The 57671-nt window shown below is 72.9% G+C and carries 45 protein-coding genes and 1 pseudogene (2 of these 46 only partly in view); 21 read left to right on the forward strand and 25 right to left on the reverse strand.

Going from position 1 to position 57671, the window contains the following annotated elements; genetic code table 11:
- Positions 1 to 690, forward strand: partial view of a farnesyl diphosphate synthase gene (locus WQ56_RS05260; protein WP_047136047.1) — the 3' portion only. It extends 210 nt beyond the left edge of the window; the window shows 690 of its 900 coding nt (coding positions 211-900); its start codon lies beyond the left edge, outside the window; the stop codon is at positions 688 to 690.
- 82 nt (positions 691 to 772) lie between these two features.
- On the opposite strand, the gene WQ56_RS05265 is transcribed toward WQ56_RS05260, so the two are convergent.
- The 3 genes from WQ56_RS05265 to pmbA all read right to left on the reverse strand — a co-directional run bounded on the left by WQ56_RS05265 (position 773) and on the right by pmbA (position 3532).
- Entirely contained in the window at positions 773 to 1219 is a 447-nt protein-coding gene (locus WQ56_RS05265) for a DUF4870 domain-containing protein (RefSeq protein ID WP_052772855.1), read from the reverse strand.
- A gap of 479 nt (positions 1220 to 1698) precedes the next feature.
- On the reverse strand, positions 1699 to 2064 hold the full coding sequence (locus tag WQ56_RS05270; protein WP_047136048.1) for a DUF4870 domain-containing protein: 366 nt from the start codon (positions 2062 to 2064) through the stop codon (positions 1699 to 1701).
- An 82-nt stretch (positions 2065 to 2146) separates the two neighbouring features.
- Positions 2147 to 3532, reverse strand: a complete 1386-nt coding sequence (gene pmbA / locus WQ56_RS05275; protein ID WP_047136049.1) for a metalloprotease PmbA — start codon at positions 3530 to 3532, stop codon at positions 2147 to 2149.
- Positions 3533 to 3555: 23 nt separating this feature from the next.
- Between pmbA and yjgA the strand changes: the two are divergent.
- Positions 3556 to 4059 (forward strand): annotated as a pseudogene (yjgA, locus tag WQ56_RS05280) (ribosome biogenesis factor YjgA); the annotation flags it as partial.
- Between the two features lie 146 nt (positions 4060 to 4205).
- Here the strand turns inward: yjgA and tldD are convergent.
- The 4 genes from tldD to WQ56_RS05300 all read right to left on the reverse strand — a co-directional run bounded on the left by tldD (position 4206) and on the right by WQ56_RS05300 (position 11734).
- Entirely contained in the window at positions 4206 to 5651 is a 1446-nt protein-coding gene (gene tldD, locus WQ56_RS05285) for a metalloprotease TldD (RefSeq protein ID WP_047136143.1), read from the reverse strand.
- Positions 5652 to 5743: 92 nt separating this feature from the next.
- Positions 5744 to 9598, reverse strand: a complete 3855-nt coding sequence (locus WQ56_RS05290; protein WP_047136051.1) for a YhdP family protein — start codon at positions 9596 to 9598, stop codon at positions 5744 to 5746.
- Between the two features lie 21 nt (positions 9599 to 9619).
- The gene (gene rng, locus WQ56_RS05295) at positions 9620 to 11128 is read right to left on the reverse strand and encodes a ribonuclease G (RefSeq protein ID WP_047136052.1); all 1509 of its coding nucleotides are present in this window, start codon (positions 11126 to 11128) and stop codon (positions 9620 to 9622) included.
- A gap of 6 nt (positions 11129 to 11134) precedes the next feature.
- A complete protein-coding gene (locus tag WQ56_RS05300; RefSeq protein ID WP_047136053.1) occupies positions 11135 to 11734 on the reverse strand; it encodes a Maf family nucleotide pyrophosphatase in 600 nt (199 codons plus the stop codon).
- Between the two features lie 122 nt (positions 11735 to 11856).
- Between WQ56_RS05300 and WQ56_RS05305 the strand changes: the two genes are divergently transcribed.
- The 3 genes from WQ56_RS05305 (at position 11857) to WQ56_RS19435 (ending at position 13668) form a co-directional block, all read left to right on the forward strand.
- On the forward strand, positions 11857 to 12588 hold the full coding sequence (locus WQ56_RS05305; protein ID WP_047136054.1) for an SIMPL domain-containing protein: 732 nt from the start codon (positions 11857 to 11859) through the stop codon (positions 12586 to 12588).
- A 1-nt stretch (position 12589) separates the two neighbouring features.
- Positions 12590 to 12763 (forward strand): hypothetical protein, encoded by a 174-nt coding sequence (locus WQ56_RS18540; RefSeq protein ID WP_156170363.1) that lies wholly within the window; start codon positions 12590 to 12592, stop codon positions 12761 to 12763.
- 215 nt (positions 12764 to 12978) lie between these two features.
- A complete protein-coding gene (locus WQ56_RS19435; RefSeq protein WP_052772856.1) occupies positions 12979 to 13668 on the forward strand; it encodes an energy transducer TonB in 690 nt (229 codons plus the stop codon).
- A 390-nt stretch (positions 13669 to 14058) separates the two neighbouring features.
- On the opposite strand, the gene rlmH is transcribed toward WQ56_RS19435, so the two are convergent.
- The 6 genes from rlmH to leuS form a co-directional block, all read right to left on the reverse strand.
- Positions 14059 to 14529: a 23S rRNA (pseudouridine(1915)-N(3))-methyltransferase RlmH gene (gene rlmH / locus WQ56_RS05315; RefSeq protein WP_047136055.1), complete on the reverse strand. Its 471-nt coding sequence runs from the start codon at positions 14527 to 14529 to the stop codon at positions 14059 to 14061.
- Positions 14530 to 14575: 46 nt separating this feature from the next.
- Entirely contained in the window at positions 14576 to 14986 is a 411-nt protein-coding gene (gene rsfS, locus WQ56_RS05320) for a ribosome silencing factor (protein ID WP_047136056.1), read from the reverse strand.
- 30 nt (positions 14987 to 15016) lie between these two features.
- On the reverse strand, positions 15017 to 15673 hold the full coding sequence (nadD, locus tag WQ56_RS05325; protein ID WP_047136057.1) for a nicotinate-nucleotide adenylyltransferase: 657 nt from the start codon (positions 15671 to 15673) through the stop codon (positions 15017 to 15019).
- 8 nt (positions 15674 to 15681) lie between these two features.
- The gene (gene holA / locus WQ56_RS05330) at positions 15682 to 16728 is read right to left on the reverse strand and encodes a DNA polymerase III subunit delta (protein ID WP_047136058.1); all 1047 of its coding nucleotides are present in this window, start codon (positions 16726 to 16728) and stop codon (positions 15682 to 15684) included.
- A 31-nt stretch (positions 16729 to 16759) separates the two neighbouring features.
- A complete protein-coding gene (lptE, locus tag WQ56_RS05335; protein WP_047136059.1) occupies positions 16760 to 17296 on the reverse strand; it encodes an LPS assembly lipoprotein LptE in 537 nt (178 codons plus the stop codon).
- A 66-nt stretch (positions 17297 to 17362) separates the two neighbouring features.
- A complete protein-coding gene (gene leuS / locus WQ56_RS05340) occupies positions 17363 to 20116 on the reverse strand; it encodes a leucine--tRNA ligase (protein ID WP_047136060.1) in 2754 nt (917 codons plus the stop codon).
- Positions 20117 to 20231: 115 nt separating this feature from the next.
- Between leuS and WQ56_RS05345 the strand changes: the two genes are divergently transcribed.
- Positions 20232 to 21920: a diguanylate cyclase gene (locus tag WQ56_RS05345; RefSeq protein WP_052772857.1), complete on the forward strand. Its 1689-nt coding sequence runs from the start codon at positions 20232 to 20234 to the stop codon at positions 21918 to 21920.
- A 169-nt stretch (positions 21921 to 22089) separates the two neighbouring features.
- Entirely contained in the window at positions 22090 to 23415 is a 1326-nt protein-coding gene (locus WQ56_RS05350; protein ID WP_047136061.1) for an amidohydrolase family protein, read from the forward strand.
- A gap of 53 nt (positions 23416 to 23468) precedes the next feature.
- Here the strand turns inward: WQ56_RS05350 and WQ56_RS05355 are convergent, their stop codons facing one another.
- A complete protein-coding gene (locus WQ56_RS05355; protein WP_052772858.1) occupies positions 23469 to 24065 on the reverse strand; it encodes a hypothetical protein in 597 nt (198 codons plus the stop codon).
- A gap of 166 nt (positions 24066 to 24231) precedes the next feature.
- On the opposite strand from WQ56_RS05355, the gene trxA reads away from it, so the two are divergent.
- The 4 genes from trxA to WQ56_RS17635 all read left to right on the forward strand — a co-directional run bounded on the left by trxA (position 24232) and on the right by WQ56_RS17635 (position 28766).
- On the forward strand, positions 24232 to 25116 hold the full coding sequence (gene trxA / locus WQ56_RS05360; protein ID WP_047136062.1) for a thioredoxin: 885 nt from the start codon (positions 24232 to 24234) through the stop codon (positions 25114 to 25116).
- Between the two features lie 350 nt (positions 25117 to 25466).
- A complete protein-coding gene (locus WQ56_RS17630) occupies positions 25467 to 27533 on the forward strand; it encodes a bifunctional serine/threonine-protein kinase/formylglycine-generating enzyme family protein (RefSeq protein ID WP_052772859.1) in 2067 nt (688 codons plus the stop codon).
- Between the two features lie 47 nt (positions 27534 to 27580).
- Positions 27581 to 28258: a DUF502 domain-containing protein gene (locus WQ56_RS05370; protein WP_047136063.1), complete on the forward strand. Its 678-nt coding sequence runs from the start codon at positions 27581 to 27583 to the stop codon at positions 28256 to 28258.
- A gap of 103 nt (positions 28259 to 28361) precedes the next feature.
- Positions 28362 to 28766 carry a hypothetical protein gene (locus WQ56_RS17635; RefSeq protein WP_156170365.1) on the forward strand — a complete coding sequence of 135 codons (405 nt, stop codon included), beginning with the start codon at positions 28362 to 28364 and terminating at the stop codon, positions 28764 to 28766.
- A gap of 33 nt (positions 28767 to 28799) precedes the next feature.
- Here the strand turns inward: WQ56_RS17635 and WQ56_RS05380 are convergent, their stop codons facing one another.
- The gene (locus tag WQ56_RS05380; protein WP_052772861.1) at positions 28800 to 30272 is read right to left on the reverse strand and encodes a pitrilysin family protein; all 1473 of its coding nucleotides are present in this window, start codon (positions 30270 to 30272) and stop codon (positions 28800 to 28802) included.
- 10 nt (positions 30273 to 30282) lie between these two features.
- Positions 30283 to 31704 carry a pitrilysin family protein gene (locus WQ56_RS05385; RefSeq protein ID WP_047136064.1) on the reverse strand — a complete coding sequence of 474 codons (1422 nt, stop codon included), beginning with the start codon at positions 31702 to 31704 and terminating at the stop codon, positions 30283 to 30285.
- Between the two features lie 179 nt (positions 31705 to 31883).
- Here WQ56_RS05385 and WQ56_RS05390 point away from each other — a divergent pair, with 179 nt between their 5' ends.
- Complete coding sequence (locus WQ56_RS05390; protein ID WP_052772869.1) at positions 31884 to 32315, forward strand: hypothetical protein; 432 nt, start codon at positions 31884 to 31886, stop codon at positions 32313 to 32315.
- A gap of 30 nt (positions 32316 to 32345) precedes the next feature.
- On the opposite strand, the gene WQ56_RS05395 is transcribed toward WQ56_RS05390, so the two are convergent.
- The 3 genes from WQ56_RS05395 to WQ56_RS05405 all read right to left on the reverse strand — a co-directional run bounded on the left by WQ56_RS05395 (position 32346) and on the right by WQ56_RS05405 (position 38155).
- On the reverse strand, positions 32346 to 33632 hold the full coding sequence (locus tag WQ56_RS05395; protein ID WP_047136066.1) for a dicarboxylate/amino acid:cation symporter: 1287 nt from the start codon (positions 33630 to 33632) through the stop codon (positions 32346 to 32348).
- 136 nt (positions 33633 to 33768) lie between these two features.
- A complete protein-coding gene (locus WQ56_RS05400) occupies positions 33769 to 35649 on the reverse strand; it encodes a S8 family peptidase (protein ID WP_047136067.1) in 1881 nt (626 codons plus the stop codon).
- A 97-nt stretch (positions 35650 to 35746) separates the two neighbouring features.
- On the reverse strand, positions 35747 to 38155 hold the full coding sequence (locus WQ56_RS05405; RefSeq protein WP_052772862.1) for an ESPR-type extended signal peptide-containing protein: 2409 nt from the start codon (positions 38153 to 38155) through the stop codon (positions 35747 to 35749).
- Between the two features lie 334 nt (positions 38156 to 38489).
- On the opposite strand from WQ56_RS05405, the gene WQ56_RS05410 reads away from it, so the two are divergent.
- Positions 38490 to 39803 carry an ATP-binding protein gene (locus WQ56_RS05410; protein ID WP_231583360.1) on the forward strand — a complete coding sequence of 438 codons (1314 nt, stop codon included), beginning with the start codon at positions 38490 to 38492 and terminating at the stop codon, positions 39801 to 39803.
- Here WQ56_RS05410 and WQ56_RS05415 read toward each other — a convergent pair.
- Entirely contained in the window at positions 39779 to 40468 is a 690-nt protein-coding gene (locus WQ56_RS05415; RefSeq protein ID WP_047136069.1) for a response regulator transcription factor, read from the reverse strand. The two genes, WQ56_RS05410 and WQ56_RS05415, sit on opposite strands and share 25 nt — an antisense overlap.
- A gap of 142 nt (positions 40469 to 40610) precedes the next feature.
- Between WQ56_RS05415 and WQ56_RS05420 the strand changes: the two genes are divergently transcribed.
- Together WQ56_RS05420 and WQ56_RS05425 are read left to right on the forward strand one after the other, a co-directional pair.
- Positions 40611 to 42317: an alkaline phosphatase gene (locus WQ56_RS05420; RefSeq protein WP_047136070.1), complete on the forward strand. Its 1707-nt coding sequence runs from the start codon at positions 40611 to 40613 to the stop codon at positions 42315 to 42317.
- Positions 42318 to 42676: 359 nt separating this feature from the next.
- Positions 42677 to 43462: a 3-hydroxybutyrate dehydrogenase gene (locus WQ56_RS05425; RefSeq protein ID WP_047136071.1), complete on the forward strand. Its 786-nt coding sequence runs from the start codon at positions 42677 to 42679 to the stop codon at positions 43460 to 43462.
- A gap of 22 nt (positions 43463 to 43484) precedes the next feature.
- On the opposite strand, the gene WQ56_RS05430 is transcribed toward WQ56_RS05425, so the two are convergent.
- On the reverse strand, positions 43485 to 43934 hold the full coding sequence (locus WQ56_RS05430; protein ID WP_047136072.1) for a CopD family protein: 450 nt from the start codon (positions 43932 to 43934) through the stop codon (positions 43485 to 43487).
- Between the two features lie 411 nt (positions 43935 to 44345).
- Here WQ56_RS05430 and WQ56_RS05435 point away from each other — a divergent pair, with 411 nt between their 5' ends.
- Both WQ56_RS05435 and phaZ read left to right on the forward strand, forming a co-directional pair.
- Positions 44346 to 44945, forward strand: a complete 600-nt coding sequence (locus tag WQ56_RS05435; RefSeq protein WP_047136073.1) for a class I SAM-dependent methyltransferase — start codon at positions 44346 to 44348, stop codon at positions 44943 to 44945.
- Positions 44946 to 45016: 71 nt separating this feature from the next.
- Positions 45017 to 46336, forward strand: coding sequence for a polyhydroxyalkanoate depolymerase (gene phaZ, locus WQ56_RS05440; RefSeq protein ID WP_156170367.1), 1320 nt, complete (start codon positions 45017 to 45019; stop codon positions 46334 to 46336).
- 433 nt (positions 46337 to 46769) lie between these two features.
- On the opposite strand, the gene WQ56_RS05445 is transcribed toward phaZ, so the two are convergent.
- A complete protein-coding gene (locus tag WQ56_RS05445) occupies positions 46770 to 48152 on the reverse strand; it encodes a DEAD/DEAH box helicase (protein ID WP_047136074.1) in 1383 nt (460 codons plus the stop codon).
- 371 nt (positions 48153 to 48523) lie between these two features.
- On the opposite strand from WQ56_RS05445, the gene WQ56_RS05450 reads away from it, so the two are divergent.
- From WQ56_RS05450 to WQ56_RS05465, 4 genes are all read left to right on the forward strand, one after another.
- On the forward strand, positions 48524 to 48886 hold the full coding sequence (locus WQ56_RS05450; RefSeq protein ID WP_047136152.1) for a hypothetical protein: 363 nt from the start codon (positions 48524 to 48526) through the stop codon (positions 48884 to 48886).
- A gap of 3 nt (positions 48887 to 48889) precedes the next feature.
- Entirely contained in the window at positions 48890 to 50743 is a 1854-nt protein-coding gene (locus WQ56_RS05455; protein WP_047136075.1) for a monovalent cation:proton antiporter-2 (CPA2) family protein, read from the forward strand.
- 217 nt (positions 50744 to 50960) lie between these two features.
- The gene (locus tag WQ56_RS05460) at positions 50961 to 53063 is read left to right on the forward strand and encodes a M13-type metalloendopeptidase (RefSeq protein WP_047136153.1); all 2103 of its coding nucleotides are present in this window, start codon (positions 50961 to 50963) and stop codon (positions 53061 to 53063) included.
- Positions 53064 to 53248: 185 nt separating this feature from the next.
- Positions 53249 to 55273: a M13 family metallopeptidase gene (locus WQ56_RS05465; RefSeq protein ID WP_047136076.1), complete on the forward strand. Its 2025-nt coding sequence runs from the start codon at positions 53249 to 53251 to the stop codon at positions 55271 to 55273.
- Positions 55274 to 55494: 221 nt separating this feature from the next.
- Here the strand turns inward: WQ56_RS05465 and WQ56_RS05470 are convergent, their stop codons facing one another.
- The 3 genes in view from WQ56_RS05470 to WQ56_RS05480 are tightly spaced (at most 58 nt apart) and all read right to left on the reverse strand, a layout consistent with a single transcriptional unit that may run on beyond the window.
- Entirely contained in the window at positions 55495 to 56142 is a 648-nt protein-coding gene (locus WQ56_RS05470; RefSeq protein ID WP_047136077.1) for a rhomboid family intramembrane serine protease, read from the reverse strand.
- A 58-nt stretch (positions 56143 to 56200) separates the two neighbouring features.
- The gene (locus WQ56_RS05475) at positions 56201 to 56554 is read right to left on the reverse strand and encodes an MGMT family protein (RefSeq protein WP_047136154.1); all 354 of its coding nucleotides are present in this window, start codon (positions 56552 to 56554) and stop codon (positions 56201 to 56203) included.
- Positions 56555 to 56592: 38 nt separating this feature from the next.
- Positions 56593 to 57671 carry the 3' portion of an inorganic phosphate transporter gene (locus tag WQ56_RS05480; RefSeq protein WP_047136078.1) on the reverse strand. Its footprint extends 49 nt past the window's final position, so only the last 1079 of its 1128 coding nucleotides appear in the window; its start codon lies beyond the right edge, outside the window — the gene reads right to left on this strand; it ends in the stop codon at positions 56593 to 56595.

The raw sequence follows: 57671 nt of genomic DNA on the forward strand, positions 1-57671 counted from the left end.
GCCGACGCGCCTGCGGTCGCGGTCGAGCTCGTGCACGCCTACTCACTGGTCCACGACGACCTGCCCGCGATGGACGACGACGCGCTGCGTCGCGGCCAGCCGACCGTGCACGTCGCCTTCGACGAGGCCACCGCCATCCTCGCCGGCGACGCCTTGCAGACGTTGGCATTCTCGGTGCTGGCCGAGGCGCCACTAGCGGCCGAGACGCGGCTGGCGATGGTCGCGCGGCTGGCCACGGCATCGGGCGCGCTGGGCATGTGCGGCGGCCAGGCGATCGACCTGGCCGCGACCGGCGATGGCGGCACGCTCAACATCGCCGGCCTCGAACGCCTGCATGCGCTCAAGACTGGCGCGCTGCTGCGCGCCGCGGTCGCGCTGGGCGCGCTGGCGGCGAACGTCGATGCCGCGACGCGCGCACGGCTCGACGATTTCGCGACCGCGCTTGGCCTCGCATTCCAGATCCGCGACGACCTGCTCGACATCGAGGGCGACAGCGCGACGCTGGGCAAGACCGCGGGCAAGGACGTCGCACAGGACAAGGCCACGTTCCCGGCATTGATCGGCGCCGACGCCTCGCGCGCGCGGCTGGCCGAACTCGCCTCGCGCATGCGCGAGGCACTCGCGCCGTTCGGCGATGCCGCCGCGCCGCTTGCCGAACTCGGCCGGCAGGCCATCGAACGCGATCACTGAGCCGCGCTTGCAGGCGCGCGCTCGCGCGCGATGGCGCTGTCCCAGGCACGCTGGTCGCGCGCGAGCGCGCCGACCGAAGAACTCAGCCGCCGACGAGGCGGAACGACAGCGGGTAACGGTAGGTCTCGCCGTTCCACGCCTTGACCGCGGCGACGATGCCGCACACCAGCCACAACACCGCCAGCGCGCAGGCGCCGGCCACCAGCAGCAGGCCAAGCGGCAGCGTAACGATCGCACCGATGCCCAGCGTCAGCACGGTGGCGCCGAACAGCGCGACGCCGGCGGCGCCGAGCGCACAGGCGTACAGGAACATGCTCAGGTTGAAGTTCAGCGCCTCCAGCGCATGGCCGGCGACGAACGCATCGTCGTCGCGCTTGACCAGGTAGACGGTACCGGCGACGAGGACGCCGGCGAGCCCGGACATCCAGCTCGTCAGCAGCGCGAGCACCAGCGCGCCGACGTGCGTGGCGGTCGCCCACTGGCGGCTGGCGACGGCGGGCGGCAACTGGGGGAGCATCGAGGCATGCATGCGCGGTCTTCCGGGAAGCGGCGAGGGACCGGTCCATGATGGCGCCGGGCGACGGCGGCGCAAGCCAACCGATGGCACCCAACCGATGGCAGGGGGGCGAAGCGACCACTGGGCATCGTCTGGGATTGCGGGATACAGCGATTCGCTTCGGACGGGCAGCAGCCGGCCGGCCGGAAGCCGCTCTCTCCCCTCTCGGTCAAGGCCACAGAGCCCCCCCGCTAGAAGAAGTCATGCGCCTTCGGTCTCAGTGCGTCGTGTCGGCCGGGGATTGCGATAGCGGGCCAGGGATGGCCCGCGGCGGCGAGTCAGCCATGGATGGCTGACCGAGCCGATGAGCAGTCCCCGGCCGGCGCGACGCGCTCTCCGGAGACGAGCGCCGTGATCGAGCAAGCAGAAGCAGGATTCCCCTGACTTCGGCGAAGAACCATAAAAAACCCCGGCACGCGGGCCGGGGTTCGGGAGACCGCGGTACGCGCCGGTCAGTTGATCAGGCGCAGCGCGAAGGGATAGCGGTAGGCCACGCCGTCCTTTGCCTTGAGCGCGGCAATGATGCTGAAGACCACGCACAGGATCCACAGCACGATGTTGATCAGGCCGCCGATCAGGATGATCGTCAGCACCATGCCGATGACGTAGCCGATGGTCAGCGTGATCTGGAAGTTCAGCGCTTCCTTGGCCTGGTCGGTGACGAAGGCCTTTTCTGGCTTGTCCTTGTGCACCAGCCACATGATCAGCGGCACGATGAAACCGAAGATGATGCACGACAGATGCGTGAGCATCGCGAACGTGCGGTCGTCCTGCGTGGTGGCGGTGGCGCCGGCCGGTGCCGGGTCGAAATCGTTCATGGCGGGGTTCCCCAGGGCGAAATGGAAAAAGGATCGCTGGGCCGGGCGAGGACGCCGCCGCGGCTGGCGGTGCGAGCATACGTCAATCCGTGCCCGCCACCGTCATCGCGCCGACCAGGATCGAGCCGGTGCGCACGTGCGAGCGCGGGTCGACGTCCGCGCCCACCGCCTCGATGCTGCCGAACATCTGTTTCAGGTTGCCGGCGATCGTGATCCCGTCGACCGCGTGGCGGATCTCGCCGCCCTCGACCCAGAAGCCTGCCGCGCCGCGCGAGTAGTCGCCGGTGACCGCGTTGACGCCCTGCCCCATCAACTCGGTCACCAGCAGCCCGCGCCCCATGTCGCGCACCAGCGCGTCGAGGTCGCCGGCATTGGCGGCGATCTCCAGGTTGTGCACGCCGCCGGCGTTGCCGGTGGTCTGCAGCCCGAGCCGGCGCGCCGAGTAGCCGCCGAGGATGTAGCGCTGCAGCACGCCCGCCTCGACCAGCGACGACTCGCGGGTCGCCACGCCCTCGGCGTCGAACGCGGCGGACTGGAAGCCGCGCGCCAGGAACGGCCGCTCGTGGATCGAGAACCAGTCGGGGAACAGCTGCGTGCCCGCGCTGTCGAGCAGGAAGCTCGCGCGCCGGTACAGCGCGCCGCCCGAGACCGCGCCGAGCAGGTGGCCGACCAGCGACCGGGCGACATCGGCCTGGAACAGCACCGGATAGCGGCCGGTCGGCACCGGCCGCGGATCGAGCCGCGCGAGCGTACGCTGCGCCGCGCGGCGGCCCACCGCCTTCGCCGGTTCCAGATCGTCGGCGGCCAGCGCCACGCTGTACCAGCCGTCGCGCTGCATGCGCTCGCCGGTACCGGCGATCAACGCACAGCCGATGCTGTGGTGGCTGCCGCGCTCGGCACCCACGAAGCCGTGGCTGTTGGCGTAGACGTGCAGCGCGCGCGCCGTCGAGACCGAGGCACCGTCGGAATTGCCGATCCGCGCGTCGACGTCGCGGCCGGCGGTCTCGCAGGCGAGCGCCAGGTCGACCGCGCGGTCGGCATCGAGCGCCCACGGGTGCCAGGCGTCGAACTCGGGGAAGCGCCCCTCTGGACCGGGCCGGGCCATGAGCGCGGCGTCGGCCAGGCCCGCGGCCGGATCGTCCTCGGTGAAGCGCGCGATCGCGCAGGCCTGGTCGACGGTCGCCGCCAGGCTGTCCTCGCGCAGGTCCGCGGTGCTCGCACTGCCCTTGCGCGTGCCGAAGTACACGGTCACCGCGATGCCGCGGTCGCGGGTGGACTCGACGGTCTCGACCTCGCCCATGCGCACGTCGACGTTGAGGCCGGCATCCTCCGAGCAGGCGACCTCGGCCTGGGTCGCACCCTGGGCGCGGCAGCGCTCGAGCAGGCGCTGCGACAGCGCGGTCAGCGCGTCGAGCCGGGCGGCGGAATCGTCGTCGTGCACGACGTCGGCGATCTGCGATGCGGACATGGTCAATGGCTTATCCTGTTGCGATGAGAGGCATAGACGAAGACAGCGGCGAATACCTGGGCCCGAGCCGCAAGCAGCAGCGCCGCGAGGCGCTCGAGGTGCTGGCGCTGGCCGAGGCGCTGGTGGCGCTGCCCGAAGGCCGGCTGGCGAAACTGCCGGTCCCCGACACGCTGCTGCCGCACATCGCCGAGACGCGGCGGATCACCTCGCACATCGCGCGCAAGCGGCAGATGGCGTTCCTGGCCAAGCAGATGCGCCGCGAGGAGGACGAGACGCTGGAGGCGATCCGCGACGCGCTCGACGCCGGCGGCGAGGCCGCGCGCATCGAGACCGCGATGCTGCACCGCGCGGAAGCCTGGCGCACGCGCCTGCTCGACGAGGGCGACGCGGCGCTCGCCGAGCTGCTGGAAACCTACCCGCAGGCCGACCGCCAGCGCCTGCGCCAACTGGTGCGCAATGCCCTGGCCGAACGGGCGAGGAACAAGCCGCCGGCGGCGTTCCGGGAACTGTTCCGGCTGCTGCGCGACACGGTCGCGCAGAAGACCGAACAGCCCGAATAGCGGGGATCCGGGAGACGGGCCCCGGGATCGGAAAGCGCGCGCACCCTGCGCGGACACGCCATTCCGAATCATTGATCCCCGATGCCCCTTCCCGCGCACCTGATGGCTCGCCATCAGGCGCGCGTGCCGCCCACGGTGAGCCCGTCGATAAGCAGCGACGGCTGGCCGACGCCGACCGGGACGCTCTGGCCGTCCTTGCCGCAGATCCCCACGCCGTCGTCGAGCGCCATGTCGTGGCCGACCATGCGCACGCGCTGCATCGTCTCCGGGCCGTTGCCGATCAGCGTCGCGCCCTTGACCGGCGCGGTGATGCGGCCGTCCTCGATCAGGTAGGCCTCGGTCGCCGAGAACACGTACTTGCCGCTGGTGATGTCGACCTGGCCGCCACCGAAGTTGACCGCGTACAGGCCCCTCGATACCGACCGGATCATGTCCTGCGGGTCGTCGCGGCCGGCCAGCATGTAGGTGTTGGTCATCCGCGGCATCACCCGGTGCGCGAACGATTCCCGCCGGCCGTTGCCGGTCGGCGCCGCGCCGCCCAGGCGCGCGCTGAGGGTGTCGTGCATGTAGCCGGTCAGCACGCCGTCCTCGATCAGCGTCGTGCACTGGGTCGGCGTGCCCTCGTCGTCGATGTTCAGCGACCCGCGGCGACCGGCCAGCGTGCCGTCGTCGACGATGGTCACGCCCGGCGCGGCGACACGCTGACCGACGCGGCCGGCGTAGGTGCTGGTGCCCTTGCGGTTGAAGTCGCCCTCCAGGCCGTGGCCGACCGCCTCGTGCAGCAGCACGCCGGGCCAGCCGGCGCCGAGCACGACCGGCATCACCCCGGCCGGCGCATCGACCGCCTCGAGGTTCACCAGCGCCTGGCGCAGCGCCTCGCGCGCGAAATGCTCCGGCCGCCCGTCGCCGAGCAGTTCGGCGTAGGAATAGCGCCCGCCGTAGCCGGCGTAGCCCGACTCGCGGCGGCCGTCCTGTTCGACCAGCACCTGGATGTTGAGCCGGACCAGCGGCCGCACGTCGCCGGCGAGCACACCGTCGCTGCGCGCGACCAGGATCGTGTCCAGCCCGCCCGACAGGCCGACGGTGACCTGCTGCACGCGCGGATCGGCGCTGCGCAGCAGCCGATCGATCCGACGCAGCGCCTCCACCTTTTCCGCGCTGCCCAGTGCGTCGATCGGATCGTCGGACGGGTACAGCGCATGCGCGTGCGCGCGCACCAGCGCCCGCGGCGCCTGTGCGCGGCCGTCGCGGGCGATCGCGCGGGCCGACCGCGCGGCGCCCAGCAGGGCGGTCGCATCGAGGTCGTCCGAGTATGCGAAGCCGGTCTTCTCGCCGCTGATCGCGCGCACGCCCACGCCCTGCTCGATCGCGTGCGCGCCGTTCTTGACGATGCCGTCCTCGACCGACCAGCTCTCGCGGCGCGCATGCTGGAAGTACAGGTCGCCGAAGTCGATGCCGGGGCCGAGCAGCGCGGAGAAGGTGCGGTCGAGGTGGGCGCCGTCGAGGCCGGCGGGCAGCAGCAGGCGGGACTGCGCGAGCGCCAGCGTGTCGCCGGTCACGGGGGAGAGGTCGGTCATCCCTGCAGTGTGGGGGCTGGCACGCGAATGGCAACCCGCGGCGCGCCGCCGGCCGCAGCGCGGCGGGCGACGCGTCAGGGACCGGGCGGCGGCGAAGGCACAGGTGGCGTCCCGCCGTCGCGGCGCTCGACGACCTCGACCTTCGGGTCCTGCCAGGGGCCGCTGACGTGGTAGTTGCGCGCGCCCATCTCGGCCAGCGGCCGGCGCAGCACCGCGTTGGCGACCGCGCCGACCGCCGCGCCCACCGGACCCGCCGTCAGCGCGCCGACGGCCGGCAGCAGGTTGCCGGTCTTGGGCAGCACCTCGATGTCCTGGTCGTGGGTGCGCGCCTGCAGGTCGGCAGTGCCGCGGATGCGGATCTCCGCCGCCGGGCCGTCGATCGTCACCCCGTCGCTGCGGGCCACGCCGTCGCCGAAGCGGATCTCGCCGCCGATCCGGCTGAAGCCGAAGCCACGGTTGAAGAAGTCGCGGAAGTCGAGCATCAGCCGGCGCGGCAGCTCGGCCACGCTCAGCAGGCCCAGCACGCGGCCGGCGCCGGGCTCGACCTCGACCAGTTGCCCATCCTTGACCGTCAGCTGCAACGCGCCCTGGAGCGAGGCGACCTCGAACGCGTCGGGCGCGCCCGGCCAGGCGGCGTCGAAATCGACCCGGCCCTGCCCGCCGACGATGCTGCCGGCGAAGCCCAGGCCCGAGGCCAACCGGCCGAAGTCGTCGCTCTCCAGGTCGGCCTCCAGCACCGTCCGCGCACCGGTGCCGCGCCCCGTCCAGCGGCCGCGCAGATCGATCCGGTGCTGCGGCGACTGCACGCGCAGGCGATCGAGCGCGACGCCGCCCGGCACGCGCACGAGGCTGCCGTCGGCGGTCCCCAGCGGCAGGGAGCCGACGCGCAGGTCCTCGACCGCCAGCCGGATCGGCGGCAGCGTCGCCGGATCGATCGTGTCGGCGTCGTCGCGCGGCTTCGGCGCAGGCGACGGCGGCGGCACCTGCCCTCCGGCCGGCGCCGACATCGGCCAGTGCAAGCGCTGCAGCGTCGCGACGATCGGCGCGCCGTCGGCATCGGGCACGCGCACGCCGCCGGCCAGCGCGGCGCCGTCGAAGCGCAGGCTGGTGCCGGCGCCCTGGCGCACGGCGGTGATCCGGGTCTGGCCGAGGCTGGCGCCGGGCAGGCGCAGGTCGAGCGCGGTCAAGTCCACGCCGACCAGTCGCGGCGCGGCGCCGTCGCCGTCGCCGCCGGCCGCAAGGCCGATCCAGTCGACCAGCGCGACGACCGGGGTGCGCCCGCCGATCGCGATGCCCGCCGCCGGCGGCGCCTCGGCCACGCGGCCGCTGCCGAACGCCAGGCGTACGCCGGTGCCCGCGTCTCGCGCGCGGGCACGCACCGCGAGCCGGTCGCCGAAGCCGACCGCGATATCGCCCGCGTCGAACGGCAGCGGCGCCTCGATCGTCGTGCGCAGGGCCTCGCCGGCCGGCTTGGCCAGCGGTGCCGGCAGCCGCAGCGCGGTGCCGACGAGATCGGACCGCAGCAGCAGCCGCGCCGGCGCCTGCCCCGGCGCGGGCGCACGGGCGACCGAGACCTGCACGTGCCACGGCGCGGCACCGTCGACGTGCGGCCGCAGCCAGCCCAGGTCCGGCGCGCGGGCGAGCAGGTCGGCGGCCGTCAGCGCGGCGTCGAGCTCGGCCTCGAACGCCTGCGCGCGGTCGCGGACGTGGCCGTCGCCTGCGCGCAGCGCCAGCGTGCCGGCGTGGCCCTCGGTGCGCGCCGCTAGGCGCTCGCCGGCGAAGCCGTTCTGGTCGAAGCGTGCCCGTCCGCGCACGTCGGCGAAGTCGAGCGAGAAACGGCGTTCGCGCGCCGACACGCCCTCCAGCGCGACGCTGCCGTCGAGCCGCACCGGCGCGCCGTGCGGCACCGCGAGCGAAAGCTGCACGCGGGTCGGCCCGGCGACCTCGAGGTTATCGAGCGTCTCGGCGTGCTCGGCATGGAACGGGCTGCGCCGCATCAGCGCCAGCAGCGCGGCGGCGTCGGCCTCGGTGGCCGCGCGCACCTCGACCGGGCTGCCGGCGTAGTGCCGCATGCCGGCGTCGATCGTGCGCACCGGCACGCCGGCCAGTTCGCCGTGCGCGTCCTCGACCGAGAACCCGTCGTTGACGAAGCGCACCTGCCCGCTCATCCGCTCCAGCGCCGGCCAGTCGTCCTGGAACCGGATCGTCGCGTCGTCGATGCGCGCGTGGGCGACGAACACGCCCTTGCGGTCGCGGCCGCCGGCCGGGCCGAACGGCCAGTCGTCGAGATCGCCGGAGACGATCGCGCGCCCGTCGCGCACCGTGCCGGCGACCAGCGCCATGTCCAGCCACTGACGCGCCGCGGCCGGCATCTGGTGCCGGACCCAGAATTTCTTCGCCACCGGCACCTGCGCCGGATCGACGGTGGCGGCCAGGTCGAGCCGCGGCCGGGAGCCGTCGCCCTGGAACGCGAGCCCGCCGCGCGCATGCGCCGCGTAGCCCTCGCCTTCCACGCGCAGCGCCGGCGTCTCGACGTGCCAGCCGCCGTCCTCGCGCCAGGCCGCGATCTCGCCCTCGAGCCGCAGCGGGTGCGGCACGCCGAAGCCCTCGGGCCAGTCGAACACCAGCCGGGCCGCCGGATCGGGCCGGAACACCAGGCCGTCGGCGTCGCCGGCCAGCGTGCCGGCGAACCCGCGCAGGCCGGGCGCGGTACCGACCGGCCCGAAGCCCAGGTCCTCGATCCGCGCCGACACGCGCGCCGTCCCGCCACGCACCGCGGCGAACTCGACGTCGGCCAGCACCGCCTGCGGCGCGGCCGCCTGCAGCCAGTCGCGCAGTCGCGGCGACAGGCCGTCGCCGAGCGCGGCCAGCGCCAGCAGCGGCGCGACCTCAACGCGTGAGGCCTTCATCGCATAGCGCGCGCCACCCGCCAGCACCAGCCCGTCGAGCGTCTGCTCGCGCCCGTGCTGGACCACCCGCAGCGTCGGGGCGTCGAGCCGCCAGTCGGCGTCCTCGTGCTCCCAGCGCAGCCGTGCGCGCACGCCGTCGAAGGCGACCGCACGCGGCGCGGCGTCGCCGCTCGCAGGCGCGCGCGCACGACGCAGCGACAGCGTGTCGAGCGCGATGTCGGCGGTCGCCGCGACCACCCGACGCTCGCGCAGGTCGAGCCAGGCCGCAACGCGGCCGTGGCCCTCCCCGATCGCCACGCCGCTGGGCGCCAGCAGCGGCGACCAGACCTGCAGGTCGTTGCGCGGCATCGCGATGTAGGCCCGGCCCTCGAGTCCGGCGCGCAGCAGGTCGACCCGCAGGTCGAGCGGCGCGCCGTCGACCTCGACCCAGGCGCGCGCGGCGGCGCGCACGCGGCGCCGGTCGACCTGCATGCGCAGGTCGACGCGCGGCAGCGTGTGCCGCAGCGCCAGCGACGGCGCATCGATCGTGAGCCGGGCGCCGATCACCTGCAGCTCGCCCAGGCCCTCGAGCGCGGCGAGGGGATCGTCGCTGGGCGTCGCGCTGCCCGGCAGCCCGCGGACGTGCCAGCCGCCGGCGTCGTCGCGCTCGAGCGTCAGCGCCAGTCCCTGGATCCGCAGCTCGGTCAGCGAGCGGCCCGGCAGCAGGCCCGAGTACGGCGCGACCTGGATCTCGGCGCTGTCGATCGGCACCGCGGTCGCCGGCTCGCCGATCCGCAGCCCGGTCACCCGCAGCAGCGGCCCGCGCCGGCTCCACTGCGTGCGCAGCGTCTCGAACGCGACCGGCCGGCCGGCGCGCTCGCTGAGCCAGCGCTCGACGGTGCGCGGATTGCGCTCGACCCACGGCAGCGCCAGTTGCGCCAGCGCCACTGCGCCGATCGCGACGAGCACCAGCGTCAGCGCCGCCACGTACCACGCGCCCAGGTGCGCCCGGCGCAGGCGGGTCGCCCACGCCGCGGTCATCGTCGCGTGCGCCGGCTGCGGTTACAGGAGCACAACGTCGAACTGCTCCTGCAGGTACTGGTCGTCGGACTGGAAGCGGATCGACTTGCCGAGGAACTCCTCGAGCTCCACGACCGCGGCCGATTCCTCGTCGGTGATCGTCGCCACGACCTTCGGCGAGGCGATGACCAGCAGCCGGTCGGCGTCGAACTGGCGTACCGCGCGCACGATCTCGCGGAAGATCTCGTAGGTCACGGTCTCGACCGTCTTGACGATGCCGCGGCCGCCGCAGGCGCCGCACGACTCGCCGAGCTGGCGCTGCAGGCTCTCGACCGTGCGCTTGCGGGTCATCTCGACCAGGCCCAGCGGCGAGAAGTCGTAGACGGTGGTCTTGGCATGGTCGCGCGCGAGCGACTTCTCGAGCGTGCGCAGCACCTGGCGGCGGTGCTCGGGATCGGCCATGTCGATGAAGTCGATGATGATGATGCCGCCCAGGTTGCGCAGCCGCAGCTGCCGGGCGACCGCCTGCGCCGCCTCGAGGTTGGTGCGGAACACCGTCTCCTCGAGGTTGCGCTGGCCAAGAAACGAGCCGGTGTTGACGTCGACGGTCGTCATCGCCTCGGTCTGGTCGATGACCAGCGTGCCGCCGGACTTCAACGGCACTTCCTTGTTGAGCGCGCGCTGGATCTCGTCCTCGACCCCGTACAGGTCGAAGATCGGCCGTGCGCCGCCGTAGCATTCGATCCGGTCGACCAGCCGGGCCTGCTCGGCCGGGCCGGGCGCGGGCAGATACTGCGCGGCGAACACGCACAGCTTCTCGTAGGTGTCGCGCGAGTCCACCTTGACCTTGTCGACGTCGCGGCGCATCAGGTCGCGCACCGCGCGCATCGGCAGCGTCAGGTCCTCGTAGACCCGGCTGCCCACGCGCGCCTCGCCCACGGTGTGCTCGATCAGCGCCCAGGCCCGCTGCAGGTAGGCGATGTCCTCGGCCAGCGCCTCGGCGCTCTGGCCCTCGGCGTTGGTGCGCACGATGTAGCCGTGGCCGCCGGTGGCCGCGGCCAGCTCGGAGACCAGGGTCTTGAGCCGGGTGCGCTCGGCCTCGTCCTCGATCCGCGCCGACACGCCGACCGCGCGCGACTGCGGGAGCAGCACCAGGTAGCGCGACGGGATGCTGATCTGCGTGGTCAGCCGCGCGCCCTTGCTGCCGATCGGGTCCTTGACCACCTGGACCACGATCTCCTGGCCGTCGCGCAGCAACTCGTTGACCGGCAGTGTCGGCCCGGACGGCGGGAACAGGCTGTCGCCGTCGCCGGCGGCCTGCGGCGCGCGCATCACGTCGTTGGCGTGCAGGAACGCCGCGCGTTCCAGGCCGATGTCGACGAACGCCGCCTGCATGCCCGGCATCACCCGCTGCACCCGGCCCTTGTAGATGTTGCCGACCACCCCGCGCCGCCAGCCGCGCTCGATGTGCAGCTCCTGCAGCATGCCGTTCTCGACCACCGCCACGCGGGTCTCGCGCGGGGTGACGTTGATCAGGATCTCTTCCGACATGCCGGCTCAGGCCTCCTGCGCATCGGCGGCGAACGGCCGCGGGTCCAGTCCGAAGGTCCGCAGCAGCGCCGCGGTCTGCTGCAGCGGCAGCCCGACCACGCCCGAGTAGCTGCCGGCCAGGCGCTCGACGAACAGTTCCGCGCCGCCCTGGATCGCGTAGCCGCCCGCCTTGCCGCGCGGCTCGCCGCTGGCGACGTAGGCGGCGATGGTGGCCGCGTCGAGCGCCGCAAATGTCACCTCGGTGACGACCGTGGCCTGGGCCTCGCGATCGGCGCCGACCAGCGCCACCGACGAGACCACCTCGTGGGTCCGCCCCGAGAGCCGGCGCAGCATCGACGCCGCTTCGGCGTCGTCGCGCGGCTTGCCGAACACCTCGCCGTCGAGCACGACCTCGGTGTCGGCGCCGAGCACGACCGCGCCTGGCACCGCGACCACCGCGAGCAGCCCGGCGCCGGCCTTTTCGCGCGCGACGCGGCGCACGTAGTCGAGCGCCGGCTCGCCGGGTTCCCGGCACTCGGGAACGTCGACGTCGACGAGGCCGAACGGCAGTCCGAGACGGGTCAGCAGGGCGCGGCGGCGGGGGGATTGCGAGGCGAGATGCAGCATCGGGCAAGGATACCGTGCGTCGCCGTCCTGACCGCCGGCACCGATCGCCTCAACCCCGTTCAGGCTCACGACCCGTTCACCGCCCCGTGACGACCCTTGTTCCGTCGTCCCTGGAGACCACCATGCGCCCCACCCCGCTCCGCCCCCTGCTGCTCGCCTGCAGCCTCGCCCTCGGGACCGTTTCGATGACCGCCACCGCCCAGGACCGCCACGCCCACGCCGCCACGACCGACGGCACCCTGCTGTCGATCTCGGCCAGCGCCGAGGCCAGCCGCGTGCCCGACATCGCGACGCTGTCGACCGGCGTGGTGACCCAGGCCGCCGACGCCAACGGCGCGATGCGCGCCAATGCCGAGCAGATGACCCGTCTCACCGCCGCGATCAAGGCCGCAGGCATCGCCGAACGCGACGTGCAGACCTCGGGCATCAACCTCAGCCCGCAGTACCGCTACGCCGAGAACCAGCCGCCGGCGATCACCGGCTACCAGGCCAGCAACAGCGTCAACCTCAAGGTCCGCGACGTCCGCCGCCTCGGCGCGGTGCTCGACGCCCTCGTCGCCAGCGGCGCGAACCAGATCAACGGCCCGACGTTCGAGATCGACGACGCCGACGCCGTGCAGGACGAGGCCCGCGCCGCGGCGCTGAAGAAGGCCCAGCAGCGCGCCGAGGTCTATGCCGCGTCGCTGGGCATGCGCGTGCGCCGCATCGTGAGCATCAGCGAAAACGGCGGGTTCCAGCCGCCGCGCCCGATGCTGGCGATGCGCGCGGTGGCGCAGGACGCCTCCTCGCCGGTGTCGCCCGGCGAGACCACGCTGACCGCGAACCTCGACGTCGTCTTCGAACTCGGACGCTGACATGACCCCCAAGGACACGCCGCCCACCGCCCCGCCCAAGCCCGGCCAGACGCCCGGCTATTCCGAGAACCATCCGCGCGACCACGAGGACGCGCGGCAACCCGACCCCAAGCGCAAGCGCAATCCCGACGAGGGCGGGCTCGACCGCGAGCCCGAGGGCATGCCCGGCGAATAGCCCGGCCCGCGGCAACGGGCCGCGCGCATCCGGCGCGCGGTTCGGCGGTTCGACCGCCGGTCCGCCGATAGCGACCGCCTGTCGCCCGCCTCTTGCCTCCCGTCCCGATCGCTGCGCAGCGTGCAGACAGCAACGGCGATCGCGCCCGGCCCTGCCGACGCGCTGATCGCCACGCTTCCGCCGGCCATCCGGGCCGGCACGACAGGAGGTGGCGCATGGTGCTGCAGCAGACCGCTCCCCGCACGCGGGGCTTCGAACACCCGGACCGCCGTCCGGACCCGGTCCGGATCGTCGGCATCGCCGGCACGCTCGCGTTCAATGCCGTCGTGCTGTCGATGCTGCTGGTTCCCGCCGGCGGCGGCGACCCGCCCACGCTGCCCGATGCCGCGCCCTCGCTCGACTTCCGCTGGCTCACGCCCCCGCCGCCGACGCCGCCGCGTCCGCCCGAGCAGGTCGAGATCGCCGCGCCCCACCCGGTGCCGACGCCCGCACCGAAGCCTGCGCCCGTCGCGATCGCACCGGCCGTCGAGGCCGCGCCCGCGGTCGATCCCGCACCGTGGCCGATCGTCGAACCGGCGCCTGCGCCCGCCGAGGTCGCGCCGCCGACCATGACCGCGCCCGCGAGCGGGGTGCAGCTGCAGTACGCCGCCGCGCCCGCCCCCGCCTACCCGCGCGACGCGCTGCGCGCCGGCAACACCGGCGTGGTGCAGCTCGAGGTCCACGTCGGCGTCGACGGCCGGCCGCTGTCGGTGCGCGTGCACCGCAGCAGCGGTCATCGCGACCTCGACCAGGCCGCGCTGCGCCAGGTGCAGCGGCACTGGAGGTTCCAGCCGGCGCTGCGCGACGGCCAGCCGGTCGAGGCGATCGGCCTGGTGCCGATCGCGTTCGACCTCGACCGGGGCTGACGTCTTCGCGACTGCGGCGGACCGCCGCCGCAGCCGCCGCCGCAGCCGCAGCGCGCGCATCGATGCGGCCTCGCGCGTCCCCGCGGTCCCGTCCGCACATGCGGCCCCGAAAAACCGTTCGCCCTTCTGAGCCGACACCCGAACACCCCCGTAGGAGCGCGCTTGCGCGCGAAGGCCGTCCAGGGAAAGCCCTCGCGCGCAAGCGCGCTCCTACGGGGACGTTGCACACGAACGGTGCGCGTGGGCGGCGGCGCGCATCGCCCTTCAGTCCTGGCACACGGACACCCCTGTAGGAGCGCGCTCGCGCGCGAGGGCTGTGCAGGGAGAGCCCTCGCGCGCAAGCGCGCCCCTACGGATCAGGGCTCAACGCATCGTCGCGAAGGCGCACGGTCAGGCGCGGTGGTAGGGATGGTTGGCCAGCATCGCCGCGGCGCGGTAGAGCTGCTCGGCCAGCACCAGCCGCACGAGCATGTGCGGCAGTGTCAGCGGGCCGAGCGACCAGCGCTCGTCGGCGCGTGCCAGCACCGTGTCGGCATGGCCTTCCGGACCGCCGATCAGGAAGGCCAGGTCGCGCCCCTGCGCGCGCCAGTGCTCCAGCCGCTGCGCGAGGTCCTCGGACGAATGCATCCGGCCGCGGCCGTCGAGCGCCACCACCAGCGCGTTGCGCGGCAGCGCGGCGAGCACGCGCGCGCCCTCGTCGGCCATCGCGCGCGCGGTGTCGCGGCCCTTGCCGCGCAGGCCCGGCTCGACCTCGACCAGGTCCAGCGGCAGCCAGTGCGACAGCCGCTTGCGGTACTCGCCGAAGCCGTCGGCGACCCAGCCGGGCGCGCGCTCGCCGACCGCGACCAGACGCGCCTTCATGCAGAAAGAATGTCCAGGCGTGCGTCGCGCACGGCCGACCGGCGGCTCACCCGTCGCTGCGCGGCTCGCCGGCGCCCGGCGGCTGGTCGCCGACGGTCCACAGGCGCTCGAGCGCGTAGAACTCGCGCACGCGCGGCAGCATGACGTGCACCACCACATCGCCCAGGTCGACCAGCACCCATTCGGCCTCGCGCTCGCCCTCGACGCCCAGCGGCTGGCAGTCGAGCTGCTTGGCGCGCTTGACCACCTCGTCGGCGATCGACTTCACGTGCCGGCTGGACGTGCCCGAGGCGACGACCATGAAGTCGCAGACGCTGCTGCGGCCGCGCACGTCGATGTCGACGACGTCGACGGCCTTGAGATGGTCGACCGCGTCGAGCGCGGTCCGGAGCAGGACGTCGGCCGGCGGCGGCGGCTCGGGCAGACGGGTCTTGATGACGTGGGCGGTATCGGACAAAGGGGCGGGACTCGGAAAGTGCGGCGTGGATTATAGCGGAGCGACCGGGTGCGCCCGGTACAGCGCCTTCTCCTCGATGAATGCGGCGACCGCAGCGGGCACCAGCCCGTCGAGCGGCGCGCCGGCGGCGACCCGTGCGCGGACCTGCGTGGCCGAGGCCGCATGCAGCGGCTGGCGCAGGCGCAGCACGCGCCCGGCCGGCACCGCCGACAACGCCGCCGGGTCGTCGGTCCAGCGGCCGGCGAGGCAGTCCGCGAGTTCGGGCGGCAAGGCCCCGTCGAGGCCGCTGCCCGGGCGCTCGGCGACGACCAGGTGCGCCAGGTCGAACAGCGCCCGCCAGCGGTGCCAGCCGGTCAGCCCCAGCAGGCTGTCGGCGCCGACCAGCCATGCCAGCGGATGCGCATCGCCCAGCCGCGCGCGCAGGCCGGCCAGCGTGTCGACGGTGTAGCTGCGGCCGCCGCGCAGCAGTTCCTCGCGATCGAGCAGCAGGCCCGGCTCGCCGTCGATCGCCAGCGCGATCATCGCTGCGCGCTGCGTAGCGTCGGCGCCGGGCGGCGCGCGATGCGGCGGGTCGGCGGCCGGCATCAGCCGGACGGTGCACCGCAGCGCGTCGCGCGCGGCGCGCGCGATCGCCAGATGCCCGCAGTGGACGGGATCGAACGTCCCGCCGTAGACGAGATGCAGCATCGCCGGCGTCAGGCCGCCAGCAGCGCGCCGGCCCGGGCGTCGGCGACCGCCACCAGCAGCCGCTCGAGCGCGAGCCAGGCGTCGGCCGGGTCGATCCCGGGCCGGCCGCGGCCCTTGGCGATGCGGTCGATGCGGCCGGCCTCGGCCACGAAGCGCTCCCAGCGCGCGGCCGGATGCCGCTGCAGCGCCCGCCGGTAGCCGGCCTGGCGCGCGTCCCAGATGCGCTGGGCCTTGAATTCGGCGGCCATGTTGCCGCCGCGCGCCTGCACCTGCGCCAGGCTCGCCGCGCGCGCGAGTTCCATGACGATCATGCCCATCAGCGCCGGGATCGCCGCGCCCTCGGCGCGCAGCCCCGCCAGCATCCGCGCGGCCTGCGCGGGCTGGCCGTTCATCGTGGCGTCGAGCAGGCGGAACACGTCGTAGCGCGCGGCGTCGGCCACCAGGGCCTGCATCCGCGCCGCGTCCAGCGGCTGACCGTCGGCCAGCAGCGCCAGCTTGTCGACCTCCTGGGCGGCAGCGAGCAGGTTGCCGTCGACACGCTCGGCCAGCATCTGCACCGCCGCGCGGTCCGCCGGCACGCCACGGCTGCGCAGCCGCGCCTCGATCCAGCCCTCGAGCTCGTGCGGCTTGACCTGCCAGGCGACGACGACGTGGCCGATCGCGGCCACCGCCTCGCTCCACTTGCCGCCGTGCTGGCGGCTCCATTCGCCGCCGGTGATCAGCAGCGTGACGTCGGCCGGCGGATCGGCGCAGAAGCCGGCGATGACCTGCGCGCCCTCCTTGCCGGGCTTGGTCGTGGGCAGGCGCAGCTCGACCAGCCGCCGGCTGGCGAACAGGCTCGGCGCATGGAACGTCGCCTCGAGCGCGTTCCAGTCCACGTCGCGGCCCTCGGGCTCGAACACCTCGCGTTCCGAGACGCCCTGGTCGCGCGCCGCGGCGCGCACCGCGTCGGCCGCTTCGAGCACGCGCAGCGGCTCGGGACCGGCGATCAGGTAGGCCGGCCGCAGCGGCTCGCGCGCCAGCTGTGCCGGCAGCCGCTCGGGGGTCAGTTCCACGGCGTGGGCACGCCGCTGTCGGGCCGTGCCGTCACTCGCGCACGCGTTCCTGCGGGTTGCGGAACACCGCGTCGATGCGGCGGATAATCGAGGCGGTCATCTCGCGCTCGAGCTCGCGCGACAGCAGCTCGCGCTCGGAATCGGCGCCGATCGAGTCGGTCGGCAGCGCCAGATAGTCGCGCGCGAGTTCGATCGCCTGTTGCGGCACGATGTCGCGGCCGTCGGCGTCGCGCATCGAGAACACCACCGCGTAGCGCAGCGTGTACTCCTGCGCGCGGCCCTGCGCGTCGAGGCTCGCCGGCAGCGAGGCCCAGCGCTCGGAGCGGATGTCGAGCACGGCGACGTCCACCGCGTCCTCGGCGGCGATCTGGGCGCCGGCCGCGGCCAGCGCGCGCTCGACCGAGCGCGCGAGCCGGCTGTAGGGATCGGACGAGGCGATCTCCACCGGTCCCAGTTCCGCCGGCAGGGACAGCGCATTGCGCAGGTGGAAGCCGCAGGCCGACAGCGTCAGCGCGACGGCGGCCACGGCGGCGGCCAGGCGGAGGGAGAACGGGCGGCGGATGCTCATGGGCGGAGTCTGGACGAGGCGGTCGGGACCGGCAAGCGGCGCGCGGGCGCGCCGTTGCCGGCACGGTCAGGCGGCGACGATGTTGACGATCTTGCCGGGCACGACGATGACCTTGCGCACGGTCATCTCCGCCAGGAACCGCGCGACGTTGGGCTCGGCCAGCGCCTGGGCCTCGATCGCGTCTTTGGCCGCGTCTGCGGCGACCTCGATCGTGCCGCGCAGCTTGCCGTTGACCTGCACCGCCAGCGTCAGCGCCTCGCGGGCCAGTGCGGCCGGGTCGGCGCGCGGGAACGGCTGGTCCTCTAGCAGCGTCTCGGCATGGCCCAGCAGTTGCCACAGCGCGTGCGCGATGTGCGGCGTGATCGGATTGAGCAGCAGCACGATCGTCGAGAAGACCTCCTGGCGCAGCGCGCGCGCGTTGGCGTCGTCGGCGTCGAACTTCTGCACGTGGTTGAGCAGCTCCATGACCGCCGCGATCGCGGTGTTGAAGCTGTGGCGGCGACCGTAGTCGTCGCCGACCTTCTGGATCGTCTCGTGCAGCTGCCGGCGCAGCGTCCGCTGCGCCGCGGTGGCGGCCGCGGGGTCGAACGTCCCGGCCGGGCCGGCCTCGACGTGGCGCTGGACCTGCGTCCACAGCCGGCGCAGGAAGCGCGCCATGCCCTCGACGCCGGCCTCGTTCCACTCCAGGGACTGCTCGGGCGGTGCGGCGAACATCGAGAACAGGCGCACGGTGTCGGCGCCGAAGCGGGCGATCATCGACTGCGGGTCGACGCCGTTGTTCTTGGACTTGGACATTTTCTCGACGCCGCCGATCCGCACCGGCTGGCCGTCGAGCCGCGAGACCGCGCCGACGATCCGGCCTTTGTCGTCGCGGGCGACCTCGACGTCGGCGGGATTGATCCAGTCCTTGCCGCCGTTGTCGAGCTCCCGGTAGAAGGTCTCGGCGATCACCATGCCCTGGGTCAGCAGGTTGCGCACCGGCTCGTCGCCGCGCACCAGGCCCTCGTCGCGCATCAGGCGGTGATAGAAACGGAAGTACAGCAGATGCAGGATCGCGTGCTCGATGCCGCCGATGTACTGGTCGACCGGCATCCAGTGGTCGGCGCGCGCGTCGACCATGTCCGGCGCGCCGGGCGAGGTATAGCGCGCGGTGTACCAGCTCGACTCCATGAAGGTATCGAAGGTGTCGGTCTCGCGCTCGGCCGCGCCACCGCAGTTCGGACACGTGGTCCTGCGCCACGCGGGGTCGGCCTTGATCGGCGAGAGCACGACGCCGGGCGTGGAGAACGCGTCCTCGACATCCTCGGGCAGCAGCACCGGCAGCTGGTCCTCGGGCACCGGCACTGCGCCACAGGCATCGCAGTAGATCACCGGGATCGGGCAGCCCCAGTAGCGCTGGCGGCTCACGCCCCAGTCGCGCAGCCGGAAGTTGACCTTGCGCGCGCCCTGCCCCTGCGCCTCCAGGCGCGCGGCCAGCGCGTCGAACGCGCCGTCGAAGTCCAGGCCGTCGTACTCGCCCGAATTGATCAGCACGCCGCGCTCGGTGTAGGCGCCCTGCTGCTCGATCGCGTCGAGGTAGTCGCGCACCACCGCGACCGCGGCGGACGTGTCGTAGGCATCGACCGAGCCGCCGGCGAGCGCGGCCTGGAACGGGTCGGCGTCGTGGGCGACGTCGCCGATCACCTCGCGCAGCGCGTCGCGCACCGCCAGCGGCACGACCACCGGCCGTACCGGCAGGCCGTAGGCCTTGGCGAACTCCCAGTCGCGCTGGTCGTGCGCCGGCACCGCCATCACCGCGCCGGTGCCGTAGCCCATCAGCACGAAGTTGGCGACGTAGATCGGCACGTCCTCGCCGGTGACCGGATGGATCGCCCACAGGCCGGTCGCCATGCCGCGCTTGTCCTGGGCCTCGAGCTCGGCTTCCGACACGCCGCCCTGGCGCAGGTCGGCGAGGAACGCGGCCAGCTCGGGATTGTCCTGCGCGGCCTTGAGCGCCAGCGGATGCTCGCCGGCGATGCTGATGAAGGTCACGCCCATCAGCGTGTCCGGGCGCGTGGTGTAGACGGTCAGCGGGGTCGGCTCGCCATCGACCGCGAACGCGATCTCCAGGCCCTCGCTGCGGCCGATCCAGTTGCGCTGCATGGTCTTGACCGAGTCCGGCCAGCCATCGAGCGTGTCCAGGCCGTCGAGCAGTTCCTGCGCGTAATCGGTGATCTTCAGGAACCACTGCGGGATCTCGCGCTTCTCCACGACCGCGCCCGAACGCCAGCCGCGGCCGTCGATGACCTGCTCGTTGGCGAGCACGGTCTGGTCGACCGGATCCCAGTTGACGACCGCGTTGCGGCGGTAGGCCAGCCCCTTCTTCATCAGCCGCACGAACATGCGCTGCTCGTGGACGTAGTAGTCCGGGCTGCAGGTGGCGAACTCGCGGCTCCAGTCGATCGCGTAGCCCAGCGCCTGCAGCTGGCCGCGCATGTGGTCGATGTTGGCGTAGGTCCACTTCGCCGGCGCGGTCGCGTTCTTGATCGCGGCGTTCTCGGCCGGCAGGCCGAACGCGTCCCAGCCCATCGGCTGCAGCACGTTCCTGCCGGTCATGCGCTGGTAGCGGCTGATGACGTCGCTGAGCGTGTAGTTGCGCACGTGGCCCATGTGCAACGCGCCGGACGGGTACGGCAGCATCGACAGGCAGTAGTACTTGGGCCGGTCGCTGCGCTCGACGACCTCGAAGGCCCCGGTGCCGGTCCAGAAACGCTGGGCGTCGGCCTCGACGCGGGTGGGCTGGTAGGCGTTGGACGACGGGGCGGCGGGATCGCTGGACACGGATGCTTCTGGCTGCGGAGGACAGCCGGCAAGCCTACCCCAGCGCCCCCGCGTCCGCCATGCGGGCGCCGCGGCGCGGCGGGATCTGCCGGGCGCCGCCTGCTAGACTCCCCTGATGTCTAAGACATCATCCCATGCCAGACACCTGCGCCTGCCGGCGGTCCTGCTGGCGTTCGTGCTGCTCCTGGGCGCGGCGACCGCGGCGATCGTCGGGGTGCGCGGCCTGGAACGGGCGAACCGGTTGCTCGAGCACAGCTATCTGGTGATCAACCTGCTGGTGTCCTCGGAGGCCGCGCTGCACGAGGCCGAGTCGAAGGCGCGGGGCTACCGGCTGACCGGGCGCGAGAGCTTCCGTCCCGAGTACGGCGATGCGGTGGCCCGCGCCGGCCAGCACAGCCGGCGGCTGATCGAGCTGACCGCCGACAACCCGTCCCAGCAGGCGCTCGCGCGGACGTTCGACGCGGACGTGCAGCGGCACCTGAGCACGATGGAGATCCTGCTCGACCCGGTGCAGATGGCCGCACTGCCCGAGGACGAGCGCCAGCGGCGGATCAGCGACAACGTGCGCCGGGCGGCGTCGATGTCGGTGCTGCGCCGGGAGATGATGGACGAGGAGACGCGGCTGCTCGGCGAGCGCCAGGTCACCAGCCAGCACCGGGCGACGCTGCTGGTGGTGTTCATCGTGCTGGCCTTCGTCGTCGCGCTGGGCCTGCTGGTCTTCATGCTGTGGGGCCTGTGGCGCGAGAACCGCCGCAGCCGACGGCTCGAACTCGACGCGCGCAACGCGCTGCACGACCTGCACGCGCTGTCGGAGCAGCGGCACGCCCAGAGCAAGTACGCCGGCATGCTGCAGAGCTGCCAGACCCGCGAGGAGATCGTGGCGCTGACCACGCGCGCAGTCGTCGAGCTGGTGCCCGGCGCGAGCGGCCGCTGCTACCTGGCGCGTCCGTCGCAGAACTTCCTCGAGAGCGCGGGCACCTTCGGCGACCACCCGATCAGCCACGACGACACGGTCACCCAGGACGACTGCTGGGCGCTGCGCCGTGGCCAGCCGCACCACCTGCGCGGCCGCAGCGGCGGCCTGCGTTGCGCGCACATCGACGGGGACGCCCCCCTCGACGGCATGTCGACGCTGTGCATCCCGCTGATCGCCCAGGGCCAGTCGCTGGGCATGCTGCATGTCAGCGCGCCCAGCAACACCTCGGTCGGCGACAACGATGCCGCGATCCTCGCCTCGCTGTCGGAGCAGATGGCGCCCGCGCTGGCCAACCTGCAGCTGCGCGAGACGCTGCGCACGCAGTCGCTGCGCGATCCGCTGACCTCGCTGTTCAATCGCCGCTACCTGGAGGTCAGCCTGGCGCGCGAGCTCCAGCGCTGCGAGCGCCGCAACCTGCCGCTGTCGGTGATGATGCTCGACGTCGACCACTTCAAGCGCTTCAACGACACCCACGGCCATGCCGCCGGCGACGCCGTGCTCAGCCAGGTCGGCCGCCTGATCCAGGCCGGCGTGCGCACCGAGGACATCGCCTGCCGCTACGGCGGCGAGGAGTTCACCGTGGTTACGCCCGAGCTGGACGCGGACAGCGCGCGCATTCGTGCCGAGCAGATCCGCAAGGCGATCGAGATCTCCAGCGTGCAGCACATGGGCCAGACGCTCGGCCCGGTCACGCTGTCGATCGGCATCGCGACCTTCCCCGCCAACGGCACCACGCCCGAACTGCTGCTGCAGATCGCCGACGCCACGCTCTACCGGGCCAAGGCCGAGGGCCGCAACCGCGTGCTGCACGCCTCGCAGACCGCCTGAATCCAGAAGCACGCGTTTCTCCGCAGGCGCGCGCCCGCGCGCGATGGGGTTGCCCACGAAAGCCCATCGCGCGCGAGCGCGCTCCTAACGGGAAGGGTGCTGATTCGACATCCGATCGGCATCCATCCCTGTGGCTACAATCCGGAACCGCTTCCGCCCGGAGATTCGCATGCGCCGCCGTGTCCGCGTCCTGTCCGCCTCGCTGCTCGCCGCCGCCCTGCTCGCCCCGTCCGCGAACGCCGCCGACCGGACCGCACTGCAGTGCGAACGCCTGTTCGACGCGCGCAGCGGCCGCGTGCTCGGCGCGCACACGATCGTGGTCGCCGACGGCCGGATCGAATCGGTGACGGCGGGGCGCACCGCGCCTTCGGGCGAGGCGCGCACGATCGCGCTCGACGGCCGCACCTGCATGCCCGGTTGGACCGACCTGCACGTGCACCTGGGCTCGCAGTCCGGTCCGCAGAGCTACTCGGAAGGCTTCCGGCTCGACCCGGTCGATTTCGCCTACCGCTCGGTGGGCTATGCGGAGAAGACCCTGCTGGCCGGCTTCACCTCGGTGCGCGACCTCGGCGGCGAGGTCGCCCCGCACCTGCGCGACGCGATCGAGCAGGGCCTGGTGCGCGGCCCGCGGATCTTCGCGGCCGGCAAGTCGATCGCCACCACCGGCGGCCACGCCGATCCCAGCAACGGCTACAACTCGATGCTCTCGCACCTGCTCGGCCCGCCCGGACCGACCGAAGGCGTGATCAACTCGATCGACGACGCGCGCCAGGCCGTGCGCCAGCGCTACAAGGACGGCAGCGACGTCATCAAGATCACCGCGACCGGCGGCGTGCTCAGCTACGCGAAGTCCGGCGACGCGCCGCAGTTCACCGTCGACGAGATCCAGGCGGTGGTCGACACCGCCAAGGACTACGGCTACCGCGTCGCCGCGCACGCCCACGGCACCGAGGGCATGAAGCGCGCGGTGCTGGCCGGCGTGACCAGCATCGAGCACGGCACGCACATGGACGACGAGGTCATGCGGCTGATGAAGCAGCGCGGCACCTGGTACGTGCCGACGATCTACGCCGGGCGCTTCGTCGCCGACAAGGCGCGGGAACCGGGCTACTTCCCCGAGGTCGTGCGCCCGAAGGCGGCGACGATCGGCGCGCAGATCCAGGACACCGCGGCGCGCGCTTACCGCGCCGGCGTGCCGATCGCGTTCGGCACCGACCAGGGCGTGGGCCCGCACGGCGACAACGCGCGCGAGTTCGTCTACATGGTCGAGGCCGGCATCCCGGCGGCGTACGCGCTGCAGTCGGCCACGCTGCACGCCGCGACCGTGCTCGGCGTCGACGACCAGGGCGTCGTCGAGCCCGGCCGCCGCGCCGACATCATCGCGATGCCGGGCGACCCGGTCGCCGACATCGATGCGGTGATGGGCGTGGACTTCGTCATGAAGGCCGGTCGCGTGTATCGCGCGCCGGACGCGACAGGCGCCATGCAGGACTGAAGCCGGCGCGCGATGCGCGCATCGGCGGAGCCGCATCGCGCGCAAGCGCGCTCCTACGGGTGTTCCCGCCCTCGGCGCGCTGGCGGGAGGCGCCACGCCAACCAGCCTGTCCAGCCGCACCAGGCGAGCAGCAGCACGCGGTCGGCCGCGCCCGACGCGGCGATCGCCGGCAACGCCAGCGCCGTCGCGACCGCGGCCACGGCCAGCAGCGAAGCGATCCGGACCCGCGGCAGCGCGACCGCGGCCAGCGCCGCGCCGGCGCCGAACGCCAGCGCCCACAGCAGCCAGGCGGTCGCGTGTGCGCGGCTGCCGCCGCCGTCGAGTTCGCCGGCATCCAACGGCAGCGCGCCCTGCAGCGCGAACAGCAGCGCAGCCAGCAGCCACAGGCGCAGCGCGACGCCGGCGACCAGGCCCGCGCCGGGCGCCCACGCGCGCGCGCGCCAGGCGACGGCCGCGACCGCCAGGCCGGGCGCGCCGAATGCGAGCAGGTTGAACGCGGGCGCGTGCGCCAGGCCGGTCGCGCCGGGCAGCGCCAGCGGCAGTCCTTGGGGCAGCGCCGCGGCGCGGGCGAAGCCGAACATCGCCAGCCACGTCATGGCGTGCGCGGCGGCCACCAGCGCCGTCGTCCACCCCCGCGTCGTTCCCGCCATCGCGCCGCTCCATCATGTCCGGGGCCGCATGATAGGCGCGGCCGCGCACGGCGACGTATCGCCGCCGCGCCGCGGGAAACGTTCGTCCCCGGTTGTATCCTGCGCAACCGCCGCCACCTCTAGTCGGGCCGCCCCGGCGGCTCCCCGACCGCAACCGGAATTCCGCATGCTCCTCAACGGCCAGTCCCCCGCCCCCGAACGCTCGCCCCATGTCGTCGACGTCACCACCGAGACCTTCGAGTCCGCGGTGCTGCAGGCCTCGCTCGAGGTGCCGGTTCTGGTCGATTTCTGGGCCGAGTGGTGCGGGCCGTGCAAGACCCTGGGCCCGGTGCTGGAGAAGCTCGCCGCCGAGTACAACGGCGCGTTCGTGCTGGCCAAGGTCGATGTCGACAAGGAATCGCAGATCGCCGCGGCGTTCCAGATCCGCTCGGTGCCGACGGTGTTCCTGATCGCCGGCGGCCAGCCGGTCGACGGCTTCCCGGGCGCGCTGCCGGAAGGGCAGCTGCGCGAATTCCTGCAGCGGCACGGCATCGTGCCGGCCGAGGGCGGCGACGCCGCGCCCGCCGACGCCGCGCCGCTCGACCCGCAGGCCGAGGTCGCGCAGCTGCGCGAAGCCGTCGCCGCCGAGCCCGACAAGGCCGAGTTGCGGCTCGACCTGGCGCTGGCGCTGCTGCAGACCGGCGCCGCGCAGGAGGCCGAGGGCCTGCTCGACGGGCTGCCGGCCAACCTGGCCACCGACGACCGCGCGGTCAAGGCGCGCGCGCGGCTGGGGTTCGCCGCGCTGCTCGCCGACGCGCCGCCGGCCGAGGCGCTGCAGGCGGCGATCGACGCCGATCCCGCGGACCTGCGCGCGCGGCACCTGCTGGGCGTGCGCCAGGTCGTGGCCGGCGACGCCGAGGCGGGCCTGGCGCAGTTCATCGAGATGCTGCGCCGCGATCGCGGCTTCGACGAGGGGCTGCCGCGCCAGGCGCTGATCGACGCGTTCCGCATCGTCGACGACGCCGAACTCGTCGGCCGCTATCGCAGGAAGATGGCCTCGCTGCTGTTCTGACCGTCGCCGGGGCGGGCGCCTGCCCGCCGTCTGGGGGCGGTGCGGGGAGACGTCCAGCAACCGGACACCATCCGGCCGGGACCAGGTGGTCCGGGACACGGCCAAGGGAACGAGTTCGTGCTTCCCGGGCATCATGCACGCAACGTTCGATCTCGAGGCGGCGACACGCAGCTGCGCTGGTTCTCGATCGACGTCGTCGATGCCGCCAGCGGGCCGGTCTCGCGAGTGCGCAAGCAGATCGACATGCGCCACAAGCGCGACCGCGCCATCGCCGCGCCGGCAGCTGCGCGCGATTCCGCACCGCACACGCACGGGCCAGTCGGTATGCTGTGCGGCCACGGGGAAGGTGCATGTCGCAGACCACGATCGGATACGAGTCGCCCGCGCCGCCGCGGATCGCGGGCTACCGGATCGTGCGCGTCATCGGCCACGGGGGCATGGCGACGGTGTATCTCGGCACGCAGCTGTCGCTGGGCCGCGACGTCGCGATCAAGGTCATGCGCCCCGAGGCGCTGGCCGACGAGGTCAGCCGGCGCCGGTTCGAGAACGAGACCCGGACGATCGCCCGGCTCGAGCACCCGCACATCGTCGGCATCCACGACGTCGGCCGCACCGACGACGGCCTGCCGTGGTATGCGATGCCCCACCTGCCGCACGGCCACCTGGGCCAGCGCGACCTGCGCGGCGACCAGGCGCGCGTGCGCGCGGTGCTGCACGCGCTGCTGTCCGCACTGGCCTACGCGCACGCGCGCGGCGTGATCCACCGCGACGTCAAGGCCGAGAACGTGCTGTTCGACGAGGCCGACCGTCCGCTGCTGGCCGACTTCGGCATCGCACTGCGGCGCGGCTACGGCACCCGGATGACGATGGTCGGCCTCGCGGTCGGCAGCACCGCGTACATGGCGCCCGAGCAGGCGCGCGGCCAGCAGGTGGACTTCCGCGCCGACCTCTACAGCGTCGGCGTACTGGCCTGGGAAATGCTGACCGGCGCGCTGCCGTTCGAGGGCGAGGACGCACTGTCGATGGCGCTGGCGCACGTGCAGAACCCGGTGCCGCGATTGCCGCCGGCCTTGCGGCACTGGCAGCGGTTCATCGACCAGGCGCTGGCGAAATCGCCCAAGCGCAGGTTCTCCGACGCCGCGCAGATGCTCGATGCGCTCGCGCAGGTGCCGCAGCGCGACGGCGAGCCCCGGATCACCGGCAGCATCCGCCGGATCGGCCGCGGCGGCCGGCGCCTGCTGCCGTGGCTGGCGGTGCCGGTGGTGGTGCTGGCCGGCCTCGGCACGTGGCGCTGGCTGGACCGGCGCGAGGCCGCGCCCGCGCCGGCGGACGACGCGCCACCGGCCGCGGCGGTCGCGACCGCGACACCGCCTCCCGTGCAGGATGCCTCGTCCGACGCCGGCGCCGACGACGCCGGCCCGGCCGCTGCGCCGGACGCCACCCCGGTCGCCGGGATCGAGGCGCCGCGCGCCGCGCCGGTTTCGGAAGCCGACCGCCATCTCGCCGCCGCCGAGCGCCTGCTGCAGGCCGGCCGGCTGGCCGCGCCGGCGGACGACAACGCGCTCGAACGGCTGGATCGCGCGCGCGTCGCCGATGCCCAGCACCTGCGGCTGCCGGCGCTGACCGCGCGCGTGTTCGACGCGGTCGGGACCCGCGCCGCCGCGCTGATCGCGCGCCGCGACGACGGCGCCGCCGCCGACCTGCTGCAGGCCGCGCGCGCGCATGCCGTCGCACCCGCGGAGATCGCGGCGCTGCAACCGGTGCGCGCGAAGGTCGCCGACGCGATCGAGGCGCGCATCGCCGATGCGGTGACCGCGGTGGATCGCGACGACGCGGTCGCCAGCCTGGCCGGGGCCGACGCGATCGGGCTCGACGCCGCGACGAAGGCGCGCCTGCGCCGCGGGGCGTCGGCCATCCCCGACCTCAACGCGCTGGCCGCACGGATCGCCGGCGGCGCGCGCGTGGTGCGCAGCGGCGACGCGGTGTTCGCGATCTCCAGCGCGCCGGTCAGCCGCAACGAGTACGCGGCCTTCGTCGCCGCGACCGGACGCAAGTCCGCGCCGTGCCGCGCGCGGGGTTCGGTGCTGCGCGCGCTCGCTCCGCGCGACTGGGAGGCGCCGGGCTTCGACCAGGCGCCCGGCGATCCGGTGGTCTGCGTGTCGTGGCACGACGCGGTCGACTACGCGCGCTGGCGCAGCGAACGCGAGGGCCGCAGCATCGTCGTCGCCTCCACCGCGCAGGGCGCGGCCGCGCCGACCGCCGCCGACGGTCCGGCCGAATGGCGCAGCGACTGCGCGGCCGCCTGCAAGGACCGGGTCGCCGCCGGGCGCAGCCGCCGCGACGACCTCGACAGCCGCGCGCTGGATCCGCGACGCGGCTACGACGACGTCGGCTTCCGGCTGGTTCATCTGCCGTGACCGCGCGGGCCTATGATGCCCCTCCTCCCCCGCTCCCCCGGTCTTCCATGAGCTCCCACTCCCTGGGCGGACGTCTGCAGCGTCTGTTCCTCACCGGCCTGCTGACGCTGCTGCCGATCTGGCTGACGTGGATCGTCGTCAAGTTCGTGTTCGTGCTGCTGTCGGACATCAGCACGCCATGGGTGGTGCCGCTGGCGCAGCGCCTGTCGGCCGCGTTCCCCGCGCTGGGCTGGGTCAACGTCGCCTCGGTGCAGGCGACGGTCGCGATGGTGGCCACGATCGTGCTGATCCTGGCCGTCGGCTGGCTCGCGCGCCGGGTGGTCGGCCAGCGCATGCTCGCGTGGCTGGAGGCGCTGGTCCGGCGCATTCCGCTGGCGAACATCATCTATTCGAGCGCGCGCAAGCTGCTCGACATCCTGCAGACCAAGCCCGACGGCACCCAGCGCGTGGTGCTGATCGACTTCCCGCACGCGGAGATGAAGTCGGTCGGCTTCGTCACCCGGGTGATCCGCGAACAGGGCACCGGGCGCGAACTCGCGGCGGTCTATGTGCCGACCACGCCCAACCCGACCTCGGGCTACCTGGAGATCGTGCCGCTCGAGAAGGTCACGCCGACCGACTGGACGGTCGACCAGGCGATGAGCTTCATCATCTCCGGCGGCGCGGTCGCGCCCGACACGATTCCGTTCGAGCCGGCCGCCCGGGTCGCGCCGACGGCCGGCTGACCCCGCACGCACGGGCCGCTCCGCACGCGCGCGGCCTGCAACGGCTTGCGGGCCGCGGCACGCGCGGCCATGCTGCGGCTCGTCCAGCGCCTGGGGAGGCGACGTGATCCGTACGATGTGCTCGGTGATGCTCGGCATGCTGGCCGCCACGACCGTGGCGCTGGGATTCGAGTTCGTCGGCAAGCGGCTGTTCCCGTTGCCGGCGGGCGCGCTGCCGGCCGATGCCGCGCCCGCCGAGCTGATCGCGGTCGCGCCGACCGGCACGCTGGTGCTGGTCGCGCTGGGCTGGCTGGCCGCCGCGCTGTGCGGCGGCTGGGTGGCCGCGCGGATCGCGCGCCGCCGCCGGATGGGCATGGCGCTGACGGTCGGCGCGCTGATCCTGGCCAGCGTGCTGCTCAACGCCTGGCTGCTGCCCCACCCGCTGTGGATGACGCTGCTCGACGCCGTCGGCGCGCTGCCGCTGGCCTGGTGCGGCGGGCGCCTGGCCGGCGCCGCGCCGCGTCGCTGACGGGCGCCGGCCGACGGCCGGCGTCCCCGTGCCTCAGGGCCTGTCGTCCGCCCGGAACGCGCCGAACGGCGCCAACTGTTCGGCGACCGCCGCATCGCCGACGACCACGATGCTCTGCCGCGCGGGATCGAAGAACTCGCGCGCGACCGCCTGCACCTGCGCCGCGGTCACCGCGTCGGCCTGCGCGACGTAGCGGCTGAGGTAGTCGGCGGGCCGCCCCAGCAGCCAGTTCGTGGCCAACGCCGAGGCCACCGCGCCCTGCAGCTGGTTCTGGAACAGGTAGGTGCCGGCGGTGAAGCGCTTGGCGCGCTGCAGTTCGTCCTCGGGCACGGGGCGCGCACGCATCCGCTCGAACTCGGCGAGGAACTCGCCGATCGCCGCGCCGGTAACCTCGTTGCGCACGTCGGCCTGGGCCTGGAACGCGCCGCCCATCGCGCGCAGGCCGAAGCTGCTGCCCGCGCCGTAGGTGTAGCCCTTGTCCTCGCGCAGGTTGCGCATCAGCCGGCTGTCGAAGCCGCCGCCGAGGATGGTGCTGGCGAGCGCGGCGGGAATCGCGCGCGCGTCGTCGGCTGCGAACGCCGGCCGGCCGATCCGCACCGCCGACTGCACGCTGCCGGCGCGCGGCACAAGCACGAACTGCGGCCGGTCGGCGGGCATGGGCGCGGGCACCGCGGCGACGGCGTCGCCGCGGCCCCGCCAGTCGCCGAACGCGTCGCGCGCGAGCGCCAGCGCATGGTCGCCCGACAGCGGGCCGGCGATCACCAGCAGCGCCCGGTCGGGCCGGAAGCGTGCGGCGTGCGCGGCCTGCAGCCCCGCGACGTCGGTGCCGGCGATGCCGGCCTCGGTCGGCAGCGTGTTGCCGTAGGGGTGGTCGCCGAACAGCACGCGCCCCATCGCGCGGTTGGCCTGGTAGGCCGGCTGGGCCTGTATCGCCTTGAGGCCCTGCAGGGCGTTGGTCTTCGCCAGCTGCACTTCGCTGTCGGGGAAGGCCGGGTTGCGCACCACGTCGGCGAACAGCGCCGCCAGCGGCTGCGCCGACGACGACAGGCCGGACGCGGCGACGACGAGTCCGTCGCTGCTCGCGCTGGCCGAGATGGACGCGCCCAGGCGTTCGAGTTCCTCGGCGATCCGCACCGAGGTCCGCGTCGCGGTGCCCTCCTGCAGCAGGCCGGCGAGCAGGTTCGACATGCCCGGCAGTGCGGCCGGGTCGCTCGCCAGCCCGCCGCGAACCGCGAGCACGTAGTCGACCTTCGGCAGGCCGCCCTTGCGCGGCACGATCCAGACCGTCAGGCCGTTGTCGAGCCGATGCTCGACCAGGCCCAGTTCGGGCAGCGGCCGGTCGGCGCCGTACGCCGGCAGGCCGGCGGGCAATGTGGTCGGCGGCGCCTCGGCCGGCGGCGCGCCGGGCGCGGCCGGCGACTGCGCGTGCGCGGCGGCGGCGATCAGGCAGGCGCCCAGCGCCAGGGTCAACGGGCGCAGCGCGCGTGCGAAGTTCGGGATGTCCATGGCGGTCTCCTCAGTCCTGCGCGGGGGCGACGGGGGCCGGCGCGGCCGGCGGGGCAATGCCGCGCGCGGGCGCCAGGGCGGCCGGTACGCGATCGATGACGGTGCGGTTGCCGTCGGTCAGGTAGGTCCTCGCGACGCGCTGCACGTCGGCCACGGTCACCGCCCGCACCCAGCCCGGCACCGCGTTGAGGGTCTTCGCATCGCCCCACAGCAGCTGCGCCTTGGCCAGCTCGTCGGCGCGCGAGATGAACGGCTCGAGACCATCGACGTAGTCGGCCAGCAGCTTGGTCTTGGCCGCGGCCAGCGTCTGCGCCGGCACGCCCTCGGCGACGATGCGCGCGATCTCCTCGTCGATCGCGCCGAGCACCGCGTCGGGCGCGACGTCGGGCTTGTAGAGCGCGAACAGCGTCATCAGCGTCGGGCCGTCGTAGTCCCAGGCGTGGCCCAGCGGCCAGCCGAGCCCGCCGTCGATGTTGAGCAGCTGCTCGCGGCCCTTCACCAGCCCCTGGTACAGGCGCGAGGCGTCGCCGCCGGCGAGCAGTTGCGCCAGCACCGCCATCGGCGCGTGGTCGGCATGGCCGCGGGGCGGCATCTTCCAGCCCACTGCGAGCGCCGGCACCTGCGCCAGCGCATCGGCCTGCGCCTCGCGCCGGCCTTCGGTGTTCAGCGGTTCGGAGACGTCGGGTCGCGCGGGCGTGGGCCGGGCCGGGATGTCGCCGAAATACGCTTCGACCATCGCGAACGCCTCGTCGGGCGCGATGTCGCCGACGATGCCGATCACCGCGTTGTTAGGCCCGTAGTAGTCGCGATGGAAAGCCTCGACGTCGGCCAGTGTCGCCCCCTCCAGATCCTCGAAGCTGCCGTAGCCGTCGTGCGCGTTGGCCCACTTGTCGAACGCTAGGCGGTTGATGTCGAACACGAAGAACAGCCCGTAGGGCTGGTTCTGCACGTTGACGCGGATCTCCTCCTTGACCACGTCCTGCTGGTTCTTCAGGTTCTGCGGCGAGAAGTCGAGCGTCTTCATCCGGTCCGCTTCCAGCCACAGGATCGGTGCGAGCGCGGACACCGGCGCGGTCTCGATGTAGTTGGTGTAGTCGGGCCGCGTCGAGCCGTTGAGCCGGCCGCCGCCGCCCTGGATCACGCGGTCGAACACGCCCTTGGGCGCGGTCGGCGTGCCCTGGAACATCAGGTGCTCGAACAGGTGCGCGAATCCCGTGCGGTCCTCGGGCTCGAGCCGCATGCCCACGTGGTAGACCACGCTGACGCCGACGGTCGGCGAGCTGCGGTCCTGCGACACCACGACGGTCAGTCCGTTGTCCAGGCGCCGGGTCTCGATCGGCAGCTGCCAGTCGGTCTGCTGCGCGGCCGCCGGCGCGGCCAGCATCGCGAGCAGCATGCATGCGCCGCCCACCAGTCCTGCGAGTCGTCTCATGTCGATCCCCTTGGCCGCCCCGCTCCCGGGGCACGAAGCCCGACTATAGGCCGCTTCGCGGGCGCCCCGCCGTGCCACGGGTCATGCGCCGGCGTGAACGCGCGGCTAACACTTGCGGTCCGACGGCGCGCGATGATCGCGGCCCCGTCCCGACAGAATCCGCCATGCGCCCCGCCCTCGTGCTGCCGCTGCTGCTCGCCGCCACCGCCGCACACGCCCGGAGCGACCGCGAGGTCGCCGAACGCGCGATCGCCGCCGCCGCTGACGTCTGTCCCGGGCACGCGAACGAACGCACCAGCCCCACCGTGCGCGCGGTGCCGGTCGGCGCGCTGCGGGTGCTGGCCGAGCACGGCGCGGTGCTGTGCCCCGACCGGCGCTTGGAGGGCGCGGCGGTCGCGTTCTACCCGCGCTACGGCGTCTTCACGTGGAATCCCGATGTGCCGGCCTCGGCGAAGGCACTCGTGCAGGTCGTCGACACGATCACCCGCAGCGAGGACTTCCCCGACAAGACCGCGGTCTGGAACGCGGCCGGCACGCCGCTGCAGGGCCAGGTCGTGCCGATGTTCGAGCCGCGCCCGAACGCGCCGCTCAACCGCTTCCTGCATCGCTGAGCGCGGCGCCACCGGGCGCCGCGGCCCGCGTCACCGCGGCTCGCCGGCGCCCGCGTCGTCGAGCCCGACGTTGCTGCTCGCCGCCTCGAAGACCTCGCGGTCCAGCAGGCCGGTCTCGCGCGCGACCAGCACCGGCACCAGCATCTGGCCGGTGACGTTGGTCATCGTGCGCATCATGTCCAGGATGCGGTCGATCGCCAGCAGCAGGCCCAGGCCTTCGAGCGGCAGGCCGGCCGCCGACAGCACCACCGTCGCCATGACCACCGCCGTGCCCGGCACGCCAGCGGTACCGAAGCTGCCGAGCACCGAGGCCAGCAGGATCGCTGCGACCTGCGCGAAGCTCAACTCGATGCCGAAGTACTGGGCGATGAACACCGAGGCCAGCGTCGGATAGATCGCGCCGCAGCCGTCCATCTTGATCGTCGCGCCCAGCGGCACCGCGAACGCCGCGTAGTCGCGGTTGACCCCCAGGTTGTGCGTGACCGCGCGCAGCGCGACCGGCATCGAGGCCAGGCTCGACGAGCTGACGAACGCGACCTGCATGCCCGGCGCGGCGCCGCGGAAGAACTTCAGCGGGTTGAGCCCGTGCGCCAGCAGCAGGCCGCTGTAGACGATGAGAATGTGCGCCGCGCACGCGACGTACAGCGCGATCACGAAGCTGCCCAGCGGCAGCAGCTTCTCGAAGCCGTAGGTGCCGACCAGCGCTGCGATCAGGCCGAAGGTGCCGATCGGGGTCATCTCGAGCACGAAACGCGTGACCTGGATCATCGCGTCGGACGCCTGCCCGACCAGCGTGCGCAGCGCGGCCACGCGCTCGCCCAGCTTCACCATCGCAAAGCCGAGCAGGCCGGCGAAGAAGATGACCTGCAGGATCCGCCCTTCCGACAGCGCCGCGAACGGATTGGTCGGCACCACGCCCAGCAGCACCTCGACCGGGGTCGGCACCTCGCGCGGGGTGTAGTCGGCGGCGGCGGTCAGCGAACCCGGCTCCACGCCCAGCCCGGGATTGAAGGTGTAGGCGACCGCGAAGCCGATGCCCACCGCGAGCACCGCGGTCGCGGCGAACCAGCCGAACGTGCGCCCGCCCAGCGCCGCGATCGACTGCTGGCCGTGCAGGGCCGCGACCGCGTTGATGACCGCGAAGAACACCAGCGGCACCGCGATCATGCGGATCAGGTTGACGTACAGCGTGCCCAGCGGCTGCAGCCAGGTGCCGGCCGCCGGCCCGAGCAGCCAGCCGGCCAGCGCGCCGAGCACGAAGGCGCCGAGCACGCGCTGCCAGAACGGAATCCTGAACCACCACGCCACTGCGTTCATTGCGGCCTGCCCGAAACGTCGAACCGCGACGATACGTGAGCGCATGGGTGTTGGCGATGCCCCCGCCGCGACGCCAGCGTCCCATGCATGCAACGCCCGGCGACGCAGGAACGCCGCCGGGCGTGCTGGCCGGGGCCTACTGGCGGGCGACGACGGTCAGCCCGGTGTAGCTGCCGCTCAGCTGCAGGTAGTACGTGCCGGCCTTGGGCGCGGTGATGCGGATGGTCTCGATGTTGCTGCCCGCGCGCGCCGAGCGGAACTCGTAGTCGGTCGCCGTCGGCGGGGCGCCGTAGCGCGCGTGCAGCGTGACGTCGCCGCGGCCGGCCAGCGTCATCAACGTCAGCGTGCGGCCGGCCTGGGCCTCGAAGCGGAACAGCGCGCCCTCGCCGTTGGAAGCCTGGCCGGTCACGTCGACGCCGTTGAACAGCTGCGTGCCGACCTCGCAGGTCTCGGTGGCGGGATCGCAGGGCGTCTCGAGCGCCTTGTCGAGCGCGCGGGTCGCATCGACGATGCCCACGCCGATCGGCGTGCTGGCCGGCGGCGGCACGTTGAACGGGCGCGCGGTGCGCTTGAGCAGCGTCTCGAGCTCGGCGGGCGTCAGCGGCGGGCGGTCCTGGGCCACGAGCGCGCTCTGCACCAGCGCGGCGATGCCGGCCACGTGCGGGGACGCCATCGAGGTGCCCATCAGCCCGGTGTAGAGATACTGCCCGGAGGTCGGCGTGGTCTTGCCGTCGTAGCCGGTCTGCAGCACGTAGCCGTTCCAGCCGTTGTTGCCGGGATCGAACTCGCCACCGCCGCCGGGACCGGCGACGTCGACCACCGCGCCGAAGTTCGAGTAGTACGCGCGCCCGCCGTTGATGCGGTTGGAGCCGACCGTGATCACGTTGTTGCAGCTGGCCGGCGAGTAGCCCTGCGCGTTGTCGTTGTAGTTGCCGGCCGCGACCACGACCACGCTGCCGCGCGCGACCGCGCCGTCGATCGCCGCCTGGGTCATCGCGTCGCAGGCGCCCTGCCCACCGAGGCTGAGGTTGATGACCTCGGCCGGATGCGCGTTGGCCGGCACGCCCTCGACCGCGCCGCCCGAGGCCCAGACGATCGCGCCGGCGATGTCGGACGGGTAGCCGCCGCAGCGGCCGAGCACGCGCACCGGCAGCACCTGCGCATCGTGCGCGACGCCGGCACCACCGATGCCGTTGTGGGTCGCCTCGGCGACCGTGCCGGCCACGTGGGTGCCGTGCCAGCTGCTGTCGAGCACCGGCGAGCCGCTGTAGCACTCGCCCGCCTCCGGGTTCCAGTCGCCGCGGTCGAGCGCGCCGGGCACGCGGTCGGCGGTGTCGCGCCGCGACACGAACGGGTCGGTGATGAAATCGTAGCCGGGCAGGATGTTGTCGGCGAAGTCCGGATGCTCGGCCAGGATGCCGGTGTCGAGCACCGCGACCACGACGCCGGCACCGGTCGCGCGGTCCCAGGCGTTGGCGACGTTGATCGCCCCCGCCGAGCCCTGCAGGTGCCACTGGTGGCTGGCGAAGAACTCGTCGTTGGGCGTGAACTGCGGCGAGACCGCGCGCTTCTCCACGCCGGTCGCACGCATGCGCCGCTCCACGTGCACCGAGGCCACCGCCGGGTCGGCGGCCAGTTCGGTCACCAGCGCCTGGAGATCGCGGGCGGGCAGCGGACGCGAGAGCCGCAGCACGTCGAAGCCGACCGCGGTCGTGCGCAGGTGGCCGACCTGCAGCGCGGGCAGCGCCTTGGCCGCGCGCCCCGCGGCGGCCGGACGCTCGAGCCCGGCGCGGCGGATCGCGGCCGTCGCGACCTGCAGCTTGCCGCCGCGGTCGGTGCTGGCGAGCCGCGTCTGCGCGTAGCGCACGACGATGCGGTCGGACGCGGCATCGGCCGGCGTCGCCGTATCGATGCGGGACACGATTCTGGCGGGCGTGCGGGCGGCATCGGCGACCTGCGCGCCGAACGCGCCGGCCACGATCGCGGCCAGGGCCACGCTGATGGATGTCTTGTTCATGGTCGAATTCCTCGATTGGATCGGGGTCCCGCGGTCGCGCGTCGCGCCGTCGGGACCGGGCAGTGGGGAACGGCCTGCGGCGACCGCCGGCCGGGGATCACAGGTCGATGCCGAAGCCGATGCCGGCCGACGCTTCGTCCCCGCTGAACGCACCGCCCAGGCTGAAGGAGCCGCGGTCGCCGAGCTTGCGGGCGTAGCCCACCGACAGCGCGCGCTCGCCGCTCTGGAAGCCAGCACCCACCGCCACGCGCCCGCGCGGGCTCTGCGTGCCGGCGGCGTTGGTCGCCATGTTGAGCATCGCCGCGCTCATCGCCCCCTGCTTGTCGAGCCGGCGGTCGACGTCGCTGAAGCGCCGTTCGACGTCGCCCCGGTAGGCGGTGAAGTCGTCGTTCCAGGCCGCGAAGCGCTGGTCGGTATAGGCGTTCGCCGACGACAGCGTCTTGGTCGCGGTGGTGTCGGTGTACGCCTTGGCCTCGGTCACGCCGGCCTGCAGCTGCGCCACGTTGGCCGCGTCGGTCGCGGCGGTGCCGGCGGCGACGTTGGTGACCTGTCGTGCATTGCCGGCGCTGCCGACCGACACCGTGTTCGCGCGGTCGGCCACCGAGCCCTGGCCCAGCGCGACCGCGTTCTCCGCGGTCACCGAGGCGCCCTGCCCGATCGCCGTGCCCGAGGCGGCCGATACCGATGCGCCCTCGCCCACGGCCACGGCGTTCGTGGCACCGGCCGAGATCGTGGTGTTGGCGCCCAGCGCCGTGCTGCCGTCGGCGTGCACCTGCGCGTTGCCGCCGACCGCGGTGTCGTTGGGCCCGTGCGCGTACGCGCCGCCGCCGACCGCCACGCCGTTCTCGCCGTTGGCGGTCGCGCCGCTGCCGACCGCGACCCCGTTCGGGCTGTCGGGCCCGACGCTGGCCTCGCCGTCGCCGCCGATCGCGATCCCGCGCCCGGCGCCTTCCACCGCGCCGATGCGTTCGTCGATCCGGCTGATGTGCGCGTCGAGCGCGCCCAGCGCCTGGCCGATCGACGTGTACTGCACGCCCTGCAGCACGTAGGCCGGCGCGGACACCGTGCCGAACGCAGTGACGGTCGCGCCGCCGCCGAGCGCGTCGGCCACGCTGCCGAGCGCGGCGTGCACCTGACTGCCGTTGACCGCCTCGCGACTGTCGGCGGCGATCCGGCCGACGGCGACGTTGTCCAGCACCGTGCCGTCGGCACTTTCGAAACGCACCCGGGCCTTGTCGGCGCCGTCGTAGCGCACCACGCCTTCGGCCAGTTCGCCGAGGTCGCCGGAGACCGCCTTGAGCTGGGCGAGGTTCACCGCGTCGGTATCTTCGGTGCCGGCGGCGACGTTGATGATCTGGCGGGTGAAGGCCTCATTGATCGTGCCGTCGTTGATGTTCGTCCACGCCTGCGAGGCGCCGACCGACACCGCGTTGCCGCGGTCGGCCAGCGAGCCGGCGCCCAGCGCGACCGAGTTTTCTTCCAGCGTCAGCGACTGGAAACCCAGCGCCAGCGCGTTGCGTCCCAGCGCGGTGCTGAACCCGCCGAGCGCGACCGCATACGGCGCCGCCTCGCGCCCGCCAGGACCGCCGCCCAGTTCCCAAGGGCGGAACCCACCGGCGTTGGCCCAGGTGCCGAGCGCGAGCGCGCCGTCGCCTTCTGCGATCGCCTGGAAGCCAGCCGCGATCGATGCCTCGCTGTTGGCATAGGCGCCGTTGCCCAGCGTCACCGACCGGAAACCGGATGCGAAGCTGAAATTGCCGACCGCGGTCGCGTAGCCGCCGCGCGCGCTCGCACCCGCGCCCAGCGCCGTCGACCCTTCCTCGTAGGCCTGCGCGCTGCCGCCGACCGCCGTCGCGTTGTAGCCGCTCGCCCCGGCACCGGTGCCCAGTGCATGCGCCATCTCGCCGTTCGCGCTGGCGTTGTAGCCGAACACCGTCGCCCACATGCCCTCGGCGCTGCTGTGCGCGCCGACCGCCATGCTCGCCGGGCCGTCGCTGTAGGCGCCCAGGCCGATCGCGACGCTCTGGTCGCCCAGCGCGGTCGCTTCGGTGCCGATCGCGATCGTGTTGAGGTTGCCGGCCTCGGCATTGGCGCCCAGCGCCAGCGCGTTCTCGGCCAGCGCCAGCGCGTTGTGGCCGACCGCGATCGTGCCGTTCGCGTACGCGGTCGCGCCGGCGCCGTAGGCCGAGGCCCCGTAGCCGATCGCGGTCGCGGTCTCGCCGGCCGCGGTGGCCTCCTCGCCGGCCGCGAACGCCCCCGCGTCCTCATCCGGGTTCTCGCGACCGACCGCGGCGAAGTACGGGACCGACGCCGCGGCGTCGGCATCCGGCTCTGCGGCATCGTCGTCGGCGAACGCCGCGCCCGGCAGTGCGCCCAGCGCCGCGACCAGCGCGAGCGTCCCGGCCGCGGTCGCGGTACCGGCGCGGCCGCCGCGACGCGCCAGTTCGGAGGCGACGACGAGCCGCCCGGTCGTGCGGTTCCTGACCAGCCTGTAGATCCTGTTCATTGCGTTAACCCCTGGAATGAGACGAAGTCGGTGGACACGTCCACGAACGCGGCCCCCCTGCCGCGTCCGTCGTGCCATTGCTGCATGTCGAGTCCCGTCGACGGGCCCCACCGTCCGGCGGGGCAGTGGCCGTTGCGGCCAGGCCCCGACACTAAGTGTCAGTCGCGTGACTTGTCACACTCCGAATCTGGCCGGATGATCACGACTTCTCACATTCCGTCCGCCGACGGCCAGGTCCATGCCGTCGCGCCCGCTCCCCCGCCTGCTTCGTCGGACCGCGTCCCAGCTCCGGCGCATCCCCGACTGGCTCCAGCGCGTGCCGCTCGACGAGCCCATGGACCGCCGCAACGCGGCGACGCTGCAGGTGCTGTTCCTGTTCCTGGGCGTCACCGTGCCGCTCAACTGGTGGCGGCACATCGCGGTGGGCATGCTCGCGCCGCAGTTCCGGCCGTTCATCGCCGCCGACATCGTCGCTGCGCTGCTGTGCTTCGTGTGCTGGTGGATGATCCGACGTGGCGCGCTGCGCGGCGCGATCGCGCTGTTCGTGACCGCGCAGCTGGGCGCGGCCAGCGTGGGCTACGCGACCACCGGCGTGCTGATCGACCAGACCGCGCAGATGCTCACGCTGGTGATCGCCGGCCTGATCCTCGGGCGCCGCGCGCTGTGGACGGTGTTCCTGATGCTGCTGGGCGTGGTGCTGATCGGCGTGGGCGTGGCGCTGGTGCCGAACGTGCGCGCCGAGCAGGCGCTCACGCGCGCGGCGGTGCTGCTGCCGTCGTTCTTCATGAGCTACCTGGTGATCACGCTGGTGCTCGACCGCAGCATCGCGGCGCTGCGCGAGGCGCTGACCGAATCGAAGGCGCGCGGCGCGCGGCTGGAGAACGAGATGCGCGAGCGCGAACGCGCGCAGGCGCAGCTGATCGAGGCGCAGAAGCTCGAGGCCACCGGCCGCCTGGCCAGCGGTGTGGCGCACGATTTCGACAACATCCTGGCGCTGATGGCGGCGTTCTCCGGCGAGCGGCACCGGGTCGACCCGGGCGCCGACGCGCACGCCCGCGCCGAGGCGCTGGCGCAGGCGCTCGAAGGGGTGGAACAAGCGGCCCAGCGCGGCATGGCGCTGACGCGCAAGCTGCTGACCTTCGCCCGTCCGCAGCCCGCCGCGCTGGAGACGATCGACGTCGGCCGCGCGCTGGCCGAGCTGGCGCCGATGCTGCGGCAGACCTTCGGCCCCGACGTGCGCGTGCACGTGCCGCGCGGCGAGGCGGCGCTGCCGATCCGCATCGACCGCCACCACTTCGACCTGGCCTTGCTCAACCTCGCCTCCAACGCCCGCGACGCGATGCCGGACGGCGGCACGTTCGCGATCGATGCGGGCGAATCCGACGACGGCGCGATCGAGATCGTGCTGCGCGACGACGGCCACGGCATGGGCGAGGCCGTGCGCCGGCGGATCTTCGAACCGTTCTTCAGCACCAAGGCCACCTGCAGCGGCACCGGCCTGGGCCTGGCCGTGGTGCACAGCCTGGTGACCAGCGCCGGCGGCACGATCGACGTCGACAGCGCCCCCGGTGCGGGCACGACGTTCCGCATCCGCCTGCCGCGTGCGCCCGAGGCGCCGGCCGCTCAGCGCAGCGAGGTCAGCACGTAGCCCTCGCCGTGCACCGCCGATAGCGGCAGCGCATCGCCGCAGGCGTCGGCGACCTTGCGGCGGAGGCGGTAGATCAGTGTGTCGAGGCGATGCGGGTCGAAGTCGTGGACGTTGTCGGAGACCGCGGCGATCAGGCGGTCGCGCGCGACCGTCTCGCCCTCCGCGTCGACCAGGCACTGCATCATCCGGCGCTCGGACTTGGTCAGCGCGGCGCCGTGGCCGCTGGGCCCGACCAGGCTCCAGCCATTGTCGGCCAGCCGCCAGCCATCGGCCGGTGCCGGCGACGGCGCATCGCCGTGCAGGCGACGGGCCAGGCTGTGCAGCGTCGCGGCGAGCAGGTCGATCTCGACCGGCTTGGCCAGATAGGCGTCGGCGCCCTCGTTGAGCCCGCGCACGCGGTCGGGCGTGTCGCGCCGCGCGGTCAGCATCACGATCCCCATCCGCGGATGGCGTGTGCGCAAGCCCCGCGCGACGTCGTAGCCGCTGGCGTCGGGCAGGCCGACATCGAGCACGACGATGTCCGGGACGCCGCGACGCAGGCGCGCCTCGAGCTCGGCCGCACTGGCCATGCCCTCGATCTGGAAGCCGAAGTCGGCCAGGCGCGGCAGCAGGATGCGGTCGCGCAACATGTCGTCGTCCTCGAGCAGCGCAATGGTCAGCGTCATCGTCGTCGTCCCGCACCGGCAGGCGTGGGGGGGCGCCCCGCCGGAACCCGCCGATGGTAGCGCGCCACCGCGGCTGACATCGGGCTGCCATCACGGGCGGGCATACTATGCGCCGCATTTTCCGCTTCCGGTCCGACTGCCCATGCGCGTTTCCTCCGCGGCCCTCGCCTGCACCCTGACCCTGCTCTGCGCCGCCTGCGCCTCCGTCGATCCTGCCGCCCCGGCTGGTGCCGGCACCGTGGTCCACGTCGACGTCCCGGCCGCCGCCGGCCGCGCCGACGAGACCGCGCAGTGGTGGTACCGCAGCGGCGCCGCACGCGCGGCGGGCAACGGCGCGATGGCCGGCAACGCGAAGAACGTCATCGTGTTCCTCGGCGACGGCATGAGCTTGACCACGGTCGCCGCGGCGCGCATCCTCGAAGGCCAGCGCAACGGCGGCAGCGGCGAGGAGCACCAGCTGAGCTGGGAGCGCTTCCCGCACACCGGGCTGAGCAAGACCTACAACACCGATTCGCAGACGCCCGATTCGGCCGGCACGATGACCGCGGTCGCGACCGGCGTGAAGTCGCACATGGGGGCGATCGGCGTCTCGGCCGGCGACCGTTTCGACTGCGCCGACAGCCGGCAGCGCCACGTGCAGTCGTGGCTGCGGCTGGCCAGCGACGCGGGCCTGGAGACCGGCATCGTCACGACCGCGCGGCTGACCCACGCGACCCCGGCCGCGACCTATGCCCACGTGCCCGACCGCAACTGGGAGAACGACGCCGACCTGCCCGAGGAGGCCCGCGCCGCGGGCTGCCGCGACATCGCCCAGCAGCTGCTGGACTTCGCGCCCGGGCGCGGCCCGCGCGTGCTGCTGGGCGGCGGCCGCGGCATGTTCCTGCCGGCCGGCATGCGCGACCCCGAGTACGACGACAAGGTCGGCCAGCGCCTCGACGGCCGCGACCTGACCGCCGAATGGCGCGCGGCCCACCCGGGCGGCGCGTTCGTCTGGAACACCGCGCAGCTGCGCGCTGCGCGCGACGCCGACGCGGTGTTCGGGCTGTTCGAGCACGACCACATGCAGTACGAGCACGACCGCGACCGCGGCGACGACGGCGAGCCCGACCTGGCCGAGATGACCCGCTTCGCGATCGAGCGGCTGGACAAGGGCGGCAAGGGCTACGTGCTGCTGGTCGAGGGCGCGCGCATCGACCACGCCAACCACGAGGGCAACGCGTTCCGCGCGCTGGACGAGACCGTCGCGATGTCGCGCGCGGTGCAGGCCGCGGTCGAGGCCACCTCGGCCGACGACACGCTGATCCTGGTCACCGCCGACCATTCGCACACGCTGAACTTCGTCGGCTATCCCGCGCGCGGCAACCCGATCCTGGGCAAGGTGCGCGGGCGCGCCGGCGAGGAAGGCGACCCGACCGCCTACGCGCTCGACGCGACCGGCCTGACCTACACCACGCTGGTCTACGCCAACGGCCCGGGCTACACCGGCGCCAGCAACCGGCAGCCGGCCGGGCCCAAGACCCACCACCACACGCCCGCCAGCTTCGAGCCGGCGAACGGGCGCCCCGACCTGCGCGAGGTCGACACCGAACATCCGGACTTCATGCAGGAAGCGCTGGTGCCGATGAAGAGCGAATCGCACGGCGGCGACGACGTCGGTATCTGGGCGCGCGGCCCCGGCAGCGATGCGATCCGCGGCACGATGGAGCAGAACGCCATCTACCACATCCTCGTGCAGGCCACGCCGGCCCTGCGCACGCAGCTGTGCGCGGGCGGACACTGCAATGCCGACGGCGTGCCGGTCGAACTGCCGGCGATGGCGCCCGTCGACGCGCCGGCGCGCACCGACTGACGGCCGCCAACGCCGGCCATTCCCCGTAGGAGCGCGCTCGCGCGCGATCAGGCGTTTCCGGAACAGCCCCATCGCGCGCGAGCGCGCTCCTACAAGAGCGGTATCCCGAGCGCAGCTGCGACGCAGCGCAATGCCGATGGCGTGCCCGTCGTGTCGCAGGCGCGCACCGACTGACGGCAGCCAACGCCGGCCATTCCCACGTAGGAGCGCGCTTGCGCGCGATGGGGCTTTTCCAGAACAGCCCGATCGCGCGCGAGCGCGCTCCTACAGCAACGCAGCATCTTGCAGGAGGGGGCGATGCGAACCGTCGCCTCGACCCGCTAAGCTCACCGCATCCCATTCGGAGCGGAGCGGCGTCCATGAATCGTCTCGACGGCAAGGTCTGCGTGGTCACCGGCGCGGCCAGCGGCATCGGCCGGCGCATCGCCGAGGTCTACGCCGCGGCCGGCGGCCGGGTGGTCGTCGCCGACCTCGCGCACGCCGCCGCGGAGACAGTGGCCGCAGAGATCCGGGCCAGCGGCGGCGATGCCTTCCCGGTGGCGATGGACGTCGCCGACGAGCCGCAGGTCGTGGACGGCATCGCCCGGGCGATCGCGCACTACGGCCGGATCGACGTGCTGGTCGCCAACGCCGGCATCCAGATCGTCAGCCCGATCGTCGACTTCGACTTCGCCGACTGGAAGCGGCTGCTCGCGGTCCACCTGGACGGCGCGTTCCTGACCACGCGCGAGTGCCTGCGCGACATGGCGCGGCGCCGCGAAGGCGGCGCGATCGTCTACATGGGCTCGGTGCACTCGCACCTGGCCTCGAAGCTCAAGGCCCCCTACGTCACCGCCAAGCACGGCCTGCTCGGGCTGGCGCGCGCGGTGGCCAAGGAAGGGGCCGAGTACGGCGTGCGCGCCAACGTGGTCTGTCCGGGTTTCGTGCGCACGCCGCTGGTCGAGCGGCAGATCCCCGAACAGGCCCGCGCGCTGGGCATCAGCGAAGACGCGGTGGTGCGCGAGATCATGCTCCGCGACACGGTCGACGGCGAGTTCACCACGCTCGACGACGTCGCCAACGTCGCGTTGATGCTGGCCGCGTTCGAGACCAACGCGCTGACCGGCCAGAGCCTGACGGTCAGCCACGGGTGGTCCATGCAGTGAGAAATCCTGCAGCGCAGGGGCGTCAGAACGGCTTGGCGATCACCAGGTACACCACGCCCACCAGCAGCAGCACCGGCACCTCGTTGAACCAGCGCAGCGCCCCGGTCGAGGGCAGCGGCCGACCGCGCCCGGCGCCCTTGAGCCAGCGCCCGCCGACCACGAAGTGCGCGAACAGCAGCACCACCAGCAGCAGCTTGGCGTGCATCCAGCCCGCGCCGCCGACCATCGTCGGGAAGTCCGGCAGCACGCGGTAGCCCAGCCACAGGACCAGGCCCAGCGCGACCGCCAGGCCCGCCATCACGTGGCCGAAGCGGTACAGGCGCCGTCCCATCAGCACCAGCCGTTCGTGGACCTCGCCACGCCCGCCGGCCTCGACCAGGTTGATCAGGATCCGGGGCAGGTAGAACGCCGCGGCGACCCAGGCCATGACGAAAACGAGATGGAAGGTCTTGACCCACAGATAGGCTTGCATCGCGCGCTGGCTCCTCTGGCTGGCGCATAGGATCGCATGGGCCGGGCCGCGCCGGACCGTCGCGCGATGCCGCATCCAGGTCCTCGCGGCCGAGGCTGCGCCTACGGAGACTGCGATCACCCGTAGGAGCGCGCTCGCGCGCGATGGACCTGCCCAGAGAAAGCCCTCGCGGCCAAGGCCGCTCCTACGGAGACTGCGATCACCCGTAGGAGCGCGCTCGCGCGCGAAGAGGCCTGCCCCGGAAAGCCCTCGCGGCCAAGGCCGCTCCTACAGCGGACGCAGCGCCCCGCGTAGGAGCGCGCTCGCGCGCGAAGAGCGCCTGCCCCGGAAAGCCCTCGCAGCCACGGGCCGCGCCTACAGTTTCGTGGACAGGGTCCATAAGATGAGCCCCCCATCCCCAGGCCCGACCCGATGACCAAGCAGTACGACCGCGCCTATTTCGACCGCTGGTACCGCGCCGGCGACATCGGCGGTCCGGCGCGCCTGGCGCGCAAGGTCGCGCTCGCGGTCGCGACCGCCGAATACCACCTCGAACGGCCGCTGCGCAGCGTGCTCGACGTCGGCTGCGGCGAGGGCGCATGGCGCGCGCCACTGCTCAAGCTGCGGCCCCGCGCGCAGTACCTGGGCTTCGACGCCAGCGCGTACGCCGTCGGGCGTTACGGCCGCGCGCGCAACCTGCACCTCGCCCGCTTCGGCGATTTCGCGATGCTGCGGCCCTGTGCCCCGGTCGACCTGCTGGTGTGCAGCGACGTGCTGCACTACCTCGATGCGCGCGAACTCGATCGCGGCCTGCCGGGCCTGGCCGAACTGTGCGGCGGCGTCGCCTTCCTGGAGACGTTCGCCCGCGAGGACGGCGCCGAGGGCGACGACGACGGCTTCCGCCGGCGCCCCGCCCGCTTCTACCGCGACCGCTTCGCGGCCGTGGGCTTCCGGCCGCTGGGCTCGCATTGCTGGCTCTCGCCGGCCCTGGCCGACGCGGCGACCGCGCTGGAGCTGCCGGGCCCGGTCTGACCCGGCCGGCAGGACCGGTTCATGCGGCCTACAATATGTTGCATCGCAACAGACCGCCCGGACCCCTGCCCATGCTGTTCTACCAACTGCACGAACTCGGCCGCGCGTGGATGAAGCCGTGGACGCTGCTGGCCGACGCCACCGCCAAGGCCTACGGCCCCGGCGGCACCTGGCTGTCGCAACTGGCCGGCGCGGAGCAGGTCTCGGCCGCCAACGAGCTGCTGTACCGGATCGGCAAGGACTACGAGAAGCCGGCGTTCGACATCCATTCGGTCGAGCACAACGGGCGCACCTACCCGGTCGTGCAGCTCGACGAGCTGGACATGCCGTTCTGCAAGCTGCTGCGCTTCAAGCGCTACACCGACGACCCGGCACACCTCGACGTCATCCGCGCCCAGCCCCGCGTACTCGTCGTCGCGCCATTGTCGGGCCACCACGCGACGCTGCTGCGCGACACCGTGCGCACGCTGCTGCGCGACCACAAGGTCTACATCACCGACTGGGTCGACGCACGCATGGTGCCGACCGAGGCCGGCGCGTTCTCGCTCGACGACTACGTCGCCTACATCGAGGCCTTCATCCGCCACATCGGCGCCGAGGACCTGCACGTGATCAGCGTCTGCCAGCCGACGGTGCCGGTGCTGGCGGCGGTCTCGCTGATGGCCGCACGCGGCGAGGCGACGCCCCGCTCGCTGGTGATGATGGGCGGGCCGATCGATACCCGGCAGTCGCCGACCGCGGTCAACAACCTGGCGACCGAGAAGCCGCTGTCGTGGTTCCAGCACAACGTGATCCATCCGGTGCCGATGAACTACCCCGGACGCGGTCGCCTGGTCTATCCGGGCTTCCTGCAGCACATGGGCTTCATGGCGATGAATCCCGAGCGCCACCTCGAATCGCACTGGACGTTCTACCAGGACCTGGTCAAGGGCGACCTCGAGGACGCGCAGGCGCACCGTCGCTTCTACGACGAGTACAACGCCGTGCTCGACATGCCGGCCGAATACTACCTCGACACGATCCGCGTGGTGTTCCAGCAGCACCTGCTGCCGCGCGGGCGCTGGGTCGTCGCCGGCGAGTCCGTCGATCCGTCGCGGATCACCGGCACCGCCCTGCTGACGGTCGAAGGCGAGCTCGACGACATCTCCGGCGAGGGCCAGACCCGCGCCGCACACACGCTGTGCACCGGTGTCGCCGAGGCCGAGCGCGCGCACCTCACCGTCGAGGGCGCGGGCCACTACGGCATCTTCAGCGGCCGCCGCTGGCGCAACCAGGTCTATCCCCAGGTGCGCGACTTCATCGCCGCACACGCCGCGCCACCCGCGGCAACGTTGCCCGCCGCACGAAACAAGCCGTCGGCACCGCGCAAGCGCAAGGGCAAGGCCGCCTGACGTCCGCTCGCGCGCCTGATGCCGCTCCCAGGCATCAGGCGGCGACGTGCACCGGCGCCTTCCGCTTTCCGATCCGCCGACGCCCCGTGTCCAGCGCCTGACGGGTGCCGTGACCACCAAGCGGATATCGGGCCGCGACTGGGCGCGGTACCCGGCAGGCGCACGCGCAGACCCACCAGCGCTCGATCACCGCGCCCAACTCCCAGGACCGCAACCGGCCCGCAGCATGCGTCCGCTTTCCGGCCCGCCGCCGCAACGTGTCCAGCGCCTGTCGGGTGCCGGGACCACCAAGCGGATATCGGGCCGCGACTGGGCACGGTACCCGGCAGGCGCACGCGCCGAACCGGGACGTTCAAACCGCCCCCTGCAAACCGGGGCCACAAAAAACCCCGCCTCCGCAAGCGGAAGCGGGGTTCGAGCGCGCGCCGGTGGATCAGGCGCGCGTGTCGCGCCGTGCGCCCTGCGGCCTGCCCGCGCCCTGGCGGTGCTGCTTGGGACCGGCGTGCGCATGCGCGCCGCGGTCCTGCGGCTTGCCATGGCCGCGCGCGGCCGGCTTGCGCGGCGGACGCTGTCCGCCCGGCTTCTGCTCGCCCATGCGCGCACCCGGACGCCCGCCCGCCGGCTGGCGACGCTGGCCCCCGCCGTTCTTCGGGATCGGCGCGTCCAACCGCACCGGCTGGCTCGGCTCGAAGCCCTCGACCGTCTCCATCGCGATCTCCGCCTTGAGCATGCGCTGGATCTGCCGCAGCAGCCCGCCCTCTTCCGGCGACACCAGCGACAGCGCCTCGCCCGAGGCCCCGTTGCGGCCCGTGCGGCCGATGCGGTGCACGTAGTCCTCGGCGACCATCGGCAGGTCGTGGTTGATCACCAGCGGCAGGTTCGGGATGTCGAGCCCGCGCGCCGCGACGTCGGTCGCGACGAGGATGCGCGCACGCCCGGCCTTGAACGCGTCCAGCGCCTTCTGCCGCTGCGCCTGGCTCTTGTTGCCGTGGATCGCCACCGACGGCAGGCCCGCCTCGGCCAGCTGCTCGGCCAGGCGATTGCAGCCGTGCTTGGTCTTGCCGAAGATCAGCACCTGGTCGGTGTGGCGGCGCGCCAGCAGCTCGACCAGCAGGTCGCGCTTGCGCCCGTTGTCGACCGGGTGTGCACGATGGACGATGGTGTCGGCGATCGTGTTGTTCGCCGCGACCTGCACCTGCTTGGGATCGCGCATGAACTCCAGCGCCAGCGCCTTGATCCGCGGCTCGAACGTCGCCGAGAACAGCAGCGTCTGGCGCTCCTTGGGCACGCGGCCGAGGATGCGCTTCATCTGCGGCAGGAAGCCCATGTCGAGCATGCGGTCGGCCTCGTCGAGCACCAGCAGCTCGACCGCGTCGAGCTTCGCGTGGCCCGAGTCCATGTGGTCGAGCAGGCGCCCCGGGCAGGCGACGAGGATGTCGACGCCGCGGCGCAGGTTGTCGATCTGCGGCTGCATGCCCGCGCCGCCGAAGATCGTCGTGACGTTCATGCGCAGGTGGCGGCCGTAGGCCTTGAGGTTGTCGGACACCTGCACCGCGAGCTCGCGGGTCGGTACCAGGATCAGCGCGCGCGGCTTGCGCGGCCCCTTGGCCGGCGTCTCCTTGGCCAGCCGCTGCAGCAGCGGCAGGCCGAACGCCGCGGTCTTGCCGGTGCCGGTCTGCGCGCCGCCCAGGACGTCGTGGCCGCCGAGCACCAGCGGTATGGCCTCGGCCTGGATCGGCGTGGGCGTGGTGTAGCCGGTTTCCGACAGCGCGCGCAGCAGCGCGGGCGACAGCCCGAGGGTTTCGAACGTGGTCATGCGTGGACTCCTGTTGGCCAGGCCGCGTCCCGGCGGCCCGCGCGAGCGGGCGACAGCCGAAGGCCGTGGCGATGGCGATGGACCCGGAGCTATCCGTAAACCGCGCTGCGAGATCCGATGTGACGGCACCGGGAAACCGGAGGCCGTGTCTGCGCGACGAAAGACGTGCGGGATAAGGACCGGGGCGGCGCGAAGCGCCGGCGGCATACCAGGATCGTGACCGGGTCCGGGGACCTTGGGTGGGCGACCGCGCTGCAGGACCCGCGCATTCTAGGGCACCGCGGTGCCCCGCGCCATCGCTGCGGCCCGCACCTGTGCGTTCCGCGGCGCATATGGCACGCTCCGTCGGGTTCCCGTTCATGGAGTTTCCGATGGCCTCTGGTTCCGGCGCCCAGGGCGGCGCCGTCACGCTCGGTCGCTGGCTGCTGGCCGCGGTCTTCGTCGTCGCCGGCGCGCTGCGCCTGTGGGCCGCGTTGCGCGGCGCGCCCACTTCCGACACGACGCTGGCCTTCAGCCTCGCCCAGTTGCTGGCCGGCGTGCTCATCGTCGCCGGCTGGCAGTTGCGCTGGACCGCGCTGGCGGCCGCGGCGCTGGTGCTTCTCGACGCGGTGCTCTCGCACCCGTTCTGGGCCGTGCGCGCCGCCGCCCGCACCGGGCAGATGCTCCAGTTCCTGCAGCACCTCGGACTGGCCGGCGGCTTCCTGCTGCTGTCGGCGATGGCGCCCCGGAGATAGCCGATGGCGGCCGACGCCCACGACGCCACCGGACAGCTGGTGCAGATCGTCGCGCTGCTGGGCGCGGCGGTCGTCGCGGTGCCGCTGTTCCGCCGGCTCAGGCTCGGCTCGGTGCTGGGCTACCTCGCCGCCGGCCTGGCGATCGGTCCGTTCGGCCTGGGCTGGTTCTCCGATCCGCAGGCGATCCTGCACGTCGCCGAACTGGGCGTGGTGATGTTCCTGTTCGTGATCGGGCTCGAGATGCGGCCCTCGCACCTGTGGGCGCTGCGCCGCCAGATCTTCGGGCTCGGCGCGCTGCAGATCCTGCTGGCGATCGCGATGCTCACGCTCGCCGCGCACGCGTTCGGCTTCGCCTGGCCGGTCGCGTTCGTGGGCGCGGCCGGCTTCGTGATGACCTCGACCGCCGTGGTCATGCAACTGCTGTCGGAGCGTGGCGAGATCGCGCTGCCGCACGGCCGCAAGATCGTCTCGGTGCTGCTGTTCGAGGACCTGCTGATCGTGCCGCTGCTGGCGCTGATCGCGTTCCTGGCGCCGACCCCGGAGGCGGCGGCGGACGCACCGTCGCGCTGGACCGCGGTCGCGATCGGCATCGGCTCACTCGTCGCGCTTGTCGTCGCCGGCATGTTCCTGCTCAACCCGCTGTTCCGCATCCTCGCCGCGGCCCGCGCACGCGAGGTGATGACCGCCGCCGCGCTGCTCGTGGTGCTCGGCGCGGCATTGCTGATGCAACTGGGCGGGCTGTCGATGGCGATGGGTGCGTTCCTGGCCGGCGTGCTGCTGTCCGAGTCCGCGTTCCGGCACCAGATCGAGGCCGACATCGAACCGTTCCGCGGCATCCTGCTGGGCCTGTTCTTCCTCGGCGTGGGCATGGCGCTGGACGTGGCCGTGGTCGTCGACGACTGGCCGCTGATCGTCTCGGCCGTGCTCGCGCTGATGGCAACCAAGGCGGCGTGCATCTACGTCGTCGCGCGCGTCACCCGCAGCGCGCACCGCGAAGCGCTCGAGCGCGCAGTGCTGATGGCCCAGGGCGGCGAGTTCGCGTTCGTGCTGTTCGCCGCCGCGGCCGCGAGCGGCCTGATCGAGGCGCGGGTCAATGCCACGTTGACCGCCGTCGTCGTGCTGTCGATGGCGCTCACGCCGCTGGCCGTGCTCGCCACCGGGCGCTGGACGGCGCGCCGCGAACGCCCGTCGCTCGACGGCGTCGAGGCCGTGGCCGACCAGACCGGCAGCGTGCTGATCATCGGCTTCGGCCGCTTCGGCCAGGTCATGAGCCAGTCGCTGCTGGCCCGCGACGTCGACGTGACGATCATCGACACCGACATCGAGATGATCCGCAGCGCGGCTGAGTTCGGCTTCAAGGTCTACTACGGCGACGGCACCCGGCTCGACGTGCTGCATGCCTCGGGCGCGCGCGACGCCCGCGCGATCGCGGTCTGCGTCGACGACCGCGACGCGGCCGACCGCATCGTCGAGCTCGCCGTCCACGAGTTCCCGCAGGCCCGGCTGCTGGTACGCGCCTACGACCGCGAGCACGCGCTGCAGCTGGTCAACGCAGGCGTCGACGTGCAGGTGCGCGAGACCTTCGAATCGGCCGTGGTGTTCGGCGCCGCCGCGCTGCGCGCGCTCGGCGTCGACGACGACGAGGCCGACGCGATCGCCGCCCAGGTGCGCCGGCTCGACGCCGAGCGCTTCGAGCTCGAGACCGCGGACAACGACACGCGCGCCGGCATCCCGCTGCTGATCAAGAACACCGACGTACCGGGCCCGAAGCCGACACCCCTGACCCGCCCCCGCCGCGAGGGCCGGTCGTTGAATGCCGGGACGCCGGAAGACCGGACCACACCGGATCGCCCGTAGGCGCGCGCTTGTGCGCGACCTGCATTCGCGGCGGAGCGGGCTCGGAAGCCCATCCCATCGCCTGTAGGAGCGCGCTCGCGCGCGAATGCTTGCCGACGCCGGTCCGCCACGGCAGCCTGCGCCCGCATGACCTTCGACACCCCCAGGTGCCCGGGGGCAGGCGTAGAGTGCGCGCTCACAGGGCGCCGTCCGGCGCCGTTCCCCGGAGATTCCCTTGATTGCGATCGTTCCCAAGCGCCTGCTGCTGACCGGCGCCGTCGTGCTCGCGCTGTCCGCCTGCTCGGGCGGCCAGGATGCCGCGGCCCCCGCCGCCGACGCACCGCAGACGGCCCAGGCGCCGGCATTCCACCTCGACGAGGCCTCGCTGCCGCCCTACAACCGCTTCCTGATCGACGACCTGGACACGACCAAGAACGCCTGCGCCGACTTCGGTGGCTACGTCAACGGCAAGTGGCTGGCGGCCAACCCGATTCCCGGCGACCGCAGCTCCTGGGGTGCGTTCGAGATGCTCGACGAGCGCTCGACCGCGGTCCAGCACCAGCTCGCGCAGCAGGCGGCCGAACACAGCGATGCGACCGGCATCGAGAAGCTGGTCGGCGACTTCTGGGCCACCGGCATGGACGAGGCCGCGATCGAGGCGCAGGGCCTGGCACCGCTGCAGGACCAGCTCGCCGCAATCGACGGCCTGCGCGACGGCGCGTCGGTCGCGCAGTGGCTGCGCGAGAGCGCGGCCAAGGGCCAGGGCTTCCTGTGGGGCATCGGCGCGATGCCGGACTTCAAGGATTCGTCGGTCAACATCGCCGCGACCGGCCAGGGCGGCCTCGGCCTGCCCGACACCACCTACTACAGCGCGGCCGACAAGGCTGGCATCCGCGAGGCCTACGTCGCCCACATCGCCAAGGTGCTCGAGCTGTCGGGCGTGCCGGCCGACCAGGCCCAGGCGCAGGCCAAGGACGTGATGGCGTTCGAGACCCGCATCGCCAAGGTCTCCAAGTCCCGCGAGGCGTTCTCGCGCGACGTCGGGCTGTACTACAACCCGATCACCGTGGCCGAGGCCGACAAGCTCACGCCGAACTTCCCGTGGACGACGTTCTTCGAGTCGCAGGGCGTCGCGGTGCCGCAGACGCTGTCGCTGTCGGTGCCCGAGTTCCACCAGGAGGTCGACCGGATGCTGGTCGACGTGCCGGTCGAGCAGTGGAAGGCCTACCTGCGCTTCCACGTCGTCGACGGCGCCTCGCCGTACCTGTCGGACGCGTTCGTGCAGCAGCACTTCGCGTTCTACGACCGCACGCTCGGCGGTCAGAAGGAGATCGAGCCGCGCTGGAAGCGCGTGCTGGGCACGGTCGACAGCGAGATCGGCCACGCGATGGGCCAGCTGTACGTGCAGGTCGCGTTCCCGCCCGAGTCGAAGGCCAAGATGGAGGCGCTGATCGCCAACCTCAGCGACGCGCTCAAGCAGCGCACCGAGCACCTGGAGTGGATGAGCCCGGAGACCAAGCGCAAGGCGCTGGCCAAGTGGGAGACGTTCGAGCCGCGCGTCGGCTACCCCGACAAGTGGCGCGACTGGAGCGGCCTGGCCACCTCGCGCGAGAGCTACCTGGGCAACGTGCTGGCCGCGACCGAGTTCAACTACAAGTGGGACCTGGGCAAGATCGGCAAGCCGGTCGACAAGTCCGAGTGGGGCATGCGCCCGCAGACCGTCAACGCGTCCTACAACCCGCTGGCCAACCAGCTCACGTTCCCGGCCGCGATCCTGCAGCCGCCGTTCTTCGACCCGGAAGCCACCGACGAGATCAACTACGGCGGCATCGGCGCGGTGATCGGCCACGAGATGACCCACGGCTACGACGACCAGGGCGCGCGCTTCGGGCCGACCGGCAACATGGAGGACTGGTGGACGCCCGAGGACTTCGCCGGCTTCAAGGCGCGGACCGGCAAGCTGGTCCAGCAGTTCGACGACTACCGCCTGCCCGACGGGCGCGCGCTCAACGGCAACCACACGCTGGGCGAGAACATCGCCGACCTGGGCGGCCTGGCCACGGCGTTTGATGCGATGAAGAAGGCCACCGCCGGCACGCCCGATCCGATGACCGACGGCATGACCCGCGACCAGCGCTTCTTCCTGAGCTGGGCGACGGTGTGGCGCCGCAACTTCACCCCCGAGCAGCTGACCCAGCGGCTGGCGACCGATGAGCATGCGCTGTCGTCGTTCCGCGCGATCGGCGCACCGTCGAACCTGCCCGCGTTCGCGGCCGCGTTCCAGTGCAAGCCGGGCGATCCGATGGTGCGCGACGGCGAACGCCAGGTCGTGATCTGGTGACGCCCCAGTCCGCCGCGACCGGCTGACCTGCGAGGCCCGGCGGCGACGCCGGGCCTCGTCGTTTCGGGGGCCGCGGAGGCCCCGGCGACCGCGCCCGCCGCGCTGCCGGACAGGCCCGCGGCCTGCACGTCCGGCCCTCGAACGGCTTGCTAGACTTGCGCGCATCACGCCGAACGGAAGCCGCAATGCCGATCCATGCCACCCTCGCCCGCCCGGCCCTGCTCGCCGCGTCGATCGCCCTGCTCGTCGGCCTCAGCGCCGATGCCGATGCCCAGCGCCGCCGTGCGCCGGCGCCGAAGGGCCCGCCGCCGGTGACCGCCTGCAGCGACCTGTACGCGTTCGTCAACAAGGACTGGCTGGCCGCCAACGTGCTGGTCGCCGGCCAGGGCACGCGTTCGGCGCTCGGCGAACTGCAGACGCTGGCGCAGCAGCAGCAGTACGACCTGCTCAATGCCGCGATGCAGGCGCCGCAGAACAACGTGCAGCAGCTGCTGGGCGACTTCTGGGCCAGCGGGCTGGACGAAGCCGCTGTCGAGGCCGACGGCGCCAAGCCGATCGCGCCGCTGATCGCGCGCATCGACGGTATCCGCCGGACCCGCGACATCGCGCCGTCGATCGCCGCGCTGCACTCGGTCGGCATCCCGGTGGTGTTCAACTTCGGCGCCGAGGTCGACGTCGCCGATCTCAGCCGCCACATCGCCTACTTCGTGCAGGGCGGCCTGGGACTGCCCGATCCGGCGTACTACAGCCGCGGCGATGCGCAGACCCAGGCGGTCGTCGCGCAGTACACGCAGTACGTGCGCAACATCCTGGCGCTGACCGGCACCGCCGAGGACCGGCTCGACGCCGAGACCGCGCTGGTGCTCGACCTGGAACGCCGCATCGCCGCCGCATCCAGGCCGCTGGCCGACATCCGCGATCCGCGCACGCAGTACGCGCTGGTCGATGTCGCGGGCCTGGGCAAGCAGTACCGCCGTCTGCAGCTCGAGGACTTCCTCGAAGCGCAGCACGTCACTGCCCAGCAGGTCTCGCTGGCCGACGCGGCGCTGTTCCAGCAGCTCGACACGCTGGTCAACACGCTCAAGCCCGAGCAGTGGAAGGCGTACCTGCGCTTCCACATCGGCAACGCGATGGCCCCGTACCTGTCCAAGCGCTTCCGCGACGCCGAGTTCGACTTCCACGGCCGCGTGCTGCGGGGCGAGGCCGCCCAGCCGGCACGCCAGCAGCAGGTGCTCGCCGCGATCAACCGCGCGGCCGGCCCGATGGTGTCGCGCGAGTACATCGGCCGGTACCTGCCCGACGCGACCCGCGCGCGCGCCGAGACGATCGCCGGCCAGGTGCGCGACGCGCTGGGCCGCGGCATCGACCGCAGCGTGTGGATGACCGAACCGACCAAGGCCGAGGCGCGCGCCAAGCTGGCGAAGCTGCGGATCGAGATCGGCGCCCCGGTGCAGGACATCGACTACACCGTGCAGCCGATGGGCCGCGGCAGCTTCGGCAGCAACATGCTGATCGCCTCGACCTGGCGCCACGGCCAGGAAATGCGCCGCATCGGGCAGGCGAACGCCGGCCGCCGCTGGGACGTGCTGCCACAGGCACCGGCGCTGGCCTACGACCCGGCGCAGAACCGCCTGATCGTCTCGGCCGCGGTGCTGCAGGCACCGGTCCTGGACATGGCCGCCGACGGCGCCGCGCATTACGGCACCTTCGGCGCCCTGGTCGGCCACGAGCTCAGCCGCGCGGTCGACGTGAAGGGCAAGGCCATCGACGGCAATGACGCGCTGCGCACCTGGTGGACCCCGGCCGACGACGCCGCCTGGCTGCAGGCGACCGACCGGCTGGTCGCGCAGTACAACGCCTATCCCTATCCCGGCCTGACCGCCGGCCAGGTCGACGGTGCGCTGACCCGCGACGAGAACGCCGCCGACCTGGCCGGCGTCGAACTGGCCTGGGACGCGCTGCAGCAGGCCAGCCCCGAGCTCGGCAAGCCCGCGCGCGAGGCGTTCTTCCGCGGCTGGGCGCAGCTGTGGCGACAGCAGTCGGCGGTCGACACCGCCACGCGCAACGCCGCGACCAGCCCGCAGGCGCCCGGCCAATGGCGCGCCAACGGCACGGTCGCCAACCTGCCGGCGTTCGCCGAGACCTTCCAGTGCAAGGCCGGCGACGCGCTCAACCGCAAGCCCGAGGACCAGGTGCGGATCTGGCGGTGAGTGGTCGGCGAAGCCGTCCACTCACGGGGATTGGGGAGTCGGGATTGGGGATTCGTGGAAGCGGATCCCCGTGACCGGCGGCCGTACCGACCGGAAACGACAAGGCCGCACATCGTGCGGCCTTTCTTCTGCTCGACGGGGCGATGCGCTTTACGATGGCCGCCGGCCGCCTTACGAATCTCCGATCCCGATTCCCGACGCCCGTGAACGCCCTCGCCCGCTCAGAGCCGCCGCACGTGGCGGCGGCCGCGGTTGAACGGCGGGCGGCCGCGCCAGTGCTGGATCAGCAGCCAGCCGAACAGCATGCCACCCAGGTGCGCGAAGTGCGCCACGCCCGAGCGCGTGCCGGTGATGCCGAGCACCAGCTCGACCAGGCCGTAGACGATGACCAGCGTGCGTGCGCGCATCGGGATCGGCGGGAACAGCAGCATGATCCGCTGGTTCGGGAACAGCATGCCGTAGGCCAGCAGCAGGCCGAACACGCCGCCCGATGCGCCGAGCGTGGGATACGGGAACGCGCCCTGCGCGAGCGACCAGGTCACCACCGCGAGCTGGCACAGGCCCGCGCCGACGACGCACACCAGGTAGTAGGTGACGAAGCGCCGCGTGCCCCAGGTGTACTCGAGCTGGGCGCCGAACATCACCAGCGCCAGCATGTTGAACACCAGGTGCGCCAGGTTGCGCGGGTCGTGCATGAAGCCGTAGGTCAGCAGCTGCCACGGCTGGAAGCCCAGCCCACCGGCATCGGCACCGCCCAGCGGCCAGAGCATGAACGGCGCGAGCAGCCCGCCGATCACCAGCTGCAGCAGGAACACCACGACATTGATGGCCAGAATCGCTTTGACGGCCTGCGGCAACCTCGGGAACATCCGGACTCCTCGTTATGCGCCGCCATGATACCGGCGCGCCGTGTCGGCCGCGTCGCCGTCAGCCATGCGCGCCGGGCCCCCACAGCGCCGCGTCGAGGCCGTCGTCGACCGGCATGCGTACGCGGCCGCGCACGACCGCCACGCCCTCGGCGCGCAGGCGCCCAGCCTGCGCCTCGAAGCCGGGCGAGCCCGCCGGGAACGCGATGCGCCCGTCGCTGCGGACGATGCGGTGCCACGGCAGCGCCGGGTCGCCGTGATCGCGCAGTACCCGCGCGACCATCCGCGCCCGGCCCGGGAGCCCGGCGCGGTGCGCGATGTGGCCGTAGCCGGCCACGCGGCCCGGCGGCACCGCGCGGATCGCGGCGAGGATGCGCTCGCGCGGTGCGACATCGGCTTCGCCGGCCGTCGGCATCGGCGGGGCCGTGCCCTTGCCGAGCGGCGGCCGGCCCGTCACACCCAACCGAAGTGATGGAAGACGCGGAACAGGCCGTAGGCGATGCCGCCCGACATCGGGATCGTCAGGATCCAGGCCCAGATCATCTTGTTGACCACCGACCACTTGATCGCGTTCAGCCGCTTGGCGGTGCCCACGCCCATGATCGCCGAGGAGATGTTGTGGGTCGTCGAGACCGGGATGCCCAGCGACGAGGCGCCCAGGATCACCGACGCGGCGCTGGTCTCGGCGGCGAAGCCGTGGATCGGGTGCAGCTTGACCAGTTTGTGACCCAGCGTCTTGATGATCCGCCAGCCGCCGGCGGCGGTACCGGCGGCCATGACCAGCGCGCAGGAGATCTTGATCCACAGGTCGATGTCGCCGTCGTTGAGCGCGGCCTCCGACGGATGCAGGAACGCCAGCCAGCCGGGCAGGTTGTCGAGCGTGCCCACGCTCTGGGCGCTGACCAGCGTCAGCGCCACGATGCCCATCGTCTTCTGCGCGTCGTTCATGCCATGCGCGAAGCCCATGCCGGCGGCCGAGACGATCTGGCTCTTGCCGAAGAACGCATTGACCCAGCGCGGACGCGCGATGCGCGCCAGCACGCCGCCGCTGCGCGCCATCATCGAGATCACGAAGAACAGCACGCCCATCATGAAGAAGCCGGCCGCGAAACCCAGCACCGGCGAGCTGACCATCGGCACGATCACCTTCCACAGCACGCCCGCGCTCTGCCAGAACGGCGTCGCCGGTTCCGACCACACGACCACGTCGAGGTTGTTGGAGGCCGCGGCCAGCGCGGCGCCGATCAGGCCGCCGATCAGCGCGTGCGACGACGACGACGGCAGGCCCCACCACCAGGTGATCAGGTTCCAGATGATGCCGCCCAGCAGCGCGCACAGGATCAACTGCGAGCCGACGTCGATCACGCCCGCGTCGATCAGGCCCGAGGAGATCGTCTTGGCGACCGCGGTGCCCATCAGCGCGCCGATCAGGTTCATCGACGCCGCCAGCCCGACCGCCTGCATCGGCGAGAGCACCTTGGTGGCGACGACGGTCGCGATCGAGTTGGCGGTGTCGTGGAAACCGTTGATGT

The sequence above is a fragment of the Luteimonas sp. FCS-9 genome (assembly GCF_001014645.1).
Taxonomy (GTDB): domain Bacteria; phylum Pseudomonadota; class Gammaproteobacteria; order Xanthomonadales; family Xanthomonadaceae; genus Luteimonas.

Bases quoted from the DNA above. Each gene is read 5' to 3' on its own strand.
- WQ56_RS05445 (WP_047136074.1), bottom strand. From the start codon at position 48,152: ATGACCACGTTCGAAACCCTCGGGCTGTCGCCCGCGCTGCTGCGCGCG.
- WQ56_RS17630 (WP_052772859.1), top strand. From the start codon at position 25,467: ATGTCGCAGACCACGATCGGATACGAGTCGCCCGCGCCGCCGCGGATC.
- WQ56_RS05470 (WP_047136077.1), bottom strand. From the start codon at position 56,142: ATGTTCCCGAGGTTGCCGCAGGCCGTCAAAGCGATTCTGGCCATCAAT.
- WQ56_RS18540 (WP_156170363.1), top strand. From the start codon at position 12,590: ATGACCCCCAAGGACACGCCGCCCACCGCCCCGCCCAAGCCCGGCCAG.
- WQ56_RS05450 (WP_047136152.1), top strand. From the start codon at position 48,524: ATGGCCTCTGGTTCCGGCGCCCAGGGCGGCGCCGTCACGCTCGGTCGC.
- WQ56_RS05420 (WP_047136070.1), top strand. From the start codon at position 40,611: ATGCGCGTTTCCTCCGCGGCCCTCGCCTGCACCCTGACCCTGCTCTGC.
- WQ56_RS05395 (WP_047136066.1), bottom strand. From the start codon at position 33,632: ATGAACGCAGTGGCGTGGTGGTTCAGGATTCCGTTCTGGCAGCGCGTG.
- pmbA (WP_047136049.1), bottom strand. From the start codon at position 3,532: ATGTCCGCATCGCAGATCGCCGACGTCGTGCACGACGACGATTCCGCC.
- WQ56_RS05305 (WP_047136054.1), top strand. From the start codon at position 11,857: ATGCGCCCCACCCCGCTCCGCCCCCTGCTGCTCGCCTGCAGCCTCGCC.
- WQ56_RS05380 (WP_052772861.1), bottom strand. From the start codon at position 30,272: ATGGACATCCCGAACTTCGCACGCGCGCTGCGCCCGTTGACCCTGGCG.
- nadD (WP_047136057.1), bottom strand. From the start codon at position 15,673: ATGCTGCATCTCGTCTACGGCGGGACGTTCGATCCCGTCCACTGCGGG.
- WQ56_RS05350 (WP_047136061.1), top strand. From the start codon at position 22,090: ATGCGCCGCCGTGTCCGCGTCCTGTCCGCCTCGCTGCTCGCCGCCGCC.
- trxA (WP_047136062.1), top strand. From the start codon at position 24,232: ATGCTCCTCAACGGCCAGTCCCCCGCCCCCGAACGCTCGCCCCATGTC.
- WQ56_RS05385 (WP_047136064.1), bottom strand. From the start codon at position 31,704: ATGAGACGACTCGCAGGACTGGTGGGCGGCGCATGCATGCTGCTCGCG.
- WQ56_RS05410 (WP_231583360.1), top strand. From the start codon at position 38,490: ATGGACCGCCGCAACGCGGCGACGCTGCAGGTGCTGTTCCTGTTCCTG.
- WQ56_RS05345 (WP_052772857.1), top strand. From the start codon at position 20,232: ATGTCTAAGACATCATCCCATGCCAGACACCTGCGCCTGCCGGCGGTC.
- WQ56_RS05370 (WP_047136063.1), top strand. From the start codon at position 27,581: ATGAGCTCCCACTCCCTGGGCGGACGTCTGCAGCGTCTGTTCCTCACC.
- WQ56_RS05475 (WP_047136154.1), bottom strand. From the start codon at position 56,554: ATGCCGACGGCCGGCGAAGCCGATGTCGCACCGCGCGAGCGCATCCTC.
- rng (WP_047136052.1), bottom strand. From the start codon at position 11,128: ATGTCGGAAGAGATCCTGATCAACGTCACCCCGCGCGAGACCCGCGTG.
- WQ56_RS05435 (WP_047136073.1), top strand. From the start codon at position 44,346: ATGACCAAGCAGTACGACCGCGCCTATTTCGACCGCTGGTACCGCGCC.
- WQ56_RS05265 (WP_052772855.1), bottom strand. From the start codon at position 1,219: ATGCATGCCTCGATGCTCCCCCAGTTGCCGCCCGCCGTCGCCAGCCGC.
- rlmH (WP_047136055.1), bottom strand. From the start codon at position 14,529: ATGAAGGCGCGTCTGGTCGCGGTCGGCGAGCGCGCGCCCGGCTGGGTC.
- WQ56_RS05300 (WP_047136053.1), bottom strand. From the start codon at position 11,734: ATGCTGCATCTCGCCTCGCAATCCCCCCGCCGCCGCGCCCTGCTGACC.
- WQ56_RS05430 (WP_047136072.1), bottom strand. From the start codon at position 43,934: ATGCAAGCCTATCTGTGGGTCAAGACCTTCCATCTCGTTTTCGTCATG.
- WQ56_RS05290 (WP_047136051.1), bottom strand. From the start codon at position 9,598: ATGACCGCGGCGTGGGCGACCCGCCTGCGCCGGGCGCACCTGGGCGCG.
- WQ56_RS05465 (WP_047136076.1), top strand. From the start codon at position 53,249: ATGCCGATCCATGCCACCCTCGCCCGCCCGGCCCTGCTCGCCGCGTCG.
- WQ56_RS19435 (WP_052772856.1), top strand. From the start codon at position 12,979: ATGGTGCTGCAGCAGACCGCTCCCCGCACGCGGGGCTTCGAACACCCG.
- WQ56_RS05425 (WP_047136071.1), top strand. From the start codon at position 42,677: ATGAATCGTCTCGACGGCAAGGTCTGCGTGGTCACCGGCGCGGCCAGC.
- lptE (WP_047136059.1), bottom strand. From the start codon at position 17,296: ATGAGCATCCGCCGCCCGTTCTCCCTCCGCCTGGCCGCCGCCGTGGCC.
- WQ56_RS05355 (WP_052772858.1), bottom strand. From the start codon at position 24,065: ATGGCGGGAACGACGCGGGGGTGGACGACGGCGCTGGTGGCCGCCGCG.
- WQ56_RS05405 (WP_052772862.1), bottom strand. From the start codon at position 38,155: ATGAACAGGATCTACAGGCTGGTCAGGAACCGCACGACCGGGCGGCTC.
- WQ56_RS05270 (WP_047136048.1), bottom strand. From the start codon at position 2,064: ATGAACGATTTCGACCCGGCACCGGCCGGCGCCACCGCCACCACGCAG.
- WQ56_RS05415 (WP_047136069.1), bottom strand. From the start codon at position 40,468: ATGACGCTGACCATTGCGCTGCTCGAGGACGACGACATGTTGCGCGAC.
- phaZ (WP_156170367.1), top strand. From the start codon at position 45,017: ATGCTGTTCTACCAACTGCACGAACTCGGCCGCGCGTGGATGAAGCCG.
- WQ56_RS05400 (WP_047136067.1), bottom strand. From the start codon at position 35,649: ATGAACAAGACATCCATCAGCGTGGCCCTGGCCGCGATCGTGGCCGGC.
- WQ56_RS05455 (WP_047136075.1), top strand. From the start codon at position 48,890: ATGGCGGCCGACGCCCACGACGCCACCGGACAGCTGGTGCAGATCGTC.